The organism is Arthrobacter sp. SD1074B, from assembly GCF_056780195.1.
The window spans coordinates 2,956,121-3,013,791 of record NZ_JBRAZT010000001.1 but is presented as its reverse complement, the minus strand read 5'-3'; the positions used below and the strand labels follow the sequence as shown (position 1 = coordinate 3,013,791).

Below are 57,671 nucleotides of genomic sequence, written 5' to 3'. Positions count from 1 at the left end.
CCGGCCAGCGCCGCAGCATTTCGCGGAGCACGCGGGCGATGGTCGATTTGCCGACGGCGACGGAGCCGGCCACCCCGATCACGAAAGGGGTGCGCTGGGTTGTCTCGCCCAGGAACGTGGTGGTGGCTGCATGGAGCTGGTTGGCGGCCTCGACGTAGAGGTGCAGCAGCCGGGACAGCGGGAGGTAGACCTCGCGGACTTCCTTCATGTCGAGGGGGTCGCCCAGGCCCCGGAGACGGAGCACGTCCTCTTCGTTGAGGGGCTGCTCCATCTGGGCAGCGAGCCGGGACCAGGTCTGCCGGTCCAGCTCGACGAACGGGGAGACGCCCTCGCCGTTCGCGTCATTGCGTTGCAAAGTCACCTTAGAGATTCTGCCCTTGAGAGGGCCCAGAGCGAAATGGACACCCCCGCAGCCCGCTGCGGGGGGGCCGGACCGGCTCATCCTACGTCGGATGACCGGGAAACCAGCTAGGCTTGGGTTCATGTGTGGAATCGTTGGATATGTAGGCCGCGCGGCTGGCCGGGAAAATACTGATCACTTGGCCCTGGACGTGGTCCTGGAAGGATTGCGGCGCCTCGAGTACCGCGGCTATGACTCCGCCGGTATCGCCGTCGTGGCGGACGGCACCATCTCCTCCCGCAAGAAGTCGGGCAAACTGAGCAACCTGATCACCGAGCTGGAGGAGCACCCGCTGCCCGACGCGCTCACCGGAATCGGGCACACCCGCTGGGCCACCCACGGCGGTCCCACGGACATGAACGCGCACCCGCACCTGTCCGACGGCGGCAAGCTGGCCCTCATCCACAACGGCATCATCGAAAACTTCGCCGAGCTCAAGCAGGAACTGCTCGGCAAGGGGGCGACGTTCCTCTCCGAGACTGACACCGAGGTGGCAGCCGCCCTCATCGGCGACATCTACCGCAACCAGCTCGGCGGCGACAACGCCAACGGCGGCCTGACCAAGGCCATGGAACTGGCCTGCCAGCGCCTCGAGGGCGCCTTCACGCTGCTCGCCGTGCACGCCGACCAGCCCGACGTCGTTGTGGCCGCGCGCCGCAACTCCCCGCTGGTGGTGGGCCTGGGCGAGGGCGAGAACTTCCTCGGCTCCGACGTCTCCGGCTTCATCGACTACACCCGCCGCGCCGTGGAACTGGGCCAGGACCAGATCGTCACGATCACCGCCGACACCGTCGCCATCACCGACTTCTTCGGCGCCCCGGCCGAAGGCAAGGAATACTACGTCAACTGGGATCCTGCTTCCGCGGAAAAGGGCGGCTTCCCGTCCTTCATGGAAAAGGAAATCCACGACCAGCCCGACGCCGTGCTGCAGACCCTGCTGGGCCGCTCCGACGTCGACGGCAAACTGACCCTCGATGAGCTCCGGATCGACACGGAACTGCTCAAGAGCGTGGACAAGATCATCGTCCTGGCCTGCGGCACGTCCGCCTACGCCGGCCAGGTCGCAAAGTACGCGATCGAACGCTGGTGCCGGATCCCCACCGAGGTGGAACTCTCGCACGAGTTCCGCTACCGCGACCCGATCGTGGACGCCAAGACCCTGATCGTCTCCATCTCGCAGTCCGGCGAGACCATGGACACACTGATGGCTGTCCGCTACGCCAAGGAGCAGGGTGCCAAGACGGTGTCCATCTGCAACACGAACGGCTCCACGATCCCGCGCGAGTCCGATGCCGTGCTGTACACGCACGCCGGCCCAGAAATCGCGGTGGCCTCCACGAAGGCGTTCCTCGCCCAGATCGCCGCCGCCTACCTGCTGGGCCTGTATTTGGCACAGCTGCGCGGCAACAAGTTCCAGGGCGAGATCAAGGACATCCTCGCCGACCTGGGCAAGATCCCGGCCAAGATCCAGCAAATCCTGGACAACGCCGACGCGATCAAGAAGCTCGGGCACGACATGGTGGACGCCAAGTCAGTGCTGTTCCTGGGCCGCCACGTCGGCTTCCCGGTCGCCATGGAAGGTGCGCTCAAGCTCAAGGAGCTGGCCTACATCCACGCCGAGGGCTTCGCCGCCGGCGAGCTCAAGCACGGCCCGATCGCCCTGATCGAGGAAGGCCAGCCGGTCTTCGTGGTGGTCCCCTCGCCGCGCGGCCGCGACTCGCTGCACGCCAAGGTTGTCTCGAACATCCAGGAAGTCCGCGCCCGCGGCGCCAAGACGATCGTGATCGCGGAGGAGGGTGACGAGGCAGTGAAGGCCTACGCCGAGCACGTCATCTACATCCCGGAGACCCCGACCCTCCTGGCACCGCTGCTGTCCACCGTGCCCCTGCAGATCTTCGCGCTCGCACTCGCCAGCGCCAAGGGCTACGACGTGGACCAGCCGCGGAACCTGGCCAAGAGCGTGACCGTAGAATAGCCGCATGATTGTTGGCATCGGCGTAGACGTCGTAGACATTGAGCGGTTCGGCCGGCAGCTGGAGCGCACCCCCGGGTTGCGTGACCGGCTGTTCGTGCCGGCCGAGCGGGAGCTGAACACCCGGTCCCTGGCTGCCCGGTTCGCGGCCAAGGAGGCCGTGGCCAAGGTGCTCGGCGCGCCGGCAGGCATGAACTGGCAGGACTGCTGGATCGGACTGGACCAGCACGGCCCGACGGTCCAGGTCAAGGACACCGTCCTGGCCGTGGCCCAGTCGAAGGGCGTCAAACGCTGGCACCTTTCGATCAGCCACGACGGCGGGATCGCCACCGCCACGGTGATCGCCGAAGGCTAAGCACCATGATCAGCGCCCATACCGGAACCCACATTCGAGAAGTCGAACAGCAGCTGCTTGAGACGAGTGCGGACCCCGGGATGGGCGCTGTCCTTATGCAACGCGCCGCCTACGGGCTGGCCAACACGGTGGTCCGCGAACTGCGGGGCCGCGGACTGCGGATTTACGGCTCCGGCGTCACCGTGCTCACCGGCAAGGGCAACAACGGCGGAGACGGACTCTACGCCGCCGCGCTGCTGGCCCGCCGGGGCGTGCGGGCGACGGCGGTCCTCACCGCCGGTCACGCCCATCCCGCCGCGCTGGCGGCGTTCCGCGCCGCCGGCGGGCGGGACACCGTCCTGACCGACGGCAACGCCGCGGAGCTGGCAGCAGATGCCGCCCGCGCCGACGTCGTTATCGACGCGGTCCTGGGCACCGGCGCCCAGGGCGGTTTCCGCGGCGCGACCGCCGTATTGTTCCAAGAACTGCAGCGCGCCCGGCACGGACTGGTGGTGGCCTGCGACATTCCCAGCGGGGTCGACGCCGACACCGGCGAGGCACACGTCCCCGTTCTCGCCGCCGACGTGACCGTCAGCTTCGGTGCGGCGAAGGCGGGCCTGCTGGCCGACCCCGGCGCCGACTTCACCGGCCGGATCGTCACGATCCCGATCGGCATCGAGGAGGCACTGGGGGCCCCCGGGCTGCGGCGCCTGGAAACCGGGGACCTGGCAGCGCTGCTGCCGCACCCCGGTCGCCGCTCGCACAAATACTCCCGCGGCGTGCTGGGCGTCGTTGCCGGGTCCGTACGCTACCCGGGCGCGGCCGTGCTCGCCTGCCGCGGCGCGCTGGCCGCGGGTGCCGGCATGGTCCGCTACGTGGGTCCGCCGGACGTCGCGGACCTGGTCCGCCAGTCCTGCCCCGAAGTGGTGTGCGGCACCAGCGTCGCCGACGCGCACGTCCAGGCGTGGCTGCTGGGATCCGGGCTCGACGACGGCGCCCACGAGCAGCTGGAGCACGTCCGCGAGGCAGCCGCCGCAGGACTCCCCACCGTGGCCGACGCCGGCGCACTCCCGGCGCTGCCGCAGCACCTGTCCGCCCGCACCGTGCTGACCCCGCATGCCGGCGAGCTGGCCTCCCTGCTGGAACGGTACGGTGCCGGACCAGGCCGCGCTTCGGTGGAGGACGCAACGCTCGCCGCCGTCCGGGACGCCACGCGGCTGACCGGTGCGACAGTCCTGCTCAAGGGCGCCACCACCCTGGTGGCGGCGCCCTCGGGATCGGTCTTCAGCCAGGCCGAGGCCAGCCCGTGGATGGCCACCGCCGGCAGCGGCGACGTGCTGGCCGGGGTGCTCGGTGCCCTGCTGGCACAGCTCGCCGACGACCCCGGCGCCTTCAGCGCCTTAGGGCTCGACGAACCGGACCGGTGGGCCGCCGTCGCGGCGATGGCTGCCAGCCTGCACGGCCGCGCCGGAACCCTCGCCTCGGGCGGCGGGCCGTTGACGGCGTCGGGCATCGCGGAATCCCTGCCGGAGGTCATCGCGGAGCTGTAACAAAAGCACACGCATCGGCCCCAGGTAAATTAGTAACCTTACTTACAAGTAGTCTGTCTAGAGATAGTTCGCCACGCACGAGGAGTACACATGGAAGTCTGGCCCGGAACGGCTTACCCGCTTGGAGCCACCTTTGACGGCACCGGCACCAATTTTGCGTTGTTCAGCGAACAGGCGGAGCGGGTGGAACTCTGCCTCCTGGCCGATGACCTGAGCGAGACGCGGATTGAACTGACCGAGGTGGACGGCTACGTCTGGCACTGCTACCTGCCCCAGATCCAGCCCGGCCAGAAGTACGGCTACCGTGTCCACGGTCCGTACGATCCGGAGAGCGGGAACCGCTTCAACGCCAACAAGCTGCTGATGGACCCTTACGCCAAGGCCATCCAGGGCCAGATCGACTGGGACCCGGCGCTCTTCTCCTACGAATTCGGCGACCCCGATTCGCGCAACGACGCCGATTCCGCGCCCCACACCATGCACGGCGTGGTCATCAACCCCTTCTTCGAATGGGACGGGGACCGCCAGCTGCGCATCCCTTACCACGAGTCGGTCATCTACGAGGCGCACGTCAAAGGCCTGACCGAGCTGCACCCGGAAATCCCCGAGGAGCAGCGCGGCACCTACGCCGGCGTGTCCCACCCGGCGGTGATCGAGCACCTCAAGAAGCTCGGCGTCACTGCGATCGAGCTGATGCCGGTCCACCAGTTCGTCAACGACGGCACCCTGGTGGAGAAGGGGCTCAACAACTACTGGGGCTACAACACCATCGGCTTCTTCGCCCCGCAGAACACCTACAGCTCCTCCGGCGACGTCGGGCACCAGGTCCAGGAATTCAAGGCCATGGTCCGCGAGTTGCACCGGGCAGGCATCGAAGTCATCCTCGACGTGGTCTACAACCACACCGCGGAAGGCAACCACCTCGGCCCCACGCTGTCCTTCAAGGGCATCGACAACCAGGCGTACTACCGCCTGGTCGACGACGACCTGAAGCACTACATGGATTACACCGGCACCGGCAACTCGCTCAACGTCCGGCACCCGCACTCCCTGCAGCTGCTGATGGACTCGCTGCGCTACTGGGTGACGGAAATGCACGTCGACGGCTTCCGCTTCGACCTCGCCTCCACGCTGGCCCGCGAGTTCTACGACGTCGACAAACTCTCCACCTTCTTCGAACTGATCCAGCAGGACCCGATCGTCTCCCAGGTCAAGCTGATCGCCGAGCCGTGGGACGTCGGCCCCGGCGGCTACCAGGTCGGCAACTTCCCGCCGCAGTGGACCGAGTGGAACGGCAAGTACCGCGACACCGTCCGCGACTTCTGGCGCGGCGAGCCGTCCACGCTGGGCGAATTCGCTTCCCGCCTGACCGGCTCCGCGGACCTGTACGAAAGCTCCGCGCGGCGCCCGGTGGCCTCGATCAACTTCGTCACCGCGCACGACGGCTTCACCATGCGCGACCTCGTCTCCTACAACGAGAAGCACAACGAGGCCAACGGCGAAGGCAACAACGACGGCGAATCGCACAACCGCTCGTGGAATTGCGGCGAGGAAGGCGACACCGACAACGACACGGTGCTGACCCTCCGCGCCCGCCAGCAGCGGAACTTCATTGCCACGCTGCTGCTCTCCCAGGGCGTGCCGATGCTCCTGCACGGCGACGAGCTGGGCCGCACGCAGCAAGGCAACAACAACACCTACTGCCAGGACTCCGAGCTGAGCTGGGTGCACTGGGAGGCCATGGACCAGCCGCTCGTGGAGTTCACCGCGTTCGTCAACAAGATCCGCCACGACCACCCGACGTTCCGCCGCAGCCGCTTCTTCGACGGCCGGCCGGTCGTCCGCGGTGAGGGCGAGAAACTGCCGGACATCGTCTGGCTGAAGACCGACGGCACCGGCATGCTGCCGGAGGACTGGGACAGCGGCTTCGGCCGGACCATCGGCGTGTTCCTCAACGGCCACGGCATCCAGGAGCAGGATTCCCGCGGCCGCCGGATCACCGACGACAGCTTCCTGCTGGGTTTCAACGCCCACGACGACAACGTGGACTTCGTGCTGCCCGCCGAAGAGTACTCGCCGTTCTGGGAGCTGCTCGTGGACACCGCGGACCAGTCGGACTCGAACGAACCGCTCAAGGCCGGGGCGGTCCTGAACCTGGCAGCCAAGTCCATGGTGGTGCTGCGCGCCTACTCGGGCCCGGAGGTCGAGGTTGACCACTCCGCCGCCGCGTCCCTGGCCTCGATGGCCGAGCACGAGGAAGCGCATGAGGAAATGGTGGAGGCCCAGGAGGAAGCCGCCGCCGCCAGCGAGGCGAAGGCGTCCGCTTCATGAGGACCCCCGTTTCGACCTACCGGCTGCAGATCCGGCCCGGGTTCACCCTGCAGGACGCCGCCGATACCGTGCCCTACCTGAAATCCCTCGGGGTCGACTGGCTCTACCTGTCGCCGATCCTGACGGCCGAGCAGGGTTCGGACCACGGCTACGACGTCACCGACCCCGTCGCGATCGACCCGGACCGCGGCGGCGCGGAGGGGCTGGCCGCGGTGTCCCGCGCGGCGCGGGAGGCCGGCATGGGTGTCCTGGTGGACATTGTGCCCAACCACGTCGGCGTCGCCACCCCGGTGCAGAACCCGTGGTGGTGGTCGCTGCTCAAGGAAGGGCAGCAGTCCCGCTACGCCCCGGCGTTCGACGTCGACTGGGAGTTCGGCGGCGGCCGGATCCGGATTCCCGTGCTGGGCGACGACGCGGACGTGGACGCGCTCGAAGTCCGCGACGGCGAGCTGCGGTACTACGACCACCGCTTCCCGCTGGCCGAGGGCAGCTACTCCGAGGGGGACGACCCGCGCGAGGTGCACAACCGGCAGCACTACGAACTGGTGGGCTGGCGCCGTGCCGACAACGAACTCAACTACCGCCGGTTCTTCGCGGTCAACACCCTCGCCGGGATCAAAGTCGAGGACCCGGAAGTCTTCGACGAAGCGCACGAGGAAGTTGTCCGCTGGTTCCGCGAGGACCTCGTCGACGGCCTGCGGATCGACCACCCGGACGGTCTCGCGGATCCGGCCGGCTACCTGCGCCGGCTGCGTGAAGTGACCGGGGGCGCGTACCTGTTGATCGAGAAAATCCTCGAGCCCGGGGAAGAACTCCCGGCCGGGTTCGAATGCGAGGGGACCACCGGCTACGACGCCCTCGCAGACGTGGACCGGCTCTTCGTCGACCCCGCCGGACAAGCGGGCCTGGACGCCTTGGACGCCTCGCTGCGCGGCGGCGAACCAGCGGATTACGAGGACATGATCCGCGGCACCAAGCGCCGGATCACGGACGGAATCCTGCACTCGGAGATGCTGCGGCTCGCCCGGCTGGTGCCGGCGTCCGCAGGGCTTAGCACCGAGGCCAGCGCGGACGCGCTGTCCGAGATCACCGCCGCGTTCCCGGTCTACCGCAGCTACCTGCCCGAGGGCGAGGACGTGCTGCGCGAGGCCTGCGACCTCGCCGTCCGCCGCCGCCCCGAGCTGGAACCCGCCGTACGGGCGCTGCTGCCGCTGCTGCTGCACGCCGGCCCCGGGCCCGACGCCGAGCTTGGCCGCCGCTTCCAGCAGACCTCCGGCATGGTGATGGCCAAGGGCGTGGAGGACACCGCGTTCTTCCGCTACACCCGGCTGGGCACCCTCACCGAAGTCGGCGCGGACCCCACCGAGTTCGCGCTGTCCGCCGACGAGTTCCATGCCCGGATGGCACGCCGCCAGGCACGCCTGCCGCTGTCCATGACCACGCTCAGCACCCACGACACCAAGCGCAGCGAAGACACCCGGGCGCGGATTTCCGTGCTTGCGGAGCTAGCCCCGCAGTGGACCGCCTCCCTGCGCCGGCTTCAGGAGCTGGCGCCGCTGCCGGACGGGCCGCTGGCCAACCTGCTCTGGCAGGCCGTGGCCGGGGTCTGGCCCGCGGACCGGGAACGCCTGCAGTACTACGCCCAGAAGGCCGCCCGCGAGGCAGGCAATTCTACCGACTGGCTGGACCCCAACGCCGACTTCGAAGCGAAGCTGGCGGCCGCCGTCGACGCGGCCTTCGACAACGGCCAGGTGCGGGCCGAACTGGACGCGCTTGTGGCCCTCTTGGACCCCTACGGCGCCGCCAACGCGCTGGGCGCCAAACTGGTCCAGCTCACCATGCCGGGCGTCCCGGACGTGTACCAAGGCACCGAGTTCTGGGACCGCTCACTGACCGACCCGGACAACCGGCGGCCGTTCGACTTCGGCGCCCGGCGCGACGCGCTCACCGCGCTGGACGCCGGGGAGCTGCCGGCCTCGTACCGGGAGGACGCGGCGAAGCTGCTCGTGACCTCGCGGGTGCTGCGGCTGCGCCGTGACCGGCCGGAGCTGTTCACCGGCTACTCCCCGGTGCCGGCCACCGGAGCTGCCGCCGGGCACCTGGTCGCCTTTGACCGCGGCGCCGGCTCGCCGGGGGCTCTCACCCTGGCGACCAGGCTGCCCCGAGGCCTCGAGCAGCGCGGCGGCTGGCAGGACACCGCCATCAGCCTCGCCGCCGCAATGACGGACCAGCTGACCGGCAGGTCGTACGGCCCGGGCCCGGCGGACGTGGCGGAGATCCTCCGCCACTACCCGGTGGCCCTGCTGGTACCGGCCGCCTGAACGCATTAACTGACCAACCGACATAGGGGAACGGCAATGACTCTGCCCGCACACGGAACCGCACGCTTCGACCTCTGGGCGCCGGACGCGCAGGACGTCACACTGCTCGCCGACGGACGGCACTACCCGATGCGCAGGGACACCGGCGCCGGCCGGGGCGGCTGGTGGAACGCGCCGGAGGCCCCGGCCTCCGGCGACGTCGACTACGGCTACCTGCTGGACGGGGACACCACGCCGCTGCCGGACCCGCGGTCCCGCCGCCAGCCTGGGGGAGTGCACTCGCTCTCGCGGACCTTCGACGCCGGCAGCCACGAATGGGCGGACGGGCAGTGGAAGGGCCGCGGGCTGCAGGGCGGCGTGATCTACGAGCTGCACCTGGGCACTTTCACGCCCGAGGGGACGCTGGACGCCGCGATCGGCAAGCTCGGCTACCTCGCCGACCTCGGCGTCGACTTCGTGGAACTGCTGCCGGTCAACGGGTTCAACGGCACCCACAACTGGGGCTACGACGGGGTGCTCTGGTACACCGTGCACGAGGGCTACGGCGGCCCGGCCGCCTACCAGCGCTTCGTCGACGCAGCCCACGCCGCCGGGCTGGGCGTCATCCAGGACGTTGTCTACAACCACCTTGGCCCCAGCGGCAACTACCTCCCCCGGTTCGGCCCCTACCTCAAGTCCGGGGAGGGCAACACCTGGGGCGACTCGGTCAACCTGGACGGGCCCGGTTCCGACGTGGTCCGCAGCTACATCCTGGACAACGCCGCGATGTGGCTGCGCGACTACCACGTGGACGGCCTGCGGCTCGACGCCGTGCACGCCTTCAAGGACGAACGAGCCGTCCATCTGCTGGAGGAATTCGGTGCCCTCGCCGACGCGGTCTCGGCCGAAACCGGGCGGGCCGCGACGATGATCGCCGAGTCGGACTTGAACAACCCGCGCCTGCTTTACCCGCGGGAGGCGAACGGCTACGGCCTGGCCGGGCAGTGGAGCGATGACTTCCACCACGCCGTCCACGTCGACGTCAGTGGGGAGACCACCGGCTACTACAGCGACTTCGACTCGCTCGGGGCGTTGGCCAAGGTCCTCGAAAAGGGCTTCTTCCACGACGGCAGCTACTCCAGCTTCCGCGAACGGCATCACGGCCGGCCCATCAACACCTCCCTCGTCCACCCCGCCGCCCTGGTGGTCTGCAGCCAGAACCACGACCAGATCGGCAACCGTGCCACCGGTGACCGGCTGTCCCAGACCCTGGGCTACGGGCAGTTGGCGCTCGCCGCCGTCGCGACCCTGGCCTCGCCGTTCACCCCGATGCTGTTCATGGGCGAGGAATACGGCGCCACCACGCCGTGGCAGTTCTTTACCTCGCACCCGGAACCGGAACTGGGCAAGGCCACCGCGGAGGGCAGGATCAAGGAATTCGAACGGATGGGCTGGGACCCCGCCGTCGTGCCGGACCCGCAGGACCCGGCCACGTTCACCCGCTCCAAACTGGACTGGTCCGAGGCCGGGTCGGGCGAGCACGCCCGGCTGCTGGAGCTGTACCGGAACCTGATCGCGCTGCGCCGCGCGACGCCGGAACTTGCCGGTGCCGGCTTCGCGGAAACCGCCGTCGAGGTCAACGAGGACGAGCGCTGGCTGGTGCTGCGGCGCGGCAGCGTGGAGGTTGCGATGAACTTCTCTGCCGAACCTCGGCAGCTTTCGGTGGCCGGCAGCTCACTGCTGCTGGCCACGGAGGACGGCACCGCACTGACAACCGCCGGGCTCGGACTGCCGGGCCACAGCGCCGCCGTCGTCTCACAATAGGACAGGATAAAACCATGACTTACCTTGCAGCAGAGAACCGCTACGACACCATGCCCTACCGCAGGGTGGGCCGCAGCGGCCTGAAACTGCCGGCCATCTCGCTGGGCCTCTGGCACAACTTCGGCGACGACAAGCCCTTCGAGGTGCAGCGCGCCATCCTGCGCCGCGCGTTCGACCTGGGCGTTACGCACTTCGACCTCGCCAACAACTACGGCCCGCCCTCCGGCAGCGCCGAGACCAACTTCGGCCGCCACTTCAAGGACGACTTCAAGCCGTACCGGGACGAACTCATCATCTCCAGCAAAGCCGGCTACGACATGTGGCCCGGCCCGTACGGCAACTGGGGCTCCCGCAAATACCTGCTGGCCAGCCTGGACCAGTCGCTGACCCGGATGGGCCTGGATTACGTCGACATTTTCTACAGCCACCGCCCGGACCCCGAGACCCCGCTGGAAGAGACCATGGGCGCCCTGGACCAGGCCGTGCGCTCCGGGAAGGCCCTCTACGCCGGCATTTCCTCCTACACCCCGGAGCAGACCCTCGAAGCAGCCCGGATCCTGAAGGAACTCGGCACCCCGCTGCTGATCCACCAGCCCAGCTACTCGATGCTGAACCGCTGGACCGAGAACGGCAGCCCCAGCCTCTACGAGGCGTTGGACCAGGTGGGCGCCGGGGCCATCGCCTTCTCCCCGCTGGCGCAGGGCATGCTCACCGACCGCTACCTCGACGGCGTCCCGGAGGACTCCCGCGCGGCGCAGGACAAGTCCCTGGACCAGGCCATGATCACCAGCGAAACGCTGGACCGGGTGCGCGGGCTCAACCGGATCGCCGAGGGCCGGGGGCAGACCCTCGCGCAGCTGGCCATCGCCTGGATCCTCCGGGAGCAGGGCAAGGGCACCTCGGTGACGTCCGCACTGGTCGGCGCGTCCAGCGTCCGGCAGCTGGAGGACACCCTGGCCGCGATCAACAACCTGGACTTCACCGCCGATGAGCTGGACGCGATCGACGAATTCGCGGTCGAGTCCGACATCAACCTCTGGGCCCAGAAATGAGCCGCGACAGCGCTGTTTTGGGCCGCCGCCGCCGGCCGTAACAGATTCGGTGCCGCGGCCGGGAACATCTCAGGCCGCGGCGCCGTTGACTAGAATGCAAGGGCGCCGCATGGCGTTGTGCCCGTTTGCCGCCGTCGTACATCAGAGTACGTCCGCGCCGGGCACGTAAAGTTTGTACTCAAAGGGAGTTTCGTGTCTTCAAATCCGATTCGTGTTGCAATCGTCGGCGTGGGTAACTGTGCCACTTCGCTGGTCCAGGGTGTCCAGTACTACAAGGATGCCGACCCCCAGGCCACGATTCCGGGTCTGATGCACGTGCAGTTCGGCAAGTACCACGTCAACGACGTGCAGTTCGTTGCCGCCTTCGACGTCGACGGCAAGAAGGTGGGCCAGGACCTGTCCGCCGCCATCCTCGCCAGCGAGAACAACACCATCAAGATCGCCGACGTCCCGCCGACCGGCGTCACCGTCCAGCGCGGCCCGACCCTCGACGGCCTCGGCAAGTACTACCTTGAGACCATCGAGCAGTCCCCGGACGAGCCGGTCGACGTCGTCCAGGCCCTCAAGGACGCCAAGGTCGACGTGATGGTCTGCTACCTTCCCGTGGGTTCCCAGGAAGCGGCCGAGTTCTACGCCCAGTGCGCCATCGACGCCGGCGTGGCCTTCGTCAACGCGCTCCCGGTGTTCATCGCCGGCACCAAGGAGTGGGCCGACAAGTTCACCGCCGCCGGTGTGCCGATCGTCGGCGACGACATCAAGAGCCAGATCGGTGCCACCATCACGCACCGAGTCATGGCCAAGCTCTTCGAAGACCGCGGGGTCACCCTGGACCGCACCTACCAGCTGAACGTCGGCGGCAACATGGACTTCAAGAACATGCTGGAGCGCGACCGCCTCGAGTCCAAGAAGATCTCCAAGACCCAGGCCGTCACCTCCAACGTGGAAGCCGAGCTCGCCGCCAAGGACGTGCACATTGGCCCGTCGGACTACGTCCAGTGGCTCGATGACCGCAAGTGGGCGTTCGTCCGCCTCGAGGGCCGCAACTTCGGTGACGCCCCGGTCTCGCTCGAATACAAGCTGGAGGTCTGGGACTCGCCCAACTCCGCCGGCGTGATCATCGACGCCGTCCGTGCCGCCAAGATCGGCCTGGACCGCGGCATCGGCGGCCCGCTGCTGTCGGCGTCGAGCTACTTCATGAAGTCCCCGCCGGAGCAGTTCAACGACGACCTGGCCCGCGAAAAGGTCGAGGCCTTCATCCGCGGCGACCTGGAGCGCTAAACCCCCACGCTCCCGCACCTTTGGTGCGTTATAACCGGGACGCTCCCGCACCTTTGGTGCGGGAGCGTCGTGGTTTCCGGAGTCAGACGGGGGAGGATCCCCCACGTCCGGCCGACACCAACCCGACCCTCCCTCACGTTCTGCAGGAAAAGGAGGATCGCTCCCTCAGACGTGCCCGGAAAATCCCGAGGCGGCCGACGGGCTAACGAACCCGGTGCGGAGAATCCGCTTGATCCTCACGATCGCGCCCGCGAAGCCGTCGGCAAGGTCGTCTTTCGTCAGGACGAGCACCGTCCATCCCGCTGCCTCGAAGGCCCTGTCACGTCTGCGGTCACTGAATATCTGTGCAGGGAGCAGGTGGTGCCCGCCGTCGTACTGGATTGCCATCCGCCGACGGCGGTACCCAAGGTCCGCCGTCGGGGAACCCGGACTCCCCGGGCGCAGCGGCAGCTGTAGCTCAGGTTCCGGGAGACCGGCGTCGCGCATCGACAGGCGAAGAAGCGTTTCCGGGCCCGAATCAGATCCCACCCGCATCAAGTCCAGAGCCGCCCGGGCGCGGACGATCCCCTGTAGATTCGGGTGGCGTCCCACCATCGACCGCAGCCCATCGAGCGTCGCGAAGGGCTCGCTCCGTCCCTCCAGACCAAACCGGGGAATCCGAACGAGTTCGTCACCCATACAGACCAACTCGGACAGGCTCAAGCGTCGCGCGAGGTCGAGCCACGTCCGGGCACGCGTGCTGATTCGGATGCCGTCGGCAGTTTCGACCTCGTCGTCCAACGCCAGAACCGTGTGGCCGACGATGCCCTTGCGCCGGACCTCGGGCAGCTCCCGCGGCTTGCTCAGGTGCAGCTCCTCCGAGTCAGAGAGCCAAGGGGGCAAGAGCTGGCATCTAAGCCTGGCGGCCGTGACATGAGAGATCCATGCTCCTGGCGACACGGCGGACAGTGCGCGAGCCGCCGCCTCCAACTCGAAACTCCATTCCGCGGGCCGGTAGAGACCCCGGCTGATGTGACTGATGTCAGACTGCCTGAGTCTGGTTCCCGGCACGCCCAACGACCGGGCGGTCGCGATGGTGAACGGTGCTGCGCAGAGTGGACCGGGGAGCGGCGTTCGCGTTCTCATGCTGGCATTGTGAACGCATTCGAAGTGCCGTGCAGAAGTTATCCACAGAGACGCAGTCCTCGAAGCCCATGCCGGCATGGGCTTCGGTGATTCCGGCACGATGCGCCGCGCCGGAGGTGAGGGAGGGTCGGGGTGGAGGGTGCCGGAGGTGAGGGAGGGGCGGGGTGGAGGGTGCCGGAGGTGAGGGAGGGTCGGGGTGGAGGGTGCCGGAGGTGAGGGAGGGGCGGGGTGGAGGGTGCCGGAGGTGAGGGAGGGTCGGTTAGAAGAGGCCGACGGGGTTGCCGTTGGCGTCGACGTCCATCCGCATCGCCGCGGGGACCTTGGGGAGCCCCGGCATCGTCATCACCGCGCCCGTGAGCGCCACGATGAACCCCGCCCCGGTCTTGGGAATCAGGTCCCGCACGTGCACCGTGAAGCCCTTGGGTGCCCCCAGCTTGGTGGCGTCGTCACTGAAGGAGTACTGCGTCTTGGCCATGCAGACGGGCATCCCGGACCAGCCGTTCTTCTCGATCTCCGCAAGCCGCTTGAGCGCCGGGACGGAGAATTCCACCCCGTCGGCCCCGTAAATCTCCTGCACGATCGTGCGGATCTTGTCCTCCACGGACATCTCCAGCGGATAGAGGTGCCGGAAACCGTGCGGGGTGTCGATGGCGGCAGCAACTTTCGCGGCGAGTTCGTCCCCGCCGTCGCCGCCGCCGCCGCGGCCCCAGACGTCTGCCACGGCCGCCTGGATGCCCTCCGCGGCGCACCAGTCCAGCAGCCAGTCGAGCTCCGCCTGGCTGTCGGTGCCGAACTTGTTGATCGCCACCACGGGGGTGATGCCGAACTTCTCGACGTTGCGTACGTGCCGCTGCAGGTTCGCGACGCCGGCCGCCAGGGCGCCGACGTCGGGCTCCTTGAGCTGGTCCTTGGCGACGCCGCCGTGCATCTTGAGCGCGCGGACGGTAGCCACCACCACGACGGCGGACGGCGCGACGTCGGCCATCCTCGCCTTGATGTCCATGTACTTTTCGGCGCCCAGATCGGCGCCGAAGCCGGCCTCGGTGATCACGACGTCGGCGAGGCTGCGGGCCGTCTGGGTGGCGATCAGCGAGTTGCAGCCGTGCGCGATGTTGGCGAAAGGGCCGCCGTGCACCAGGGCCGGCGTGCCGGCGATGGTTTGCACCAGGTTCGGTTTGATCGCGTCCTTGAGCAGCATGGTCAGGGCGCCCTGGACCCCAAGGTCGGCGACCGTGACCGGCTCCCGGTCGTAGGTGTAGCCGAAGGTGATCCGGCCCAGCCGCGCGCGCAGGTCGTCCAGGTCGGTTGCCAGGCAGAACACCGCCATGATCTCCGAAGCGACGGTGATGTCGAAGCCGTCCTGCCGCGGCACGCCCTGCGTCGGTCCGCCCAGGCCGATCACAACCTCGCGCAGGGACCGGTCGTTCATGTCCAGCACCCGCTTGAACGTCATCCGGCGCGGATCGATGTTCAGCGCGTTGCCCTGGTAGATGTGGTTGTCCACCAGCGCCATCAAGGCGTTGTTCGCCGAGGTGATGGCGTGGAAGTCGCCGGTGAAATGCAGGTTGATCTCGTCCATCGGCAGGACCTGGGAGTAACCGCCGCCGGTTGCGCCGCCCTTCATGCCCAGGATGGGACCCAGCGAGGGCTCTCGCAGCGCGATCATGACCCGGTGCCCGGCGCGGGCCAGGGAGTCGGCCAGGCCCACCGTGGTGGTGGACTTCCCCTCGCCGGCCGGGGTGGGGGACATCGCCGAGACCAGCACCACCTTGCCGGGGGTGTGCGCGGCGTCCCGGCTGAGCTTGGCGGGGTCGATCTTGGCCTTGTAGCGGCCGTAGAATTCCAGCGCCTCGGGGTTGATCCCGGCGGCGGCGGCCACGTCCTGAATCGGCCGCATGGTGGCCCGCTGCGCGATTTCCAGGTCGCTCAGCACCAGCGTTTCGGCGGGCTGCCCAGGGGGCTGTCCGGACGACTGCCCCTCGGCCCGCCCGGCGGGTTGCCCGGCGTTGGCTCCGGCGGTTTCCGTGGTGATCTCCGACATCGTCGTCCTTCGGCTCGTGGCTTCGTGTCGCTCCGGCCGGCGGTTCCGGCCAAGGTTCCGGTCTGGCTCGCGGTCAGGGCGTGTGGCCCACCGGAATGCTCCGGGTACCAAAATACTGGACCAGGGCGGCCTGGTAGCTCTCCAGCGTAATTGCGGCGGTGCGCTGCCAGCCGAAGTCCTGGGCGTGCACCGAGGCCGCTCGGCCCATGTCTTCCCGGGTGGCCGGGTCGTCATGGAGGGCTTCCAGGGCATCTGCCCAGTCAGCTGCCTTGTGCCCTTCCACCAGCAGGCCGGTCCTGCCGTCGAAGATCGCCCGCGACAGGCCGCCCACCTTCGTGGCGACCACGGGCGTGCCGCAGGCCTGCGCCTCCAAGGCAACCAGGCCGAAGGATTCGCTGTAGGAGGGCATCACCACGACGTCGGCCGAGCGGTACCAGCCAGCCAGCTTGGGCGCGCTGACCGGCGGGTGGTGCGTGACGACGTCGTCCATCCCGGCGGCAGTGATCAGGGACTTGAGGTCAAAGTCCTTGGCCCCGCTCACCGCTCCCAGGATGGTCAGCTGCAGGTCGATGTCCGGGCGGCGGGCGCGCAGCAGGGCGGCGGCCTTGATCAGGATCTGGGGCCCCTTGAGCCGCTGGATCCGTCCTGCGAAGAGCAGATGGAAACGTCCAGGCGGGACCCCGTGCTGGCTGCGGGCGCGACTCCGGAACGCGGGCGTAAAGATGGACAGGTCCACCCCCGGGGGCGCCACATCGATGCGGTCGGGGTCGGCGTCGTAGTGCGAGACCAGTTCCGCGGCCTCGGCTCCGGTGTTGGCGACCAGCCGCGTGGCGCCGTCGACGATCCGGTGTTCGCCCTCCTCGCGCCGCCGCGGCTCGGGCTGCTCGCCGGATTCCAGCAGCAGGTTCTTGACCTTGGCCATGGTGTGCATGGTGTGCACCAGCGGCACGTCCCACAGCTCCGACAGCTCCAGTCCCGCGACCCCGGACACCCAGTAATGCGAGTGGATGACGTCGTAGCGGCCATGCGGCTGCAGCTGCTTGATCCGGTCGATTTCGGCCACCATGCTGTGCAGCAGCGCCGGCAGTTCCTCCTTGGGAAGCTTCCGCGGCGGACCTGCGAGTACGTTGTGGACGCAGACGCCCGGGAAAGGGTGCTCGACGGCGGCCTGGCCGGCCGCGTTGGACCGGGTGAAGATCTCCACCTCGACGCCGGTCTCGGCGAGGGCCGCGGCGAGGGCACGGACGTACACGTTCATGCCCCCGGCGTCCCCGGAACCGGGCTGCTCCATCGGTGAGGTATGCAGGGAGAGGAAGGCGACACGGCGGACCAGCGGCATCCTCTTCCCTCCCTTCGTGCGACGTGGATTCGGTAAAACACTACTCCTGAACGGCCGGGCCGTTCGCCGACAGCCGGCGGCTGCTAACGTGGCCGCTGTGAGCGCAAACACTGAGACCCGGCCGGCCCCGGCGTCGTGGGTGATCCGCGAGGCCACCGGCCAGGACTGGCCCGCCATCTGGGAGATCCTGGAGCCGGTCATCAGGGCCGGGGAGACCTTCACCTGGGACCGTGACACCACCGAGGAGCAGGCCCGCGCGAAGTGGGTCAAGCCGGCCCCGGGCCGGACCTTTGTTGCCGTCGGGACCGGCGGCCTCGACGGCGTCGTGCTGGGCACCGGCGAGCTGCACGCCAACCAGGCCGGCGGCGGCAGCCACGTCGCCAACGCCGGTTACATGGTCCGTGCCGGGTATGGGGGCCGCGGCATCGCCCGCTCACTGTGCGCCTATTCGCTGGAGGCCGCCCGTGCGGCCGGCTTCCGCGCCATGCAGTTCAACGCCGTGGTGGAGAGCAATGCCCGGGCCGTCGCCGCGTGGCAGGCCATGGGCTTCGAGATTCTCGCCACCATCCCTGACGCCTTCCAACACCCGAGCCTGGGCTTCGTGGGCCTGCACGTGATGTACCGCAGCCTGTAAACGGCCCGGCCGGATTCAACCCAAGACATTTGCGTCCGCCGCGAATAGGCTGGGCCCTGAAGGCCGAGCGAGGGAGACCTGAATGCCCGGGAGTGGTTATCCGCAGATGCAGCACGCGCCGCGCAGCAGCCCTGACCGGGTTGCACGCCGGCGCCGCTGGCCTGGCTGGGTTCCGGCCGTCCTGCTGCTGGTGGTTCCGCTGCTGGTGATCGCCGGATGCACGCTGTCCCGGAACAACGGCAACAGGCCGGCGGCGGAGGACGGGCCGGGCTTCATCACCGCCTCGGGCCGCGGCCTTGTCCTCAAGGGCGAGCCCACCCGGCTGAAGGCAGTGAATTTTTCCAACCTTTACCATCGAAACCTGGACGGGGCCGAACTCCTCACCTCGCAGCACCATTCGAAGGAAGACTTCGCCAGGGCGAAAGACATCGGCTTCAACAGCATCCGCTTCGCTTTTGACGGCGACTGGTATGCCGACTCCCCGCAGGTCTTCTGGCAGTGGCTGGACCAAAACGTGGCCTGGGCGCGGCAGCACGACATGCGCCTGATCCTGGACCTGCACACCCCGATCGGCGGGTTCTGGCTGGACCCCACCAGCGACGCTGTCAGTTTCGACCTCTGGTCCGATCCCCGGCTGCAGCAGCAGAACGCGGACCTGTGGCGGGACATCGCCGCCCGGTACAAGGATGAACCGGCCATCGCAGCCTACGACCTGCTCAACGAGCCGGTGACGACCGATGCGACGGGGGAACAATGGAAAAGGCTGGCGGGGCAGCTGGTTGCCGCAGTCCGGTCGGAGGACCCGAACCACCTGCTGGTCGTGGGCGGAATCTACGGAGTCAACGGCCGCTACGGCGCGTCCGGAGTCGATCAGCACTTTCTGGTGGATGACGGCAACGTAGTGTATGACTTCCACTTCTACGAGCCCATCAAATACACCCACCAGTACGCGTCCTGGGTCGAGGGCCCGGTCCAGGACGGTGGCCGCTATCCGGACCCGAACACGATTCTCCCGACCGGCCAGCGGGTCCTGCTGCCGGGGAGCCGCATCGCCACCAAGTCCCTGCCCGCCGGCACGTCAGGCTGGGCGGCGTATGACAGCGGCATCGTAACCATCGACGACAGCAGCGCGGTCGCGGCTGCACCCATGGTCACTGCGCAGGGCGGCATGCGCGGAACGGCCGGCTTCGACGCGATCAGGGTGACCGAGTACGGCCCCGGCGGGACCGAACTCCGGCAAGTCATCAACGACCCCCTGAACCGCGACGCGACGTTGGACTGGCATCAATGGCAGTACGGCGGGGACACGGCGGCGCCGCCGAAGTTCGCGCGGGAGAAGGCCGGCTACCGGGACGGCGGCAGTCTCTCAATCAGCGATGCCGCGGACGCGCAGGCAATCGCGGGATGGAGCAATGACGCCCACCTGTTCAAGGTGGTGCCGGGTAACAAGTACCGCATCCAGGGCCACATGCGGGGGCAGAACATCGCGGCGTCCGCGGGTTCGGCCCCCCGGATCGCGCTCCAGCTCGACGTCTATGCACAGTCGCCCGGAACACCCGGAAACGGCTTCCTGGCACGGGACAAAAGCTATTTGGCGCACGAGTTGGGGAAGCGCCTCAAGTTCGGCATCGACAACAACGTGCCGATGTCGGTCATGGAGTTCGGACTGGTCCGGCAAGCATTTGAGATGGAGGGCAAAGGCGGCAGCCAATGGGTCACCGACATGCTTGGTCTCCTGGCGGAGAACGAGCTCAGCTTCGCTTACTGGGAATACCACGGGACCCAGATGGGGCTCTACCTCAGCGGCGCCGGCCTGCCGAGCCAACCCAATCAGGCGCTCCAGGACACCCTCGCCCGCGGACTGCGTTGAGCGGCAGACTCGGCTAGGAACCACCGGAACAGCGGACGTCGCTGCGCCAGAGCTGTAACAGGCCCGGGAACGCCGCCTCGTAACCGGCGAGCAGCCTCGCCGCGAGCACGTCCGAGTCGACCAAGGGATGCCGGGCGAACGCGGCGAGGGCGGCCCCGCGCCGCAGGTTGCCGGGTCCCGGGCCGGTGGCCTGGACCACGAGCCGTTCCACCTCCTTGATCCGCAGCATCAGCGCCAGCTGCGCTGCCGCCGGCCGGTCCTGCGGGATCGGCACCACGCCGTCGGCGTCCACCCTGCAGGGGACCTCGACGACGGCGTCGACCGGCAGTCCCGGGATCGCGGCGGTCCGTGCCCCGTTGGGGCCGGGGACCGCGTTGGGCGTGTTCAGGATCAGCTCGGCCCCGCCGCCGCCGGAAAGGGCGCGCATCACCGCCAGCGCCACGCGCTCATAGCCGCCGCCGGCCAGGTCTTCCTCGTCCCGTTCCTCCCCGGCTGCACGGGCCTCGGCCAGGTAGCCCTCCTCGCGGGACCGGCGGGCGGCGTCCCAGAGCCCGTAGGCACCCGCGCCGGCGGATGCGAGCCGCGGGTAGAGCTCGGCCTGCTGCCGGTGGATGGACTCGCCTCGGGTCTGCGTGGCGGCCCGCATGGCGGCCAGGGCACGGCCGGTCTCGTAGTAGTAATACAGGTATTCGTTCGGCAGGCAGCCCAGGCCGGCCAGGAATGGCTGCGGGAAAAGGCGGCCCTCCTCGAAACCGGCCACCGCCCCGGGGTCGGCCAGCAGGGCGGGGAGGACGTCCCTGCCGCCGGACTCCAGCCGGTACAGCCAGCCCAGGTGGTTGAGCCCGTAGTAGCCCACGCCGTCGAGCCGGCCCTCGGGCAGCACGACGCCGGCGGCCCGCGCCGCGCGGTGCACCAGCCCGCCGGCCGAGTCACAGATCCCCACCACCCGGCCGCCCAGCACCGGGACCAGGGCCTCGGTCACCATGCCGGCCGGATTCGTGAAGTTGACCAGCCAAGCCCCGGGGCAGAAGCGCTGCATCGCCCGCGCCAGGGACAGCATCGGCGGGATCGTGCGCAGGGCGTAGGAGATGCCGCCGCCGCCCGTGGTCTCCTGGCCCAGCACACCCAGCTCCTGCGCCACCCGCTCGTCGGCGGTCCGTCCGGCCGTGCCGCCGGGGCGGATGGCGGCGAAAACCAGGTCCGTGCCGGACAAGGCCTCGGCCAGGGACGTGGTGGTTCGGACCGTCGGACCGCCGCCGGGAGGCTGCCCCGGCACGGAGGCCAGCACCGCCTCGATGGCGTCGAGCCGGCCGGCGTCGACGTCGTACAGCACCAGCTCCCGGACCAGCCCGGCAAAGGGTCCGGCGCAGAGCGCCCGGTAGACCAGCGGCACCCGGAATCCGCCGCCGCCGGCAATCATGAGCCGCATGCCAGCAGTCTATTCTGACGCCGCGCCGGAGGCCGGGACGGCCGTCTTTCGCCGGCTAACCGGACGGCGTAGTGTGCCGTGTATGGACGCGATTCCAGCGCCGCGCTTCGACCCGCTCGCCGCCGTCCGGACCCCGACGGCGGGGGGCTTCGACCTGCTCCTGACAGGCACGGTGTTCCAGGACATCATCTTCACCGGGCTGCCGCACGCACCCCGGCCCGGGACGGAAATCTGGAGCGACGGGATGGGCAGCTGCCCCGGCGGGGTGGCGAATCAGGCCATCGCCGCGGCCCGGTTGGGGCTGCGCACCGGGCTGGCCGCCGCGTTCGGCGACGACGGCTACGGCGACTACAACTGGAAGATCCTGGACCGGCAGGAACATGTGGACCTGTCGTTGTCCCGGCGCGTTCCGGGCTGGCACTCGCCGGTGACGGTGTCGCTGAGCGTCGAGAAGGACCGGTCCATGGTGACCCACGGCCATCCCGCGCCGGTGACGTCCAGTGAATTAATCGGCTGCCCGCCGCCCGCGCTCGCCGCCGTCGCCGAGCTCGGCGAGGAGCTGGAACCGTGGGCCGTCGACGCGCACCGGGCGGGCGTGCGGCTCTTCGGCGACGTCGGCTGGGATCCCACCGGGACGTGGGCGCAGGCGCGGCTGGACAACCTGAAGTACTTCCACGCGTTTATGCCCAACCAGCACGAGGCCATGGCATTTACCGGCAAGGACAACCCCTGGGCCGCGCTCTACGCGCTCGCGGACATGGTCCCGGTGGCCGTGGTGACCCTGGGCCCGCAGGGGTCCATGGCGGTGGACTCCGAGACCGGTGAAGAGGAGTGGGTGCCGTCGCTGCCCGTGCCGGCTTTCGACCCCACCGGCGCCGGGGATTGTTTCGGGGCAGCTTTCATCGTCGGCTGCCTGGCCGGCTGGCCGCTGGGCGACCGGCTCCGGTTCGCAAATCTGTGCGCTGCCCTGGCCGTGCAGCAGGTCGGCGGTTCGCTGGCCGCGCCGGGCTGGGGCGACCTCGCCGACTGGTGGCAACGCGCGAATGCCCGCAAGGAACGGCAGGGAAGCCAGTGGCTGCGCCGCTACGGCTTCCTCGCGGAGATCGTGCGTGGCGTGCCGCCGGAGGCGCAACGGCGCGCGACGGCGACCATCGCCCACCTGTCCGACGCGTAGCCCCGTCCGCCCGGGGGACATGCTCAGCGCCCGGCTTGGGAAGTGGACAGAATGCCGATATGCCCACTCATGGCCGCGCGGAATGGGCATGATCCGGAGCGGAGAATGGGCACGTCCTCAGGAGCGGCTGAGTGCGGAATTCAGCACGGTCTGTGGCCACCCGTAGAATCGTAAAGTGATGTACCCAGCAGCAACAGGTGATTTCCAGCCACTGACGGAAGCAAGTCCGGACCATGTCGAGGAGCGCTCGGCCGTTATCGACCTCGAAGCGATCCGGCACAACGTCCGGCGGCTGGCCAAGGTGGCCTCGCCGGCGAAGGTAATGGCCGTCGTCAAGGCGGATGCCTATGGGCACGGGGCCATCCCGGTCGCGCGGGCCGCACTCAGCGCCGGTGCCAGCTGGCTCGGCGTCGCGCACATCTCGGAAGCGCTCGCCCTGCGTGCCGCCGGCGTCGAAGCGCCGCTGCTGGCCTGGCTGCACACCCCCGAAAGCAACTTCGCCGCCGCAGTCGCTGCCGGAATCGACATTGGCTGCTCCGGCTGGGAGCTGGGCCGGATTGTGGCCGCCGCCCGCGAGCAGGAACGCCCCGCCCGGATCCACCTGAAAGTGGACACCGGGCTCGGCCGCAACGGCGCCACCTTGGAGACCTGGGACACGCTGCTCGGAGAGGCCATGGAATACCAGGACCAGGGCCTACTGCGCGTCGTCGGAATCTTCTCCCACCTGGCCGTCGCCGATGAACCCGAGCGGCCGGAAACAGACGAGCAACTTGCGGCCTTCCGCGAAGTCCTGGCGATGGCGCAGGACGCCGGCGTCGATCCCGAGGTCAGGCACCTTGCCAACACCCCGGCGACGCTGTCCCGCCCGGACACACACTTCGACCTCGTCCGCGTGGGCCTGGGCATTTACGGGCTCTCACCGTTCGAGGGACAGAGCTCCGCGGAAGTCGGGCTGCGCCCGGCCATGACCGTCCGCACCGTCGTCTCGCACTGCAAGGACGTACCCGCCGGCCAGGGCGTCTCCTACGGACTGAACTACCGCACCGCCGGCAGCAGCACGCTGGGCCTCGTCCCGCTGGGCTACGCCGACGGTGTTCCGCGCGTCGCCACCGGTGGACCGATCCGGGTGGGCGGCGTGAACTACCCCGTGGTGGGCCGCATCGCGATGGACCAGATGGTGATCGACCTCGGCCCGCTCCACGTCACCGCCGGGGGCCCGAGCCTGCTGGGCGCCGAGGCGCAGATGTTCGGCGACGGAGCCGACGGCGGTCCCACGGCTGAGGATTGGGCGAGGGCGGCCGGGACCAACAACTACGAAATCGTCACGCGCATCAGCCCGCGGGTGCCGCGCCGCTACATCAACGAGGAGCCCGCCCCGGCCGGCGGGGCCGCGCAGTGAGCGGACCGGCCTGGGAGCGGATCCTCCACGTCGGGACCGCCGAGCAGACGCACGCCCTGGCCGCAGCCCTCGGCGCCGAACTGGAAGCCGGCGACCTGCTGGTCCTCATCGGCGAGCTCGGCGCCGGGAAGACCACCTTCACGCAGGGGCTCGGCGAAGGGCTCGGCGTCCGCGCCGGGATCATCTCGCCGACGTTCGTGCTGGTCCGGATCCACCCCAACCTGCCGGACGGGCCGCGGCCCGGCGGTCCGGACCTGGTCCACGTTGACGCGTACCGGCTGGCATCGGCCTCCGAGATCGACGACATCGACCTGGAAAACACCATGGACAGCGCGGTAACCGTGGTGGAGTGGGGCCGCGGCCGGGTGGAGCACCTGAGCGAGAGCCGGCTTGAGGTCGAGCTGCAACGCCGGCTCGGCGGCGCCCGACCCGATGGCGCCCAGCCAAATGGCGGCCAGCCCAATGACGCCCAGCCCAGCGGCGGCATGCTGGATTTTGACACCGACGACGCCGACGAGCCCAGGACCGTGGTGTTCCGCGGCTTCGGCCCGCGGTGGGCCGGGCCGCCTGCAGCCCTGGCCGGCTCCCTTGAACTTCCCGCGACCATGGAAACGGACTGAAGATGCTGATCCTTGCCATCGATACCTCGGCCGTCGCCAGCGCGGCCCTCATTTCCGATGACTCCCTGGAGTCCGTCGTCGGCAGCTTCGCCACCGAGGACACCCGCAGCCACGCCGAGGTGCTGGCCCCGGGCATCGAGCAGCTGCTCACGGGCGCGGGCCTGACCGGCGCCGACGTCGACGCCATCGTCACCGGCGTGGGACCGGGCCCATTCACGGGCCTCCGCTCCGGCATCGTCACGGCCCGCAGCCTGGCTTTTGTCTGGCAGAAGCCCCTCTACGGGCTCATGAGCCTGGACGCCATAGCCCTCGAAGTGGCCGAATCCACGGAGTCAGCGGCCGAATTCATCGTCGCCACCGACGCGCGGCGCAAGGAAGTCTACTGGGCCCGCTACGCCCTGGCCGGAAGCCAACTGCCGCAGCTGCTGGACGGACCGCATGTGGGGTTCGCCGCCGACCTGCCGGACCTGCCGGTCTATGGCGCGGGCGCCGGCCTCTACCCGGACGTGCTCGACGCCGTCCCCGAATTCGCCGGGCGCCAGCCCGAGGCGCTGTCGCTGGGCCAGTTCGCGCTGGCGCGGCTCGCTGCGGGGGAGCAGCTCCCGGACACCACCCCGCTGTACCTGCGGGAGTCCGACGCCCAGGTCCCCGGCCCCCGGAAGCGCGCGCTGTGAACGCCCCGGAAACACCGGCGGGATCCTCCCCGGCCGGCGTGATCTTCAGGGCCATGCTCGCCGCGGACCTCCCTGCCGTGCATGCCCTGGAGCGCCGGCTCTTCCCGGTCGACGCGTGGCCGCTGCAGATGTTCGTCGACGAACTCGCCCAGCCGGAGACCCGGAGCTACCTCGTCGCGGAAGCCGGCGGCGCAATCGTCGGATACGCCGGGTTGATGTGCATTGAACCCATCGCCGACGTCCAGACCATTGCCGTCGTACCCGAGCAAGAGGGCCGCGGCATCGGATCGGCACTGCTGACCGAGCTCATCCGGGAAAGCCGGCGGCGGCACGCCGCCGATGTGCTGCTCGAGGTACGCGCAGACAACCCCCGCGCCCAGCAGCTGTACCGGCGCTTCGGTTTCGAGCAGATCCACACCCGCCCGCGCTACTACCGCGACGGCGTCGACGCCCTGATCATGCGCCTCCAGCTGCACACAACCGACAGCGCGGCGCCGGGGAACACTGACCACACAGAGCCAAGGGAAACAGGCCGAGCATGAACCACCACCCACGCAGCCCCCACCCCCTGGTGCTGGGGATCGAGTCCTCCTGCGACGAGACCGGCGTCGGGATTGTCCGCGGCACCCGGCTGCTCGCGAACACCGTTTCCTCGTCGATGGAGGAGCATGTCCGCTTCGGCGGGGTCATCCCCGAAATCGCGTCCCGCGCGCACCTTGACGCCTTCGTCCCCACGCTTCGGGAAGCGCTCGCCGCCGCCGGTGTGACGCTGGACGACGTCGACGCCATCGCCGTCACCTCCGGCCCGGGGCTCGCCGGAGCGCTGATGGTGGGCGTCTGCGCGGCCAAGGCGCTCGCGGTCGCCACCGGCAAGCCGCTGTACGCGATCAACCACCTGGTGGCGCACGTCGGTGTCGGCCTGCTCGAACCGGCCACCGGCGCCGAGGCGGCCAGCGCCGAGGCGCAGCCGCACGGGGCCCCGGCGGCCGCCCTGCCGGAAAACCTCGGCGCGCTCCTGGTCTCCGGCGGGCATACCGAGATCCTTCGGATCCGCAGCATCACCGACGACGTCGAGCTGCTGGGCTCCACCATCGACGACGCCGCCGGCGAGGCCTATGACAAGGTGGCGCGGCTGCTGGGGCTCGGGTACCCGGGCGGGCCCGCCATCGACAAGCTGGCGCGCACCGGCAACGCGAAGGCGATCCGATTCCCGCGCGGGCTGACCCAGCCCAAATACATGGGCACCGCCGGGGAACCCGGCCCGCACCGTTACGACTGGTCCTTCAGCGGACTCAAGACCGCCGTCGCCCGCTGCGTGGAGCAGTTCGAGGCGCGCGGCGACGAGGTGCCGGTCGCGGACATCGCAGCGGCCTTCCAGGAGGCCGTGGTGGATGTGATCACCGCCAAGGCGGTGCTTGCGTGCCGGGAGAACGGCATCACCGAGCTGCTGCTGGGCGGGGGAGTGGCTGCGAACTCGCGGCTGCGCCAGCTCACGGAACAGCGCTGCAGCGCGGCGGGAATCCGGCTGACCGTTCCGCCGCTCTCGCTGTGCACGGACAACGGCGCCATGGTGGCGGCACTCGGTGCACAGCTGGTGATGGCCGGGACCGCGCCGAGCGGGATCGGGTTCGCGCCGGACTCCTCGATGCCGGTCACGTCCGTGTCCGTCCAGCCAGCGGCTGTCCCGTCCGTCTAGGACGCCGGACAGGAAGTTACGCTTCGGGCCCCTTGCGCATCTGCTTGACCAGGTCCAGGACGACGGCGCGCAGGTCTCCGCCGTGTTCGGCAGCGACGCGACGCTGCCGCTGGTAGCCGGCGCCACGATCGATGATCCGCTCGACGTCGGCCAGCTCCGCGCTGCAGCCGAGCTTGGCGGCCACCGGCGCAAGCCTCGTCAGCGTCTCCCGCAGGTGCTCGGTCACGAGCTGCTCGTTGCCGTCCGCGTCCAGGATGATGATCGCGTCCAGCCCGTAGCGCGCCGCGCGCCACTTGTTTTCCTGGACGTGCCAGGGCGGCATGGTGGGGATGGTCCCGCCGTTGTCCAGGATGGTGGAGAACTCGTCCACGAGGCATTGGGTGAGGGCGGCAATGGCGCCGACTTCCTCGAGCGTGGCCAGGCCGTCGCAGATGCGCATCTCAATGGTGCCAAGGTTGGGCACGGGCCGGATGTCCCAGCGGATCTCGGAGAGCGTGTCGATCACCCCGGTGGTGAACATGTCCTGGACGTAGGACTCGTATTCCTCCCAGCTGGCGAACTGGAACGGCAGCCCCGCCGTCGGCAGCTGCTGGAACATGAGGGCGCGCTGCGAGGCGTAGCCGGTGTCCTCGCCGCCCCAGAACGGGCTGGACGCGGACAGTGCCTGGAAGTGCGGGAAGTAATTGACCAGGCCGTCGAGCACCGGGAGCACCTTGTCGCGGCTGTCGAGGCCCACGTGGACGTGGACGCCGTAGATCACCATCTGGCGGCCCCACCACTGGGTGCGGTCGATCAGCTTGGCGTAGCGGGCCTTGTCGGTGACCGGCTGCAGTTGCGGGGGGCTGAAAGGGTGGCTGCCGGCGCAGAAGACCTCGACGCCCATCGGATCGGTGACCTCGCGCACCGCGGCGAGGGAACTGCTGAGGTCCGCCTTCGCCTCCGCCACCGTGGTACAGATGCCCGTGACGAGTTCGACCGTGTTGAGCAGCAGCTCCTGTTTGATGTGCGGGTGTTCGTCATCCTCATTCAGCTCGGGATGCCGGGCGGCCACACCGCGGAGCACCTCGCTGGCCACCGAGGCCAGCTCGCCGGTTTCGGCGTTGACGAGCGCGAGCTCCCATTCCACACCAAGAGTTGATTGCCTGGATGAAGCGAAATCAATCTTCATGTGGTCCCTTCACTGTTTTGTTGCCCGCCGGTGTTGCTGCCTGTGCGTCCGCCGGTGCCGCGCCCAAGGCCCGGCACCGCGGCCTGCGGTGGCAAGGCAACGGTGTCTCAAGTCTAGTGCAGGGGTAGCATCGAGCTGGTGGCCAAGTTACAGCTGACGCGTGAGAGTTTTCACAGAAGAGGACTGTTACCGGCAGCCGTTGCCATTCTGGCGGGGCTCGCGATGGGAGCCACCGCCTGCACCGGCCCCGGCGTCCAGGATTCCGCTGCCCCGGCCCCCGGCCCGACGGCAGGCCACGGTGCCCAGTCCCCGCCGCCGGCGGCCGGCGCCCGGCCCGCCAAACCGCGACCGCTCGGCTGGGGCCCGGACCAGCGCGATGCGGACGCCGCGGCGAAGGCCGTGGCCCGCATGAGCCTGGAGCAAAAGGCCGGCCAGGTGCTGCTGCCCTTCTTCCCCGGACTCGACTATGAAGCCCACGCCCGGACCGTGGAGCGCCTGCATCTCGCCGGATCGATCATCATGGGGGACAACGTCCCGGCGGCGCCCAACGGGCAGGTGGACACGGCCGGCATGCGCCGCACCGCGGAGCGGCTGCAGCGCGCCGCCCGCGCCGATGGCCGCAGCTGGCCGGGAATGATCGGGGTGGACCAGGAGGGCGGGGTGGTGGCCCGGCTGCGGGCCCCGTTGACCGAGTGGCCCGCCCCGATGAGTTACGGGGCGGCCGGCAGTGAACCACTGGCGTCCGACGCCGGACGCGCCCTTTCGGCGGAACTGGCCGGCCTCGGCTTCAACGTCGACTTCGCCCCCACCGCCGACGTCACGATGGGCCCGGCTGACCCGACCATCGGCGCACGGTCATTCTCCGGCAGCGCGGGCACGGCTGCGGACTTCGGTATCGCCTTCTCCAAGGGCATGCTCGGCTCAGGGGTCCTGCCCGCCGTCAAGCACTTTCCCGGCCACGGGTCCGTGACGGTTGATTCCCATCGGGGTCTTCCGGTCCAGGACGCCAGCCTTCAACAGTTGCGCGGCAGGGACCTGTTGCCTTTCCAGGCGGCTATCGACGCCGGCCTGCCGATGGTCATGACCGGGCACATCGCTGTCCGCGCCCTGGATCCGGGGGTCCCCGCCTCGGTGTCGAAAGCGTCCTACGCGGAGTTGCGCCGGATGGGCTTCAAGGGCGTAGCCGTGACGGATGCCTTCAACATGGGCGCGATCCAGCGGCAGTATCCCGGCGGTGCCGCCGCCCCGCTGGCGCTGGCCGCCGGCGCTGATCTGGTGCTCATGCCGGTATCGGTGGAAGCAGCCCATGCCGCGATCGTGAACGCCGTGCGGGACGGCACCCTCCCGGCCGCCCGGCTGGACGAGGCAGCGCAGCGTGTGGCCACGATGCAGCTCTGGCGTGGCCGCAGCCACCCGCCGCGGGGCTCGGCCCCCGGCAGCGGCTCGGCGCTGTCCCACAAAGTCTCGCAGGAAGCCATTACCGTGCTCGCCGGCCCGTGTCGCGGGCGGATCGTTCCGGCCAGGGTCCGGGTGAGCGGTGGCTCCGAACAGGACCGCGCACGCTTCGCGGTGGCGGCCAGGCAGACCGGCATCAGCGTCGGCGCCGGACCGCTCGTGATGCTGATCGGTTACGGCGGTTCCCCGGTGACCGCGGACGTGGCGGTTTCGCTGGATGCGCCGTGGCCGCTGGCGAAATCCGCCGCGGGCGCCAAGATCGCGCTCTACGGCCGGAGCCAGGAGGCCTTCGATGCCCTGCTGGCCGTCCTGGCCGGAAAAGCCGCCGCCCCAGGGAAGCTGCCGGTCGCCGTGGGGCGCCAGGGTTCCGGTTCCGGCTGCCGCTGAGCCGGCCGGTGGCGTTTAATGGTGCAGTGCCCATCCTGAATAAAGACATGACCCTGTGTATCTCGCTCTCGGCCCGGCCGAGCAACAACGGGACCCGCTTCCACAACCATCTGTATGAGCAGCTGGGCCTGAACTGGATCTACAAGGCCTTCGCCCCCACTGACCTGGCCCAGGCCATCGCCGGGGTGCGCGGGCTGGGCATCCGCGGCTGTGCCGTGTCCATGCCGTACAAGGAGGACGTCATCGCCCTCGTGGACGTGATGGACCCGTCCGCGAAAGCTATCGATTCGGTCAACACGATCGTCAACGACGGCGGCCGGCTCACGGCCTATAACACCGACTACACGGCGATCGAGCAGCTGCTGGAGCGCAACGCCGTCCCCACCGATTATTCGGTGTGGCTGCTGGGTGCCGGCGGGATGGCGAAGGCCACTGCGGCGGCGCTGCGCGATGCCGGTTTCCGGCGGGTCACCATCATCGCCCGCAATGAGGAAGCCGGCAGGGCGCTCGCCGGACTCTATGGATTCGAGTGGCGGGCCGGTTTCCCGGCTCCCGGCTCCGGGGATGGCTCGGCCGAGCTGCTGATCAACGTGACCCCCATTGGTATGGCCGGCGGGCCGGAGGCCGACGCGCTGTCATTCCCGCAGGAGGCCGTGGAGGCCGCCAAGGCGGTGTTCGATGTCGTGGCGCTGCCCCCCGAAACTCCCCTGATCAAGGCCGCCCGGGCCGCCGGTAAGAAGGTGATCACCGGCGCGGAGGTCGCCACTATCCAGGCTTTGGAACAGTTCGTGCTTTACACCGGCATCCGGCCCAGCGACGAACAGGTCCAGGCCGCGGAAGAGTTCATGCGGGCGCAGTAAGGGACCGCGCGGGCAGGAGCACGCGCAACCGCCGGCCGGCAGGCCTAGACCGGCTGCACGGAGATGGCCACCCGTTCTTCGCCGATTCTGGTCAGGACCAGGGTTGCCGTCTTTTTGGCCGCGTTCTTGACGTTCTTGCCGCCGCCGGGGAGCAGCTGCTTGCGCAGTTCTTCCGGCGTGACCGAAGTGCCGCGCTTCTTGATGTCGAGGATGCCCACGCCGTTGTCCTTGACCCAGGCCTTGAGCGCCTTGACGTTGAACGGCATCACCTCGAGGACCCGGTACGCCCGGGCGAAGGGCGTGTCGCGCAGCTCCGGCGCGCAGATGTAGGCGATGCGTTCGTCCACCAGATGCCCGCCCAGCTGCAGTGCGACGTCGGCGACGAGCCCCGCGCGGATCACGGCGCCGTCGGGCTCGTAGAGGTACCCTTCGGCCGGACCGACGGGGGCCTCCGGGCCGGCGTGGAAGTCCTCCGTGCTGGTGAGTTCCGCCGCGCCCTGCGGGCCCAGGACCAGCGCGGCACGACGGATTCCGGGCCGGCGGACCGCATTGAACCACAGAGCCACCTCGGTGACGTCGCCGCCCACCGACACCCACTGTGCCTCGCAGTCCGCCGGCACCGAGTCATGCGGCATGCCGGGGCCCATTTTCACGCCGACGGCGCGGCCCGAGGCGGCCAGGGATTCCACGAAGGACAGCGGCGGCGAGAAGTCTTCCGGGTCCCAGAGCCGCTTGGTTCCGGAGCTGGAGGTGGTGCGGCGGGCCGGGTCCAGCCAGACGCCGTCGATCCCCTCGAGCGGCACGGCGGCAGCATCGGCATGGACCACGGTGGCATTGCGGAACGGGATCAGGTTCATCGTGGCGCAGGCGGCGGTTGTTTCGTCCAGTTCCACCGCGGTGACCTGGATGTCCAGGGACGCCAGCGCCATCGCATCGGCGCCCAGCCCGCAGCCCAGGTCCGCCACATGGGCGATCCCGGCTTCGGCGAACCGCTGCGCGTGCCGTGCCGCCACAGTGAGCCGTGTTGCCTGCTCCAGCCCCGCCCGGGTGAAAATCATCTGCCGGGCGAATTCACCGAATTTGGCTTCGGCTTTGGTCCGCAGCCGGGACTGGGTGAGCGCTGCGGAGACCAGTTCGGGGGAGTGGCCGGCCTTGCGGAGCGAGGCGTTGAGCCGGAAGGCCTCGTCCTCACGGTACGGTCCCAGCGAGGCCAGCAGCTCCCAGCCCTCCGGATTGAGGAGCGGGGCGATCTGGTCCTGCGTAGTCTCAGCCATGCAATCAAGCCTAGTTCAGGCGTGGAACCCGGGGCGCGGCGGATAGGCTGGACGGCATGGACGGCAAGGAAGAAACAGGCGACTCCGGCACGGCAGGCAACCGGGAGCAGGCGGGCGGCGAGGTCCGGGACAGCCGGGGCCTGGCCCGTTTCGCCCGTCCGGCGCTGATCGCCGGCAGCGTGATCGCCGTCGTCTGCGTAGCGTTGCTGGTCATCATCTTCTTCCTGGACGCCTTCAACGCCACCGTCTACTCCGTGGGCGGCAAGGATGTGAAGGACGCGACCGATGAGGCGCGCGCCATCCGCGACACCTACGCCGCCGCCCGGGTGGGCGGCATCATCTTCCTGGTCCTCGGGGCGGTGGCCGCCCTGGCCGGCGGCTTTGTGCTGTACCGCGAGCGGAATGCCTCCGCCCGGGTCGACGAGGACGACGACGGCCAGGACTGGGACTACGAGGACCTCGCCGGGGGATAGCCGCCCGGAGCCGCGACCCGCCCGCCGGACATGCCCATTCTTTGAGGCCGGCAGCGGGCATGCCCCACCGGGCGTTCACCAGGGACGAACTTCTGGCACTCGCCTTGACCGAGTGCTAACTCCTTACATAGAGTCGTCCTTAGCACTCTCCCTAGGCGGGTGCTAACACCTGAAGCTCACCACCGGGCCGCAGCCGGCACCGCGACGACGGTCTGCACGCCTTGGCATCACAGCTTTAAAGTCCACGAATTTGCTGACGAAAAGGAGAGGTCCTTGTCGGTCTCTATTAAGCCTCTTGAGGATCGTATTGTTGTCCGCCCGCTCGAAGCCGAGCAGACCACGGCTTCCGGCCTGGTTATCCCGGACTCCGCACAGGAGAAGCCGCAGGAAGGCGAAGTTGTTGCAGTAGGCCCCGGCCGCTTTGACGACAACGGCAACCGCGTCCCCGTCGACGTCGCCGAGGGCGACGTTGTCATCTACTCCAAGTACGGCGGAACCGAAGTTAAGACCGGCGGTGTCGAGTACCTCGTACTGTCCGCCCGCGACGTTCTGGCGATCGTCGTAAAGTAACTCCCTTGGACCCCGCGCCGCCGCTCCTTCAGATTGAACGGACGGCTGCGCGGGGTTCTGTCTTGAAAGGACAACACCATGGCAAAGCAGCTCGCGTTTAACGACGCTGCCCGCCGGTCGCTCGAAGCCGGCATCGATAAGCTCGCCAACACGGTCAAGGTGACGCTCGGCCCCCGCGGCCGCAACGTCGTGCTGGACAAGAAGTGGGGCGCCCCCACGATCACCAACGACGGCGTCACCATCGCCCGCGAAGTCGAACTGGACGACCCGTACGAAAACCTTGGCGCCCAGCTCGCCAAGGAGGTCGCCACCAAGACCAACGACGTCGCCGGTGACGGCACCACCACCGCCACCGTGCTCGCCCAGGCCCTGGTCAAGGAAGGCTTGCGCAACGTTGCAGCCGGCGCCGCCCCGGGCCAGATCAAGCGCGGCATCGAGGTCTCGGTCGAGGCCGTTGCCGCCCGCCTGCTGGAGAACGCCCGCCCGGTTGAGGGCACGCAGGTGGCCAACGTTGCCGCCATCTCCGCGCAGAGCGATGAGGTCGGCGAGCTCCTGGCCGAGGCCTTCGGCAAGGTCGGCAAGGATGGTGTGATCACCATCGAGGAGTCCTCCACCACGCAGACCGAGCTGGTCCTCACCGAGGGCATGCAGTTCGACAAGGGCTACCTGTCCCCGTACTTCGTCACGGACGCGGAACGCCAGGAAGCAGTGCTCGAGGATGCCCTGATCCTGATCAACCAGGGCAAGATCTCCTCGGTCCAGGAATTCCTGCCGCTGCTGGAAAAGGCGCTGCAGAGCTCCAAGCCGCTCTTCATCATCGCCGAAGACGTCGACGGCGAGGCCCTCTCCACGCTGATCGTCAACCGCATCCGCGGCACCCTGAACGTCGTGGCCGTCAAGGCTCCGGGCTTCGGCGACCGCCGCAAGGCCATGCTGCAGGACATCGCCACCCTCACAGGCGCGCAGGTTGTCTCCCCGGAACTGGGCCTCAGCCTGGACACCGTGGGCCTTGAGGTGCTCGGCACCGCCCGCCGCATCACCGTGACGAAGGACAACACCACCATCGTCGACGGCGCCGGTTCAGCCGAGGACGTCGCGGCCCGGGTCGCCCAGCTGCGCGCCGAGCTGACCCGCACCGACTCCGACTGGGACAAGGAAAAGCTGCAGGAACGCCTGGCTAAACTGGCCGGTGGCATCGGCGTGATCAAGGTCGGCGCTGCCACCGAGGTCGAGCTGAAGGAAAAGAAGCACCGCATCGAGGACGCAGTGTCCTCCACCCGCGCTGCCCTCGAAGAAGGCATCGTGGCCGGCGGCGGCTCAGCCCTCATCCACGCCCTCAAGGCGCTCGACGAGGATCCGGCCGTGCAGGCACTCGACGGCGACGCGGCAGCTGCCGTGGGCATCGTCCGCCGGGCCCTGACCCAGCCGCTGCGCTGGATCGCCCAGAACGCCGGCTTCGACGGCTACGTCGTCGTCGCCAAGGTGGCCGAATCCGAGGTCAACCAGGGCTTCAACGCCAAGACCGGCGAATACGAAGACCTGATCGCGGCCGGTGTCATCGATCCCGTCAAGGTCACGCGTGCGGCCCTCCGCAACGCGGCCTCCATCGCCGCGCTGGTTCTCACCACCGAAACCCTCGTGGTGGAAAAGCCGGCCGATGAGGACGAACACGCCGGGCACCAGCACTAAGGTTTCCGCGCAATAAAAGGACCGGATCAGCGTCAGCTGGTCCGGTCCTTTTTGTCGCCCACAGCTTCAGGCCGGAAATCCAGGGCTTGCGCTCGCTCGCCGTGCTGATGGTGGTCACGTACCACCACGGACCAGGCTCCTTGAGTCCACGGCTTGGGAATAGCGGGCCGGTTAGCGCCGCGGCCGCCGGGCGTCCCGGCGCAGCCTGCGCGCGGCATCGCGCGGCAGCCGCTTGGTGATGAGCCGGTAGAACAGCAGCACCGCCACCGCCGAGACCACAATCCCGGTCAGGTTCACTAGGAGCTGCAGGGCCGACCCCGCGGCCTTTTGGTACTCACCCAGCACCAGGGCCACGGCCACGAAGCCGGCGGCTGGGACGGTGGTGACGGAGATAAAGACGCCGATCAGGGCCGCCGAGCGACGGCTGATCACCGACAGCATGCCGGCAGTGCCGGCGAGCAGGGCAACAATCAGGGAATAGGGCCCCGGGTGGTAGATGAAGTCCACCGCCGAACCACGGTCCAGCGTGTCGGCGGGAAAGAGCCCCAGCGGCACGGAGAGCCAGGCGGTGAACGCCGCAGCCAGCATGGCGACGGGGAATCCCACACCGAGGGCCAGCGCCGCGCTGCGGCCCAGCCGCCACTGCCGCCGGACCAGCGCCACCGCCAGTGCGGCGAGCGGCCCGAACTCGGGCCCTACCGCCATGGCACCGACGATCGCAATCGTCGAGTCGGTAACGATCCCTATCGCGGCCAACTGGGTCGCCAAGACCAGGAACGCCAGATAACTCCACGTAAGCCGGGAGTCCTCCCCGGTCTGCCGCGACACCTCATCCCAGATCATGGCGTCCGCGCCCTCGCCCGGCGCTTCCGCGACCGCCTTGTCCGCGCGGTCGGAAAGAACCAGCTCGGGCGTCATGACCGCGATGGATCCCACGTCCTGGACGTTGAGGGCATGGAGTTTCTCGATCAGCGCCTCGACGGATTCCCGGGCCATGAACACGAGGATGACGTTGCCCGGAGGCACCACCGAGGCGCCGGGGTGCAATGCCACCTCCGCCACGCCAAGCTCCCGGGAGCAGCATTCCACCACGGCAGCGGAGAGCTCCTCCGGGACACATACCCGCACCTGCACGATCACGCGCGGCCTCCTTCGACTCGTACCAGACTAGCGGCGCAGGCGGACCAAACCGCCCGAATCCCGGCCGGAGGCGGCCCCTGGCGATTGGCAAAGAAAATTACGTTTCGGTAACATTGATGTTTTGGAAGTCGGCCTGAGAGGTCCCAAGTGTCGAACGAGCGAACCACAGCCAGCCCGCAGCACGCGGCCGCAGGTTCTCCCGCGAGCCGCAAGTCGGGCTACCGCCCGGAAGTGCAGGGCCTGCGTGCCCTAGCCGTCCTGATGGTGGTGACCTACCACGTATGGCTGGGCCGGGTCTCCGGCGGCGTGGACATTTTCCTGCTGATCTCGGCGTTCCTGATGACCCTGAGCTTTGCCCGGAAGGTGGAGAGCGGCAAACCGCTGCGCCTCCTGAGCCACTGGTTGCACTTGCTCAAGCGGTTGCTGCCCGCCGTCGTCGTGGTGGTCCTTGGCGTGCTGATCGGCACCTGGGCAATCCTGCCGGCAAGCCGGTGGCCGGATGTCCTCGACCAGGCCTGGGCGTCCCTGCTGTACAGGCAGAATTGGCTGCTCGCCGACACCGCCGTGGACTACTACGCCCAGGACCACTCGGGCGCCAGCCCGCTGCAGCACTTCTGGTCGCTCTCCATCCAGGGGCAGGTCTTCCTGTTGTGGCCCCTCGTGTTCGCCGGCGCCGCCCTGCTGCGCCGCGCCCTCCGCCGCTGGACCCGCCTCGACGAGCGCCTGCTGAACTACCGCCTGATCCTGGCCCTGGCCTTCGGCGCGATCTTCGCCGCGTCCCTGCTCTACTCCATCGAACAGACCGCCAGCAACCAGGCCTACGCCTACTTCGACACCCGGGCCCGGCTCTGGGAGTTCGCGCTGGGCTCGCTGCTGGCCCTGGCGCTGCCGTACCTGAAGCCGGGCAAGGTCCTGCGCCTGGTCCTGGGCTGGGCCGGCCTGGCCGCCATGCTCTCCTGCGGGCTGCTGCTGACCGTGGACCGTTCCTTCCCGGGATTCATCGCACTCTGGCCCACGCTTGCTGCCGCTGCCATCATCGTGGCAGGGCGGAGCGGCAGCCGTTTCGGCGTCGACCGCTTCCTGACCTGGCGGCCGCTGGTCGCCCTGGGCGATAACTCCTACGCCCTCTACCTCTGGCACTGGCCGCTGCTCGTGCTGGCCCTGGCCGGGGCCGGCCTCAGCGCGCCGAACCTGTGGCAGGGACTCGCGATCGTTGCCTCCGCTCTGGTCCTGGCCGTGCTGACCACCCGTTTCGTCGAGAAGCCGCTGCGCGAATGGCATTGGCCGCAGCGCCGCGCCTGGCGCACCGCCGTCGTCATTGCCGCCTGCGGTGCGCTGCTGGCCGGCCCGGTCACGCTCTGGCAGAGCAACATCGTGGCCGATGAAGCCGCGGCCGCGTCCCAGCCGAAGGAGCTGACCCCGGGCGCCGCCGCGCTGGCCCCGGAGAACGCCGGCAAACCGACGCCGGAAGCCAAGATCATCCCCGCCCCGGCCGCCATGAAGAACGAATGGGCCGACATTGACGGCCTCTGCACCGACGGCAACGTGCCCAGTGATCCGCTGCTCTCGGGCTGCCTGCAAAACAGCAGGCCGGACAAAGTGACGAAGAGGATCGTGGTGCTTGGCGACTCGCACGCGCAGCAGTACATGGCCGCGCTGGGACCCATCGCCAAGAGCCACGGCTGGGAAGTCGTCACCTTGCTGAAGGGAAACTGCCGCTTCGGCGGGGAGACCCCCGAGCGCGACGCCGACTGCAACGCCTTCAACAAGGCCAGCTCCGCGTACGTCCTGACGCACAAGCCCGACGCCGTCTTCACGGTCGCCTCGCTCACGCACAAGGAAGCCCCGTTTGAAACCGAGGTGCCCCGGTACCTGGAGGGCATCAAGCCGTTCACCGACGCCGGCATCGAGGTCGTCGGCATCCGCGACAACCCGCGGTTCACCATCAACATGCCCGAGTGCGTCCAGACGAAGGGCGCCGACGCTGCCGAGTGCAACGTCCCGCTGCAGGAATCCCTGGCCGCGTCCTCCCCGCTGGACGCCTACCGCGGCAAGGTCGCCCGCCTGCACCTGATGGACATGAGCGACTTCATCTGCGCGGACGGGACCTGCCCCGCCGTCGTCGGGAACGTGTACGTCTACAAGGACGACAACCACCTGACGAAGACCTACGTCCAAAGCATGATCCCGATGTTCGAGAAGCGGCTGCTCGCGGCCACCGGCTGGAAGTGAGGCGGCCGGTACCGTCCGGCGGATGCCGTTGCTCACATTCGCTGCCCGGAATATGGGGATTGCCGCCAAGGTTCTAGTATTTAGACAACACTTCTGCACAGGCCATGCCCGTAATGACGGGCTGGTCATCTGCTGCAACCCCTACCCGTGAACCCCAGAAACCCAAGGTAAGAGGCGCACTCATGACCCAGCCCGAACACGACCCCTTTGGCTTTGTTGGCCTGACCTACGACGACGTACTGCTCCTGCCCGGGCACACCAACGTCATCCCCTCCGAGGCTGACACGTCCTCGCGGATTTCCAAGCGCATCACCGTGAACACGCCGCTGCTCTCCGCCGCGATGGACACCGTGACCGAGTCGCGGATGGCCATCGCCATGGCCCGCCAGGGCGGCCTCGGCGTCGTGCACCGGAACCTCTCGATCGCCGACCAGGCCGACCAGGTGGACCGGGTCAAGCGCAGCGAATCCGGCATGATCACCAACCCGCTCACCATCGGGCCCGAGGCCACGCTGGCCGAGCTGGACGAGATCTGCTCGCACTACCGGGTCTCCGGCCTGCCGGTCGTGGACGAGGGTATGCGGCTGCTGGGCATCGTCACCAACCGCGACACGCGCTTCGTGCCGGAGTCGGATTTTCCGATCCGGCTGGTCAGCGATGTCATGACCAAGATGCCGCTGGTCACCGGGCATGTCGGCATCAGCCGCGAGGAAGCCTCGCACAAGCTCGCCACCAACAAGATCGAGAAGCTCCCGCTCGTCGACGAGCAGGGCCGGCTCAAGGGCCTCATCACCACCAAGGACTTCACCAAGGCTGAGCAGTATCCGCTGGCCACCAAGGACGATGAGGGCCGGCTGCGCGTCGGCGCCGCCATCGGGTTCTTCGGGGACGGCTGGGAACGTGCCATGGCCCTGGTCGACGCCGGCGTGGACGCCCTCTTCGTGGACACCGCCAACGGCCACTCGCAGGGTGTGCTGGACATGATCCGGCGGCTCAAGTCCGATCCGGTGGCCGCGCACGTGGACATCATCGGCGGCCAGGCGGCCACCCGCGAAGGCGCGCAGGCCCTGATCGACGCCGGCGCCGACGGCATCAAGGTCGGCGTGGGGCCGGGATCCATCTGCACCACCCGTGTGGTGGCCGGCGTCGGCGTCCCGCAGATCACCGCCATCTACGAATCGGCCAAAGCGGCCATCCCGGCCGGCGTTCCGCTGATCGCCGACGGCGGCCTGCAGTACTCCGGCGACATCGGCAAGGCCCTGGTTGCCGGTGCCGACACCGTGATGCTCGGCTCCCTGCTGGCCGGCTGCGATGAGTCCCCGGGCGACCTGATCTTCGTCAACGGCAAGCAGTTCAAGCTTTACCGTGGCATGGGGTCCCTTGGCGCCATGCAGACCCGCGGCAAGAACACTTCGTACTCCAAGGACCGCTACTTCCAGGCTGACGTCTCCGGCGACGACAAGCTCATCCCGGAAGGCATCGAGGGCCGGGTGGCCTACCGCGGACCGCTGGCCTCGGTCGCGTACCAGCTGGTCGGCGGCCTCCGCCAGACCATGTTCTACACCGGTGCCCCGACGGTCCCCGAGCTCAAGGCCCGCGGCAAGTTCGTCCGCATCACCCCTGCCGGGCTGAAGGAGTCCCATCCGCACGACATCCAGATGACGGTGGAGGCCCCGAACTACGGTTCGCGTTAATCCCCTACCTGCAGGATTCACTCAACTGACTCGCAGCAGGGGCCGTTTTGGGCGCTCATAACGGCCCCTGCAGCTAGCTGGTTGGGAAGACGCGTGTCCTAGGCTGGAGGCATGTCCGAACTCCTGCCCGCCCGCGAGCCCAAGCGCAAACTGGCGCTGCGGCCGTACGCCAGGGCGGTGGCGCAGGTGCTGCGGGTCAGTTTCCGCGCCTCGCCCGCCGCCGTCGTGATGAAAGTCGTGGGTTCGCTGATCTCGGCGCTGCTGCCGCTCGTCACCACCTACTTTGCCGCGTTGACCACGACGGCGCTGGCGGCCGCCTACGCGGGCAACGCCGCGGCCGGGCAGCAGGCCATTGTCTACGTCATCATCACGGCGGCGCTCGGCCTGTTCTGGGGAGCGTTCAGCAGTGTGGACCGCTATATCCAGCAGCTCATGAGCTTCCGGGTCGGGGCCATCGTCGGGGACCTGATGTACGAGCGGTTCCTCGCCCTGGAATTCTGGCGCTACGACGACAAAGAGACGGTGGACCTGTACGACCGGGCCAAGCGGTTCTCCGATTCCTACGCCCGGGTGCTGGACCGGATCGCCGCGATTTTCACCCAGCTCGTTTCGGTGATCCTGGCGATCGGCGCGCTGCTGCTGGTCAGCTGGTGGATCGCAGTGATCGTGCTGGTCGCGATCGTGCCCAGCGTCTACCTGCAATTCAAGCTCTCCCGCGAGCAGATTGCGCACTGGAACACGCAGGTCGATTCGCGCCGGCAGCGCCGAATGATCGAAACCAACCTGCTGCGCCCGCAGCACATCGCCGAGATGCGGCTGTACGGGATTGTCGGCTACCTGATGGGCCTCCGTTCGCGGCTCCGGGACGCGGACGAAAAGCGCCGGCTGGACTTCCAGAAGCGTTACATTCCCAAACAGCTCGCCGCCGACGCCCTGCAGTACGGGGCCGAGGTGGTCTCATTGATCTGGGTGGTGGGGCAGATCATCGCCCGCGCCCAGCCGGTGGGCCAGTTCCTCTACGTCCAGCAGATCGTCAGCCGCGCCCTCTCCACCGCCAACAGCCTGGTCTCATCGCTCAGTTCCATCGACGAGGACCTCGCGAACCTCAAGGACTACGAACTGTTCATGGCGCTGCCGGTGCACTCCGAGCACGCGCCGCCGCTGCTCCAGGCGCCCCGGACCGTGGAGCTGCGGGACATCCGGTACACGTACACCGGCAGCGACCTGGAAGTCATCAAAGGCATCTCACTGACCATCCGGCAGGGCCAGCACATTGCGGTGGTGGGGGAGAACGGGGCCGGCAAGTCCACTCTGATCCGGATCCTCGCCGGGCTCTACCGCCCGGATTCGGGCCAAGTACTGCTCGACGGCGTCGACCTCGCCGCCGTCGACGTGAAGTCCTGGCACCGCCACCTCGCGGTGCTCAGCCAGGAGTTCCTCAAATACGAATTCGCCACCGCCGCGGAGAATATTTTCTTCGGCGACGTCGATGCGCCGCGCGATGACGAACGGATCCGCCGGGCCGCAGCCGACGCGGAGGCCCTCGAGTTCATCAACAAGCTGCCCAACGGGCTGGACAACCATGTCAGCAACTGGATGGAGGATCCTCGCGGCCGAAAGGGCAGCGGGCTGTCCGGCGGCCAGTGGCAGCGGCTGGCGATGGCCCGGAACTTCTACCGGGGCGCTTCCTTTATGGTGATGGACGAGCCGACGTCGGCGATCGACGCCCTGGCCGAACACCGGATCTTTACCCGGCTCTTCGCCGACCGCAGCAGCACGATCATCGCCATCAGCCACCGGCTCGCGACGATCGAAAAGGCCGACATCGTCTACATGCTCGAGGACGGCCGGATCGTCGAGCAGGGCACGCACAAGGAACTCGTGGCCCTGCGCGGCCGCTACTTCCGGATGTTCGAATCGCAGCTCGCGGTGGATGAGGCCGAGGGGGTCTGATCCCGCCGGCCCGAGCCGCGGGACGAGCCGCGGGGCATGCCCTCCGCCGGCGACGTCCGGTGGACATAGTGGCCCTCTGCCCGCTCCCGGGCACGAAAAATGGGCATGTCCCCCCGGGAAGGGAGGCCTCCGCGGGCCCGTGGTGCGGCCAAATGCCGGGTCCGGGGCAGGGTCAAGTAAAGTGGGCACGTGACTTACGAGATTGAGATTGGCCGTGGCAAGCGTGGGCGTCGTGCCTACTCCCTGGACGACATTGCGATCGTCCCCAACCGCCGTACGCGCGATCCCAAGGACGTCTCCGTCTCCTGGCAGATCGACGCCTACAAGTTCGACATGCCGGTCATTGCCGCGCCGATGGACTCCGCGATGTCACCGGACACCGTCATTGCGCTGGGGCGCCTTGGTGGCCTCGGCGTCCTCGACCTGGAAGGCCTGTGGACCCGCTACGAGGACCCGCAGCCGATTCTGGACCAGCTCGCAGCCCTGGGAAGCGAGACCAACAGCCCGGCCGTGACCCGCCGCATGCAGGACCTCTACCAAGCCCCGATCCAGCCGGAACTGATCACCTCGCGGCTGGCTGAGATCCGCGCCGCCGGGGTTACGGTGGCGGGCTCGCTGACCCCGCAGCGCACCCAGGAGCACTACAAAACCGTGGTGGCCGCCGGCGTGGACATCTTCGTCATCCGCGGCACCACCGTCTCGGCCGAGCACGTCTCCAAGGACCACGAGCCGCTGAACCTCAAGCAGTTCATCTACGAACTCGACGTCCCGGTGATTGTCGGCGGAGCCGCCGGCTACACCCCGGCCCTGCACCTGATGCGCACCGGAGCCGCCGGCGTGCTTGTCGGCTTCGGCGGCGGGGCCACCAGCACCACCCGCCGCGCCCTGGGCATCCACTCGCCGATGGCCTCCGCCATCTCCGACGTCGCGGCCGCACGCCGGGACTACATGGACGAGTCGGGCGGACGTTACGTGCACGTGATCGCCGACGGCGGCATGGGAACCTCGGGCGACATCGTCAAGGCCATCGCCATGGGTGCAGACGCCGTGATGCTCGGCAGCGCCCTGGCCCGCGCCGAAGAGGCCCCCGGCAAGGGTTGGCACTGGGGCCAGGAGGCCCACCACCTGGAAATTCCCCGCGGCGACCGGGCCAACGTCGGTACCGTCGGACCCCTCGAAGAGGTCCTGTTCGGCCCGGGCCACCACACCAACGGCACCTCGAACCTGATCGGAGCGCTGCGCCGCTCGATGGCGACCACCGGTTACTCGGACCTGAAGGAATTCCAGCGCGTCGACGTCGTCGTCTCGCCCTACGCCGGAAACTAGGCGCTGCGCGGGCCGGCTCTGGCCCTGCCCAACCGGAGAACTTGGAAGTAGTGTGGTGCACTACGAGGTTTGATCCGGACGGAGGCGTGAGATGAACAGTTTTCCCGGTGGGGCTCCCAAGGCAGGCGGCGCACTCGGACCCCAGGAGCGCGAGGCGTCCCTGGCGGCCCTCAAGGCCACGTCGGAGCCCGGCAAGGAACTCGACATCCTGATCGTTGGCGGCGGCATTGTCGGCGCCGGCGCCGCCCTGGACGCCGTCACCCGCGGCCTGAGCGTGGGCATCGTCGAGGCCAACGACTGGGCCGCGGGAACGTCGTCGCGGTCCTCGAAGCTTATCCACGGCGGCCTTCGGTACCTGGAAATGCTGGACTTCGCCCTGGTCAAGGAGGCGCTGCACGAGCGCGGGCTGATCCTCTCGGTCCTCGCCCCGCACCTTGCCCGGCCGGTCCCGTTCCTCTACCCGCTCACGAAACGCTTCGTGGAGCGGCCCTACGTCGGCTCCGGCATCGCCCTCTATGACGCCATGTCCATCACCGGCGGGCACAGCCGGGGCGTCCCGTTCCACAAGCACCTGAGCCGGCGCGGCACCCTGCGCGCGGCGCCCAGCCTCAAGGACGACGCCTTCGTCGGATCCATCCGCTACTACGACGGCCAGGTCGACGACGCAAAATACGTCGCGAACCTCGTGCGCACCGCTGCCTACTACGGCGCGCACGCGGTGAACCAGATGGCGGTGGTGGACTTCCTGCGCGAGGGCGAACGCGTCGTCGGCGCCAAGGTGGTAGACCACGAGGACGGTACCAGCTTCAACATCCGGGCCAAACAGGTCATCAACGCCACCGGCGTCTGGACCGACGAGACGCAGGCGATGGTCACCGACCGCGGCCAGCTTAAGGTCCGCGCCTCCAAAGGGATCCACCTGGTGGTGCCGCGGGACCGTTTCCAGTCCACGGTGGGCCTGATCCTGCGGACCGAGAAATCGGTCTTGTTCGTCATTCCCTGGGGCCGGCACTGGATCATCGGCACAACCGACACCGACTGGCATCTGGACAAGGCGCACCCGGCGGCCTCCAGCAAAGACATCGACTACATCCTCGAACACGTCAACAAGGTCCTCAAGCGGCCCCTGACCCGCGAGGACGTCGAAGGCGTCTACGCCGGGCTGCGGCCGCTGCTGGCCGGTGAAAACGACTCGACGGCCAAGCTGTCCCGCGAACATGTCGTGGCACATCCGGTTCCCGGCCTTGTCGTCGTGGCCGGCGGCAAGTGGACCACCTACCGGGTCATGGCCAAGGACGCCGTGGACGAGGCGACCCGGAGCATGGACGAACGCGTCCCGCCGTCGTGCACCGAATCCATCCCGCTGCTGGGCGCCAGCGGCTTCAAAGCCGCGTGGAACAAACGCAACCGGATGGCGGAGGAGACCGGCGTCCACGTCGCGCGGATTGAACACCTGCTCAACCGCTACGGCTCCATGGCTCCGGAGGTGCTGGCGCTGATCGGCGAAAACCCCGAACTGGCCGAGCCGCTGCCCGGAGCCGACGACTACCTGGCGGCCGAGGCCGTCTATGCGGCCAGGTACGAAGGCGCCCGCCACGTCCAGGACGTACTGACCCGGCGCACCCGCATCTCGATCGAGGCCTGGGACCGTGGTGTATCCGCCGCCCCGGTAGTCGCTAAACTGATCGGTGAGGTTCTCGGCTGGAGCGATGCGCAGCGCGAGAGCGAAATCAAGCACTACCTGGCCCGGGTCGACGCCGAACGGCTGAGCCAGGAGCAGCCGGACGACGAATCCGCGGACGCCGCACGCCTGGGCGTCGAGGACATCGTTCCGCTGCGCTGACCGGGCTGCCGTCCGGCGCACCAGCAGTCGGCGTGCACCGACGACACTTCGAAGGGACACCTCTTGGCGGAACCACTGGACCGGTACGATGCCGAGCTCACCACGCCAGAGATGGTGATCCTGGAGCTGGACGCCGAGGACAAGTTCGACGCCGCCGCCCAGCTCGCGCAGCGGATGTATGAGGCCGGCCGGATCTCCGATCTTGAAGGGTTCCTTGGCCACGTCAACGCCCGCGAACACCAGCTGGCCACCGGGCTGCCCGGCGGAATCGGACTGCCCCACGCCCGCAGCGAGTTCGTCTCCCGCACCTCGATCGCGGTCGGCATTACCAAGTACGGCAAGGCGCTGGATTTCGGTGCGACCGACGGCCCGGCCACCGTCATCCTGCTGATCGCGACGCCGGCAAGCTCCTTCTCGGACCACCTGGAGGTCTTGGCCACCCTGGCGCGCTCGCTGTCCAAGGAGTCCTTCCGGGAGTCGCTCCGCCGGGCCTACGACCCTGAAGTGATCGCCGAACTGATCAACTCCAGCCTGGTGTTCTTCGACCACTAGGGTTGGCGCAGGCCCGTTCGTGTCTACTGTGTCGCCACGCAGGGACCGTGCTGCCCCACCCTGGCGGCAGGTGTACAGAGCCGTTTCGTTGTTCTACAGGCGGACGAAGTACGGTTAAGGAGTGCTGAAAACCGCCCTCAAACCCCGCTGGATCGCAGGCCTCGTGCTCGCGATCGTGATATCCGGGGTGTTCGTGCTGCTGAGCCAGTGGCAGTTCGGCCGCTCCACCCGGGCCGAGGCGCCGGTTTCCGCGGGGACCGAGGAGCCCCGCCCGCTGACCGGCGTCCTGAAGCCCGGGCAATTCTTCCCCGGCTCGGTGGCCGACCAGGTCGTCACCGCCACCGGCCGCTACGACCCCCAGAAGCAGGTCCTGGTTCCGGGCCGGATCAACGACGGCGCCAAGGGCTTCTGGATCGTTTCCGCCTTCGCGGTGCAGGGCGCACCCGCCCTGACGGGCGCCGGAGCCTCCCCGCAGACCTGGATTCCGGTGGCCCGGGGCTGGGTCGCCGACGCCGCGGACGCCGCGGCGCCGCCGTCGGGCACCATTGAACTCACCGGCCGGCTGATCCCGTCCGAAGCGCCGCTGCCCAACACCGACGCAGGCCCGGGGCGGGCCAGCGCCGTCTCCGTCGCCGAACTCATCAACCTCTGGGACGTCAGCAGCTACCCCGGGTTCGTCGCCGCCAGCGCCGAGCGCTCCGGCAACGCCAATGTGGCCGCGTCCGGTGCGATCAAACCGCTCAATATCGGTCCGCAGCCGCCCGCGCAGACGGTGAACTGGCTCAACCTGTTCTACGCCGCGGAGTGGGTGGTTTTTGCCGGCTTCGCGCTCTTCATCTGGTGGCGCCTGGTCAAGGACGACTACCGCCGGGGCCTCGAAGACGCCCAGGACGAAGCGGCCGCCCGGCTCGCCGCGGGCCCGCCCCACGACACTGATTCCCCCGAGACCAATCCAACCAATCCGAGAGTGCAATCATGATCGAGCCCCAGCCGGCCATCCAGCCGCAGCAGTCCAATGGAACGGGAAGCGCCAGCGGGAAGAAGCGCCGCTTCGGCGGCACCGAGGCGCAGATCCGCTCGGCCCTGAAGTTCTACAAGGTGCTCGCCTACCTGACCGGCTCGATGCTGCTGCTGCTCTGCGCAGAGCTGATCGCCCGTTACGTCTTCGGCCAGTACCTCTTCGCCGGCGGCACCAACGCCGTCACCGGCCAGCCGTTCAGCTTCGGCTTCGCCGACGCCGAGCCGCCGGGAGTCATCGGCGGAGTGAACCTGTCCATCGCGGTGCTGATCGTGCACGGCTGGATGTACGTCGTGTACCTGATGTCCAACTTCCGGCTCTGGTCGCTGATGCGCTGGCCCTTTGCCAAGCTGATCATCCTGGCGCTGGGCGGCGTCGTGCCGTTCCTGTCGTTCTTCGTGGAAAAGAAGTTCCACGCCGAGGTGGAGGCCGAACTCGCCGCCAATCCGCAGGCGCCGCAGCGCTACTGAGCAGCTTGGCCGGGCAGCGGCCCGCGGCCTGTGAGTTCGCTTACCCGGGGCTTCTCGATGTGCGGGGGAGCCGGGGCGCAAAGTAGGCTAGGAGGGTGACCACTCCCACTGCATCCCAGACGTCCCACAGGCCCGTGCTGGTTGTTGACTACGGTGCCCAGTACGCGCAGCTGATTGCCCGCCGCGTCCGGGAAGCGAATGTGTATTCGGAAGTCGTTCCGCATACCTATAGCACCGAGCAGCTGCTGGCCAAGAACCCGGCCGCCATCATCCTCTCCGGCGGCCCCGCGAGCGTTTACGCCGAGGGCGCCCCGAGCGTGGGCGCCGACCTGTTCGAAGCCGGCGTCCCCGTGTTCGGCATCTGCTACGGCTTCCAGGCCATGGCCAACGCCCTGGGCGGCAAGGTGGCCCAGACCGGCCTGCGCGAGTACGGCGCCACCGAGACCACCACCCTCGGTGCAGGCCGCTCCATCCTCGAGGGCATGCCGCAGCACCAGAGCACCTGGATGAGCCACGGCGACTCTGTGCACGAGGCGCCGGAGGGCTTCGAGGTCCTCGCGACGACGGCGGGCGCCAACGTCGCCGCCTTCGCCAACGAGGAGAAGTGCCTCTACGGTGTGCAGTGGCACCCCGAGGTGAAGCACTCCGCCTACGGCCAGCAGGTCCTGGAGAACTTCCTGTTCAAGGGGGCCAAGCTGGAACCGAACTGGACCACCGGCAACATCCTCGAGGAGCAGGTCGAACGGATCCGCGAGCAGGTCGGCGATTCCCGGGTGATCTGCGGCCTCTCCGGCGGCGTCGACTCGGCCGTGGCCGCCGCGCTCGTCCAGCGCGCCGTCGGCGACCAGCTGACCTGCGTCTTCGTGGACCACGGGCTGCTGCGCGAAGGCGAAGCCGAGCAGGTGGAACGCGATTTTGTTGCTGCCACCGGCGTCAAGCTCTACGTCGCGAACGAACAGGACCGCTTCCAGGCCGCCCTGGCGGGCGTCAGTGACCCGGAAACCAAGCGCAAGATCATCGGCCGCGAGTTTATTCGCGCCTTCGAGGAAGCCGAACTGGCCATCATCGCCGACGCCGCAGCGCACGGTGAAAAGATCAAGTTCCTTGTCCAGGGAACCCTGTACCCCGACGTCGTGGAATCCGGCGGCGGCGAGGGTGCAGCGAACATCAAGAGCCACCACAACGTGGGCGGCCTGCCCGAAGACCTGCAGTTCGAACTCGTTGAACCGCTGCGGGCCCTGTTCAAGGACGAAGTCCGTGCTGTCGGTGCCCAGCTTGGCCTGCCGCAGGAAATCGTCGGCCGGCAGCCGTTCCCGGGCCCCGGCCTGGCCATCCGGATCGTCGGCGAAGTGACCAAGGAGCGTCTGGACCTGCTGCGCAAGGCCGACGCGATCGCCCGCGCCGAGCTGACCGCGGCCGGCCTCGACAACGAGGTCTGGCAGATGCCCGTCGTGCTGCTGGCGGACGTCCGCAGCGTGGGCGTGCAGGGCGACGGCCGCACCTACGGCCACCCGATCGTGCTGCGCCCGGTGTCTTCCGAGGATGCCATGACGGCCGACTGGTCGCGGCTGCCGTACGACCTGCTGGCCCGGATCTCCAACCGGATCACCAACGAAGTCGACGGCGTGAACCGCGTCGTGCTGGATGTCACCAGCAAGCCGCCGGGAACCATCGAGTGGGAATAGCGGCGTGAATGGCCGGCCTCTTTCGAGGCCGGCCATTTGCTTTTGGCCCGGTTGCGGCGCGAAAGCAATTTGCACACGAATTTGGCGTGCGCCAGTGTTGCGGCCCGGCACTGGCTCCGGATTCGGGCTAACCTCGAAAGCATGCCGGTATGGTCCAGGGCGTCCCGCGCGCAGTCAGCAACCGTGAGCACAGAAAAGAAGGCAGCAGTGTCAGTTGGTCAAGGCCACCCCGAGGGCTCCGAGGAGTTCAGGAAATGGCTGTCGGGTCTTAAGCCCGTCACCGGAGCAGACACCATGCTGCGCTTTACGAAAACGCCCGAGGGCTCCATTGACCTGACCCACGCCCACCCATCCGGCCTGGCCCAGCTGATGGCCGGCCGCCGGACCCGCCTGTCGACCCTGATCCGCGACCGCCAGCAATACGTCGTTGCCGCGCGGGCCTCCCGCAACCTGCGGTCCAAAATCTTCGAACTCGCCAACGACCGCGGCATCGACGCCGGCTACTTCTCCGCCGGAACCGTCGTCTGGACCTCCGCAGTCGGGGGCAAGCCGCAACGGGTGTCCGCACCCGTCATGCTCACCGCCATTTCCCTGACCCTCCGCCCGGGCGAAGACGACTATGAGCTGCAGCTCACGGAGCAGGCCCGGATCAATCCGGCCCTGGTCCGCCATTTGAAGACCGTCCACGGGATCGTCTTTGACGTCAACGCCGTAACCCGGATGGCCTACAGCACGGCCCGGTACGATCCGCAGCCCGTGCTGGACCGCCTCGGCACCCTGATCCAGCCGATCCACGGCGCCGAAATCGAGCACAACCTGCTGGTCTCGACGTTTGCGGACCTGTCCGGCAACCTGGACGACCCGTGGATCAACCAGAACAACGCGCTCGTGGCTGCGCTGGGCCGCGCCGCCGCCGGCGCTCCGGTGGACGTCCCCGTGCTGGAGGACGGGCGTTTCCCGAGCACCGATGAGCGCAGCCCCGCCGAGGAACTCCTCCTGCTCGACGCCGACACAGACCAGCAGTACGTCGTGGACGCCGTCCGCGCCGGCGATTCCCTGGTGGTCAGCAGCCCGCCCGGCACCGGCCAAACCCAGACCGCGATCAACACCATCGGCGCCCTGGTCGACGAAGGCAAAAGCGTCCTGGTCGTCGGCGACCGCCGGGCCAGCCTGGCCGAAGTCTCCGCCCAGCTGGAGACGCTGGGGCTCGACTCGGTGCTCGTGCAGCTCGCCGGCAACGCCACGCCACTGCAGCTTAAGGGCCAGCTGGTCCGGGCGATTGTGCGCAACGAAAAGTCACTCGAACCGCAGCTGAAGAACCTTCATGCCACACTGACCGAGCACCGGCACGCACTGATGGACCACGTCGCGTCGCTGCACAACATCCGCCAGCGCTGGGGATGCTCGCCGTACGAGGCGATGCAGTCACTCGCGGCGCTGACCGCCATCCACCCGGCCCCGGCCACCACGGTCCGGCTCAAGCGCAGCGTGCTGGACAGCATCCGGGACCGCGAGGAACTGGCGGGACGGCTCCGCCGGGCGGCCGAGCTTGGCAGCTTCAGCCGCGCCTCGACCATGAGCCCGTGGCACGGCGCCCGGCTCCTCACCCGCAAGGAAACCCAGGAAGCGCAGCAGGTGGCGCGCTCCGTGGCGGAGAAGCTCCCGCAGCTGCGCGAACGGATGAACGGCGTCGCCGAACACGCGGAGATCCGCCTCGGGGGGACGTTTGCCGAGTGGGGGGACCAGATCGACCTGCTGGTCGCGGTCCGGGAGAGCTTGGACAAGTTCACCCCCGACATTTTCGATCGCCCTGTCCATGACTTGATTTCGGCGACCGCTCCGTCCTCGTGGCGCCGTGAGCGGAACATTGAAATGGCGTCGATGCAGCGCTCCCGGCTGCGCCGCGTCGCCAAGGAATACGTCCGGCCCGGCGTGCACATCGCGGACCTCCACAGTTCCCTCGTGCTGGTCCAGGAGCAGCGGGCCAGCTGGGCCGGGTATGCCACCACCCAACGCCACCCGGCCGTTCCCTCCGGCCTGGCGGAGATCACCTCCCTGTACCGGGAACTGGAAGCCGAGCTGGCCGAGCTGGGAGCCGCCGTCAAGCACACCGCCGCGGGCGGATCCGTCCGCGACACCCCTTACAACGAATTGCTGGAGCGCCTGGAGCGACTCGTCGCCGACACCGCAACGCTGGAGACCCTGCCCGAGCGGACGCTGCTGGTGGAGAACATGCGCGAACACGGTCTCGGTGAACTGCTCGACGACCTGGCCGAGCGCGAGGTGCCGGCCGAGTCGGTGGCCGCGGAGCTTGAATTGGCCTGGTGGCAGTCGGCCCTGGAAGCCATGATCAGCGGCGACGACTACCTGGCCATGTCCGACGGCGACGCCCTCCGCCAGCTCGAGGCGGAGTACCGCCTCGCGGACAACGCCCACATCGCCAGCGGCGCTGCCCGGTTGCGCTGGAAACTGGCCGAACGCTGGCGTGCTGCCCTCAGCGAGCACCCCCGGCAGGCGGACCTGCTGCGAAGCCTGCTCAAGGACGGCCGGGTGACCCCTGCGGCGCTGACCGCGCAATCGCCTGAGCTGGTCCCCATGCTGGTGCCGGTGTGGTCCGTCAGCCCGTACCTTCTGACCAGCCTGCTGCCCGCAGAGCAGCGCTTTGACGCGGTGGTGATCCTGGACGCCGAAGCGACCTCGCTGCAGGCCGTGCTCCCCGCCGTTGCCCGTTCCCGGCAGGTCATCGCCTTTGGCGACGACAGGATCGCCAGCCCGCGCAGCTTCACCGTCGGTGTGGAGCGGCTCGCCGCCGGCGAGAACCCGTACCAGCCAGTGGACAGCGCCTACCAGGCCCTGGCCGCCGTGCTGCCGGTCCGGAAACTGAGGACCGTCTACCGTGCCGTCGACGAGGACCTCGTGCGGCAGCTCAGCAAGGGGTTCTACGACGGCGAACTCCGCCGGCTGCCCGAGGGCCAGTCGGCCACCGGGCTGGACCGGGCGCTGGCGGTGGAGTACCTTCCGGACGGGACGGGCCTGCCGAGTGCCGACCACGACGGCGTTGAATCGGTCGTGGCCGAGGTCAACCGTGCAGTGGAGTTGGTCTTCGAACATGCGAGGCTGCGACCGCGCACGTCCCTGGCCGTCGTCACCGGCAGCCTGCGGCACGCCGCCCGGATCGGCGAGGCCATCAGGCGGCAGCTGCCCAACTACCCCCTGCTGGCCAGCTTCTTCACCGCCGGCGACGAATCGTTCCGGGTGGTCGACCTCGAACGCGCCCAGGGCCTGGTCCGCGAGCACGTCATCTTCTCGCCCGGCTACGGCCGCACTCCGCACGGGCGCGCGCTGCACAGCCTCGGCCCGCTGTCCGCCGACGGGGGCCGCGCCAAGTTCGCCCTTGCGATGACCCGCGCACGACGCTCACTGCACGTCCTGAGCTGCTTCCGGCCCGAGGACCTGGACGTCACCCGGCTGAGCCACGGCGCGGTGGACTTCTACGAACTCCTGGACCGCGAAATTGCAGGCAACTCCGACTTGGGCAGCCCGGCCTCCCGCGCCGTTGCCAGCGAGCAGGCGCTCGGCGCCGACCCGCTGGTCGCCGACCTCGGGGACCGGCTCCGTGCCCGCGGCGCGCGGGTCTGGCACCAGTACGACGGCGTCCTGGACATGGTTGCCGCAGCCGACCCGATGCACACCATCGGCCAGGACGACGCCGAGATTCCCCGCCCGGTTGCCATCGAGTCTGACGGCACCGAACGGTACCGGCGGATGACAGTGCGTGAGCGCAGCCGGCTCCGCCCGCAGTTGCTGGAGCGCCTGGGCTGGCGGTACATGCCACTATGGACCATAGAGGTCTTCACCGATCCCTCCGCCTGCGCGGACCGGATCGGCGGCTACCTCGGCCTGGAGAAGCCAACGTCGCCGAGACGCGCGAGCACTTCGCCCGGCTTCTCCGATGACATCGAGAACCTCAGCGTCGACGACGCGCAGGAAGCCTACGCTCCTGCCGCCGCCGACCGCGGGTAACCGGCGGACGGTGCCCGGCACTAGGGAAGAGCTATTCGCAGCAAGGAGGCCGGCGGCATGAACGCAGGCGGCAACAATGAGAACGACTCCCCGGAGCAGGGCGGCGACGGCAACGGCGTGCAGCCCCAGGAGACGGCACCCCGTGGGGCGCGGCACCGGGCACCGCAGGACACGAAAGCCGGCAGGCCCGCGGCGTCCGGGGGGTTGCTGCCCAACAAGGCCGCTGAAGACGATCCGCGGCGCTGGGGCGACCAGCCCGGCAGTTACGACCACGACGCCTGGCTCAAGGAACAGCGGCCGCCGCACTGGGGCTGAGCAGCGAGCCTGCAACTGACACCTGGCGTCTTCCGTTCAGCCGGGCCGTGCCCGCACCAGGACGAAGAAGAGCTTGCCCTGCGTGGAGGCTCCGGCGAGTCTTTGGGCTTGCTCCGGGTCCGCCGCCACCACCATCAGCCCGTCCGTGTCCCCTGCGTCGAGCCATGGGCCGGCCTTTCCTCCCTGCTGGGAGGTCCACAGGACCGGTACCGCGGAGGCGAGCAGCCGGGACGCCGGGGCCGGCCCGGAGCCGTCACCGCTGGTGATCACCACATTGACCAGCTGGCCGGGGGAGACCAGCTGAATGGAGGCCGGGTCCGCCATTCGAAGAGGCACGGCTGCCGCGCCCGGCGGGCTGCCGGCCAGCAGCCCCGGTCCCACGAGCTGGGAGTCCGAGAGGAGCTGGCCCTGGCGCAAGGCCACGGCGAGTTGTTTGCCCTCGACAGCGGCCCGCTCCAAGGAACCGCCGGGAAGCAATCCCGGCGGGACGTGTACGGCGGCGAGGTCGGCGGCAGCCAGCACGCGGCCGGCCGGGAGGTCCTTGGCCGCGGCCCACGCCGCGACGGTGGCGTCGGGTACCGGAGTTAGTTGCTGCACGGTCATGCCGGCTGCGAGGCAAAGCAGCAGGGCAACGGCCAACCGGCGGTGTCGGCCCAGCAAGGCGCGAAGCCGCCGCCGCGGCAGCAGCTTCCGGCTGCCCCGTCCGGGGTCAGCGCGCGGCGGCTGGAACCGTGCCGAGCGGGCTGCCGATGCCGGCCGGGCAGGTGCCGCAGCACCGGTCGGCGGTGATCCGGAACGTGGCGACCCGGAGAACATTGAACCCGAAGGCGGCGGGCGGAGGAAACGGCGGCGGTGTGCCATGCCGCCACGCTACGGCCAGCCGGAGCGTCCACGGCAGCCGGCGGCGGCGCTATGTGGACAAACGCGCTGCCGCGAGCCGGGCGGGACGAACCCGCCGGATGCTAGCTGGCGGCGGCGGACGCCGTCGTGGAGGTCGCCGGCGCTGCAGCGGGAGTGGCAGGCGCGACGGCGCTGCCTTTGGAGTCCCGTGAGTCGGTCCGGTAGAAGCCTGAGCCCTTGAATACGACACCGACGCTGTTGAACTTCTTGCGCAGCGTCCCTTGGCACTCCGGGCAGGTCGTCAGGGAACTGTCCGTAAAGGACTGCACCGTTTCGAAGGCGTGGCTGCAGTCCTTGCAGGCATATGCATACGTGGGCACTGGGATTCCTCCTTTAGGACAAACGAGCAGGTCCCGTGCTGCCGTGGCTGGATCGTTGCCACCGGAACCGGTGGGCGCGAATCCGAGCGCCAACAAAATCTGGCATTAGCAGTCGCAGGGCCTGAGTGCCAATTCTATCACCCGCCGGGCTCCGGCTAGGAAGGCCGAGAATGCCCTGAAAGCGCGACCAGGCCGCCGGGGGCCAGCGCAAAGTCGACCCGTTGATCGAACGACTCCGCGGGAATGCTGCCCGCCGGCAGCACCTCGGCGTCGTAGACCACCGCCGCCGTCGGCACCGGGCTCTCCTTGGCTCCGGCGCCGCCCGAAGGCAAAGCCGCCAGCGCGGCCAGGAATTTGTCGTAATAGCCGCCGCCCTGGCCGATCCGGTTGCCCGAATGGTCCAGGGCCGTGGCGGGCAGGAAGATGGCAGCGGCTCGGCGCACCTCCGCCGTGCCGAACCGTTCGCCGGCGGGTTCCTGGATGGGGGCGTAGCGGCTGCGGACAAACTCCGACACGGGGGTCCAGTACACCCAACTCAGCGTCAGGTCCGGTTCGCAGACGGGGAGCAACACCCGGTGGCCGGCGTCGTGCAGGGCGGCCAGCAACGGAAGGGTGGGCGGCTCGGAGCCGACGCCGAAGTACGCGGCGAAGGTGCGCTGCCCGCCGTCGGCCAGGCCGGAGGCCCAGGCCAGCCCGCGGCGGGCAATCGCGGCCCCGGCCGCGGCCAGTTCCGCCTGCGACAGGGCGGCCCGGCGTAAGCGGTGGCGGGAGCGGATCTCTTCCTTGGTGCTCATGCGGTGGCGTCCTTTCGGCTGGGCGGCACCGGTTGGCGGGCTGCCGCGGCTGCCGAGCGGAGGACAATTACCTGATGTTTTGCCCCCTCAGTTAGATTAGTCCAGTGATTACACCCAACGCCTCCGTCCGCAAGGCCGTCATCCCCGCTGCGGGCCTCGGCACCCGCTTCCTTCCCGCCACCAAGGCGATGCCGAAGGAGATGCTGCCGGTCGTCGACAAGCCGGCCATCCAGTACGTGGTTGAAGAAGCCGTGAACGTAGGCCTCAATGACGTCCTGATGATCACCGGACGCAACAAGCGCGCCCTCGAGGACCACTTCGACCGCGTGCCCACGCTGGAAGCGACGCTGGAGGCCAAGGGAGACACCGCCAAGCTGGAGTCCATCCAGGCCGCCAGCAACCTCGGCGACATCCACTACGTCCGCCAGGGCGACCCGATGGGCCTGGGCCACGCCGTGCTCCGCGCCAAGCAGCACGTCGGTTACGAACCGTTCGCAGTCCTGCTGGGCGATGACCTCATCGACGCGCGCGACGAGCTGCTCAGCACCATGATCGAAGTCCAGGCGAAGACCGGCGGCTCGGTTGTGGCCCTGATCGAGGTCGAGCCCTCGCAGATCAGCGCCTACGGCTGCGCCGACGTCGAAACCGTCGAGGGCGAGGAATACGTCCGGATCAAGCAGCTCGTGGAGAAGCCCGACGTCGATGAGGCCCCCTCCAACCTGGCCATTATCGGCCGGTACGTCCTTCACCCCGCGGTGTTCGAAGTCCTCGAGCGGACCGAGCCCGGCCGCGGCGGCGAAATCCAGCTCACCGACGCCCTGCAGGAACTTTCCGCCGGCGAAGGCGAAGGTTACGGCGTGTACGGCGTGATCTTCCGCGGCCGCCGCTACGACACCGGCGACAAGCTCAGCTACCTCAAGGCCTGCGTCCAGCTTGCCTGCGACAGCGAAGACCTCGGTCCCGGCCTGCGTGAATGGCTGCCCGGTTTCACTTCCGGCCTGACGAAGTAGTCCCGTGGCGGGCGGCTTCACCTGGCCGGTGAACCTCGAGTGCGGCGACCTCGTGCTGCGCCCGATCCGATACCGGGACCGCAGGGAGTGGAGCGAGCTCCGTGCCCGCAACGACAAATGGCTGGCCCCCTGGGAAGCATCCAACCCGGTTCCCGGCGGAGGCCTGCCCGACTACCGCCAAATGGTGCGGTCCCTCAAGGCGCAGGCCGCGCAGGCCACGGCGCTGCCGTTCGTGATCACGGCCTGGACCCCCGGCTTCAAGGAACCGGTGATCGTCGGACAGTTGACGGTCTCATCGATTGTCTGGGGCTCGGCCATGATGGCCACCCTCGGCTACTGGGTCGACCAGGACCGCGCAGGCCAGGGCATCGCCCCGACCGCGGTTGCGATGGCGACGGATTATTGCTTCCGCACCCTGGGGCTGCACCGGATGGAAATCAACATCCGCCCGGAAAACCGCCCCAGCCTCCGCGTGGTGGAAAAACTCGGCTTCCGGGACGAGGGCTACCGGCCCCGTTTCCTGCACATCAACGGGCAATGGGCGGACCACCGCACCTTCGCCCTGACCGCCGAGGAAGTGCCCGAAGGCCTGCTGGCGCGGTGGCTGGAAACCCGCGCGGGCCGGTCACCGGAAACCCCGGCCTGACCAGCCGTTTCGTCATATCTCCAGTGATTTGGCAGTTGCCTCGCGACACACCGCCGCCAATGCCGCCCGCTCCGCCGTCTTGCTCATACGGTTTTGATTGTGGACTTCCCTCTTAGCAGCTCAGTGATCCTTGTCATTGTTGTTGCGCTCTGGATCGTCTGGGTGGCTCCCTACATGCTCCGGAACGGCCACCACCAGCTGCAACCGGCGGGAGAACTCCTAAAGGATGCCGTGCAGGTAGAAAAAGCAGACCCCCAAGCCGGCAACGTCATGAAGATGGCGGCCCTGCAGGAGAGACCGATGACGAGTACGCAGCGCCCCGAGTCAGCCCCGGGTTCCTTCGACGGCGGCCGGACACCCGCGGCTCCGGCGTTCCGGATCCGCTACGGCCGGCTGGCACTGGCCCTCGTCGGCCTGCTCCTGTTGCTCACCGGGATTATCTCCGCGGCCTTGAGGATCTTCGGCATTGGGTCCGGATGGCTGCCCACCGCCGCCCTGCTGGGCGCCATTGCAACCGTCGCGCTGCTCCGCAGGCTTGCGGTGCGGGACCGCCGGCGCAAGCTGGAGGCCGCCTTCCGCTTGGCCATGGGTGCCCCGGCCCCCGGGTCCTCCGCCGGAACCTCCCTGATGCCGGGCAATGCCGGCAACGCGGCGGGACCCGTGAAGGAGATCCCGCTCTTCGACGCCGAAGCCGGCGCCCCCAAGCCCCAGCCCGCCCGCAAGCCGCTCACGGCAGACGAGCTGAGGCAGGCGGCCATGGCCGAGGCTGCGGCCTCCGGTGATACTTCCGTCCGCCGCGTGGGCGATCCGGCCTCCGCGGAGGGCTCCAGCT

Annotated in this window: 46 protein-coding genes (2 of these 46 running past the window's edge); 35 read left to right on the top strand and 11 right to left on the bottom strand. The window is 68.8% G+C overall.

The genetic code is table 11. The features are described 5' to 3' along the window. Window positions 1-361, bottom strand: partial view of a type I pantothenate kinase gene (coaA, locus tag ACUYM2_RS13915; RefSeq protein WP_481600593.1) — the beginning only. It extends 605 nt beyond the left edge of the window; 361 of the gene's 966 nt are visible here — the first part of the coding sequence; it begins with the start codon at window positions 359-361; its stop codon lies off the left edge, out of view. Window positions 362-482: 121 nt separating this feature from the next. On the opposite strand from coaA, the gene glmS reads away from it, so the two are divergent. From glmS to ACUYM2_RS13875, 8 genes are all read left to right on the top strand, one after another. Continuing rightward, window positions 483-2,375, top strand: a complete 1,893-nt coding sequence (gene glmS, locus ACUYM2_RS13910; protein ID WP_481600592.1) for a glutamine--fructose-6-phosphate transaminase (isomerizing) — start codon at window positions 483-485, stop codon at window positions 2,373-2,375. Between the two features lie 4 nt (window positions 2,376-2,379). Next, the gene (locus ACUYM2_RS13905) at window positions 2,380-2,727 is read left to right on the top strand and encodes a holo-ACP synthase (protein ID WP_346959841.1); all 348 of its coding nucleotides are present in this window, start codon (window positions 2,380-2,382) and stop codon (window positions 2,725-2,727) included. Window positions 2,728-2,732: 5 nt separating this feature from the next. Beyond that, window positions 2,733-4,256: an NAD(P)H-hydrate epimerase gene (locus ACUYM2_RS13900; protein ID WP_481600591.1), complete on the top strand. Its 1,524-nt coding sequence runs from the start codon at window positions 2,733-2,735 to the stop codon at window positions 4,254-4,256. A 90-nt stretch (window positions 4,257-4,346) separates the two neighbouring features. Next, window positions 4,347-6,587, top strand: coding sequence for a glycogen debranching protein GlgX (gene glgX, locus ACUYM2_RS13895; RefSeq protein ID WP_481600590.1), 2,241 nt, complete (start codon window positions 4,347-4,349; stop codon window positions 6,585-6,587). Then, a complete protein-coding gene (gene treY, locus ACUYM2_RS13890; protein ID WP_481600589.1) occupies window positions 6,584-8,908 on the top strand; it encodes a malto-oligosyltrehalose synthase in 2,325 nt (774 codons plus the stop codon). Before glgX ends, treY begins: the two co-directional genes overlap by 4 nt. A 36-nt stretch (window positions 8,909-8,944) precedes the next feature. After that, entirely contained in the window at window positions 8,945-10,711 is a 1,767-nt protein-coding gene (gene treZ / locus ACUYM2_RS13885) for a malto-oligosyltrehalose trehalohydrolase (protein WP_481600588.1), read from the top strand. Between the two features lie 14 nt (window positions 10,712-10,725). Continuing rightward, window positions 10,726-11,763, top strand: a complete 1,038-nt coding sequence (gene mgrA, locus ACUYM2_RS13880) for an L-glyceraldehyde 3-phosphate reductase (RefSeq protein ID WP_481600587.1) — start codon at window positions 10,726-10,728, stop codon at window positions 11,761-11,763. Window positions 11,764-11,955: 192 nt separating this feature from the next. Beyond that, window positions 11,956-13,041 carry an inositol-3-phosphate synthase gene (locus ACUYM2_RS13875; RefSeq protein ID WP_481600586.1) on the top strand — a complete coding sequence of 362 codons (1,086 nt, stop codon included), beginning with the start codon at window positions 11,956-11,958 and terminating at the stop codon, window positions 13,039-13,041. Window positions 13,042-13,206: 165 nt separating this feature from the next. On the opposite strand, the gene ACUYM2_RS13870 is transcribed toward ACUYM2_RS13875, so the two are convergent. The 3 genes from ACUYM2_RS13870 to mshA all read right to left on the bottom strand — a co-directional run bounded on the left by ACUYM2_RS13870 (window position 13,207) and on the right by mshA (window position 17,546). Further along, window positions 13,207-13,923: an endonuclease domain-containing protein gene (locus tag ACUYM2_RS13870; protein ID WP_481600585.1), complete on the bottom strand. Its 717-nt coding sequence runs from the start codon at window positions 13,921-13,923 to the stop codon at window positions 13,207-13,209. A gap of 502 nt (window positions 13,924-14,425) precedes the next feature. Beyond that, on the bottom strand, window positions 14,426-16,207 hold the full coding sequence (locus tag ACUYM2_RS13865; protein ID WP_481600584.1) for a formate--tetrahydrofolate ligase: 1,782 nt from the start codon (window positions 16,205-16,207) through the stop codon (window positions 14,426-14,428). A 73-nt stretch (window positions 16,208-16,280) separates the two neighbouring features. Continuing rightward, entirely contained in the window at window positions 16,281-17,546 is a 1,266-nt protein-coding gene (gene mshA, locus ACUYM2_RS13860) for a D-inositol-3-phosphate glycosyltransferase (protein ID WP_481600583.1), read from the bottom strand. A gap of 97 nt (window positions 17,547-17,643) precedes the next feature. Here mshA and ACUYM2_RS13855 point away from each other — a divergent pair, with 97 nt between their 5' ends. Both ACUYM2_RS13855 and ACUYM2_RS13850 read left to right on the top strand, forming a co-directional pair. Further along, window positions 17,644-18,180 (top strand): N-acetyltransferase family protein, encoded by a 537-nt coding sequence (locus ACUYM2_RS13855; RefSeq protein WP_481600582.1) that lies wholly within the window; start codon window positions 17,644-17,646, stop codon window positions 18,178-18,180. 82 nt (window positions 18,181-18,262) lie between these two features. Next, window positions 18,263-20,050, top strand: coding sequence for a glycoside hydrolase family 5 protein (locus ACUYM2_RS13850; RefSeq protein ID WP_481600581.1), 1,788 nt, complete (start codon window positions 18,263-18,265; stop codon window positions 20,048-20,050). Between the two features lie 13 nt (window positions 20,051-20,063). Here the strand turns inward: ACUYM2_RS13850 and ACUYM2_RS13845 are convergent, their stop codons facing one another. Then, a complete protein-coding gene (locus tag ACUYM2_RS13845; RefSeq protein WP_481600580.1) occupies window positions 20,064-21,479 on the bottom strand; it encodes a family 4 glycosyl hydrolase in 1,416 nt (471 codons plus the stop codon). A gap of 82 nt (window positions 21,480-21,561) precedes the next feature. On the opposite strand from ACUYM2_RS13845, the gene ACUYM2_RS13840 reads away from it, so the two are divergent. The 6 genes from ACUYM2_RS13840 (at window position 21,562) to tsaD (ending at window position 27,042) form a co-directional block, all read left to right on the top strand. Beyond that, window positions 21,562-22,653 carry a carbohydrate kinase family protein gene (locus ACUYM2_RS13840; protein ID WP_481600579.1) on the top strand — a complete coding sequence of 364 codons (1,092 nt, stop codon included), beginning with the start codon at window positions 21,562-21,564 and terminating at the stop codon, window positions 22,651-22,653. Window positions 22,654-22,828: 175 nt separating this feature from the next. Further along, the gene (gene alr, locus ACUYM2_RS13835; protein ID WP_481600578.1) at window positions 22,829-24,052 is read left to right on the top strand and encodes an alanine racemase; all 1,224 of its coding nucleotides are present in this window, start codon (window positions 22,829-22,831) and stop codon (window positions 24,050-24,052) included. Next, a complete protein-coding gene (gene tsaE / locus ACUYM2_RS13830) occupies window positions 24,049-24,672 on the top strand; it encodes a tRNA (adenosine(37)-N6)-threonylcarbamoyltransferase complex ATPase subunit type 1 TsaE (protein ID WP_481600577.1) in 624 nt (207 codons plus the stop codon). The genes alr and tsaE overlap by 4 nt, the downstream gene beginning before the upstream one ends. A gap of 2 nt (window positions 24,673-24,674) precedes the next feature. Continuing rightward, entirely contained in the window at window positions 24,675-25,346 is a 672-nt protein-coding gene (gene tsaB, locus ACUYM2_RS13825; protein WP_481600576.1) for a tRNA (adenosine(37)-N6)-threonylcarbamoyltransferase complex dimerization subunit type 1 TsaB, read from the top strand. Between the two features lie 53 nt (window positions 25,347-25,399). Further along, a complete protein-coding gene (gene rimI / locus ACUYM2_RS13820) occupies window positions 25,400-25,888 on the top strand; it encodes a ribosomal protein S18-alanine N-acetyltransferase (RefSeq protein WP_481601498.1) in 489 nt (162 codons plus the stop codon). Continuing rightward, window positions 25,885-27,042 carry a tRNA (adenosine(37)-N6)-threonylcarbamoyltransferase complex transferase subunit TsaD gene (gene tsaD / locus ACUYM2_RS13815; protein WP_481600575.1) on the top strand — a complete coding sequence of 386 codons (1,158 nt, stop codon included), beginning with the start codon at window positions 25,885-25,887 and terminating at the stop codon, window positions 27,040-27,042. Before rimI ends, tsaD begins: the two co-directional genes overlap by 4 nt. Window positions 27,043-27,058: 16 nt before the next feature. Here the strand turns inward: tsaD and ACUYM2_RS13810 are convergent, their stop codons facing one another. Continuing rightward, complete coding sequence (locus ACUYM2_RS13810) at window positions 27,059-28,210, bottom strand: glutamate--cysteine ligase (RefSeq protein WP_481600574.1); 1,152 nt, start codon at window positions 28,208-28,210, stop codon at window positions 27,059-27,061. A gap of 222 nt (window positions 28,211-28,432) precedes the next feature. Here ACUYM2_RS13810 and ACUYM2_RS13805 point away from each other — a divergent pair, with 222 nt between their 5' ends. Both ACUYM2_RS13805 and ACUYM2_RS13800 read left to right on the top strand, forming a co-directional pair. Next, window positions 28,433-30,052, top strand: coding sequence for a glycoside hydrolase family 3 protein (locus ACUYM2_RS13805; RefSeq protein ID WP_481600573.1), 1,620 nt, complete (start codon window positions 28,433-28,435; stop codon window positions 30,050-30,052). A 26-nt stretch (window positions 30,053-30,078) separates the two neighbouring features. Next, entirely contained in the window at window positions 30,079-30,912 is an 834-nt protein-coding gene (locus ACUYM2_RS13800; protein WP_481600572.1) for a shikimate 5-dehydrogenase, read from the top strand. 44 nt (window positions 30,913-30,956) lie between these two features. On the opposite strand, the gene ACUYM2_RS13795 is transcribed toward ACUYM2_RS13800, so the two are convergent. Further along, a complete protein-coding gene (locus ACUYM2_RS13795) occupies window positions 30,957-32,186 on the bottom strand; it encodes a THUMP-like domain-containing protein (protein WP_481600571.1) in 1,230 nt (409 codons plus the stop codon). Between the two features lie 56 nt (window positions 32,187-32,242). Between ACUYM2_RS13795 and ACUYM2_RS13790 the strand changes: the two genes are divergently transcribed. The 3 genes from ACUYM2_RS13790 (at window position 32,243) to groL (ending at window position 34,918) form a co-directional block, all read left to right on the top strand. Next, complete coding sequence (locus tag ACUYM2_RS13790; protein WP_481600570.1) at window positions 32,243-32,659, top strand: hypothetical protein; 417 nt, start codon at window positions 32,243-32,245, stop codon at window positions 32,657-32,659. Between the two features lie 273 nt (window positions 32,660-32,932). Further along, on the top strand, window positions 32,933-33,229 hold the full coding sequence (groES, locus tag ACUYM2_RS13785) for a co-chaperone GroES (RefSeq protein ID WP_307034835.1): 297 nt from the start codon (window positions 32,933-32,935) through the stop codon (window positions 33,227-33,229). A 78-nt stretch (window positions 33,230-33,307) separates the two neighbouring features. Continuing rightward, a complete protein-coding gene (gene groL, locus ACUYM2_RS13780) occupies window positions 33,308-34,918 on the top strand; it encodes a chaperonin GroEL (RefSeq protein ID WP_481600569.1) in 1,611 nt (536 codons plus the stop codon). Between the two features lie 171 nt (window positions 34,919-35,089). On the opposite strand, the gene ACUYM2_RS13775 is transcribed toward groL, so the two are convergent. Continuing rightward, window positions 35,090-36,058: a DUF389 domain-containing protein gene (locus ACUYM2_RS13775; RefSeq protein ID WP_481600568.1), complete on the bottom strand. Its 969-nt coding sequence runs from the start codon at window positions 36,056-36,058 to the stop codon at window positions 35,090-35,092. Between the two features lie 147 nt (window positions 36,059-36,205). Here ACUYM2_RS13775 and ACUYM2_RS13770 point away from each other — a divergent pair, with 147 nt between their 5' ends. From ACUYM2_RS13770 to ACUYM2_RS13720, 11 genes are all read left to right on the top strand, one after another. Next, entirely contained in the window at window positions 36,206-38,290 is a 2,085-nt protein-coding gene (locus tag ACUYM2_RS13770) for an acyltransferase family protein (RefSeq protein WP_481600567.1), read from the top strand. Window positions 38,291-38,472: 182 nt separating this feature from the next. After that, window positions 38,473-39,984, top strand: a complete 1,512-nt coding sequence (gene guaB, locus ACUYM2_RS13765; protein ID WP_481600566.1) for an IMP dehydrogenase — start codon at window positions 38,473-38,475, stop codon at window positions 39,982-39,984. A 111-nt stretch (window positions 39,985-40,095) separates the two neighbouring features. After that, window positions 40,096-41,937 carry an ABC transporter ATP-binding protein gene (locus tag ACUYM2_RS13760; protein WP_481600565.1) on the top strand — a complete coding sequence of 614 codons (1,842 nt, stop codon included), beginning with the start codon at window positions 40,096-40,098 and terminating at the stop codon, window positions 41,935-41,937. Window positions 41,938-42,126: 189 nt separating this feature from the next. Continuing rightward, window positions 42,127-43,263: a GuaB3 family IMP dehydrogenase-related protein gene (locus ACUYM2_RS13755; RefSeq protein ID WP_481600564.1), complete on the top strand. Its 1,137-nt coding sequence runs from the start codon at window positions 42,127-42,129 to the stop codon at window positions 43,261-43,263. Between the two features lie 91 nt (window positions 43,264-43,354). After that, on the top strand, window positions 43,355-45,106 hold the full coding sequence (locus ACUYM2_RS13750; RefSeq protein WP_481600563.1) for a glycerol-3-phosphate dehydrogenase/oxidase: 1,752 nt from the start codon (window positions 43,355-43,357) through the stop codon (window positions 45,104-45,106). 63 nt (window positions 45,107-45,169) lie between these two features. Next, entirely contained in the window at window positions 45,170-45,658 is a 489-nt protein-coding gene (locus tag ACUYM2_RS13745) for a PTS sugar transporter subunit IIA (RefSeq protein ID WP_481600562.1), read from the top strand. Window positions 45,659-45,779: 121 nt separating this feature from the next. Next, window positions 45,780-46,637: an SURF1 family protein gene (locus ACUYM2_RS13740; protein WP_481600561.1), complete on the top strand. Its 858-nt coding sequence runs from the start codon at window positions 45,780-45,782 to the stop codon at window positions 46,635-46,637. Further along, on the top strand, window positions 46,634-47,146 hold the full coding sequence (locus tag ACUYM2_RS13735) for a DUF3817 domain-containing protein (RefSeq protein ID WP_481600560.1): 513 nt from the start codon (window positions 46,634-46,636) through the stop codon (window positions 47,144-47,146). Before ACUYM2_RS13740 ends, ACUYM2_RS13735 begins: the two co-directional genes overlap by 4 nt. Before the next feature lie 95 nt (window positions 47,147-47,241). After that, window positions 47,242-48,831, top strand: a complete 1,590-nt coding sequence (guaA, locus tag ACUYM2_RS13730) for a glutamine-hydrolyzing GMP synthase (RefSeq protein ID WP_481600559.1) — start codon at window positions 47,242-47,244, stop codon at window positions 48,829-48,831. Between the two features lie 141 nt (window positions 48,832-48,972). Then, window positions 48,973-52,854: an AAA family ATPase gene (locus tag ACUYM2_RS13725; protein ID WP_481600558.1), complete on the top strand. Its 3,882-nt coding sequence runs from the start codon at window positions 48,973-48,975 to the stop codon at window positions 52,852-52,854. A 57-nt stretch (window positions 52,855-52,911) separates the two neighbouring features. After that, entirely contained in the window at window positions 52,912-53,169 is a 258-nt protein-coding gene (locus tag ACUYM2_RS13720; protein WP_481601528.1) for a hypothetical protein, read from the top strand. A gap of 36 nt (window positions 53,170-53,205) precedes the next feature. Here the strand turns inward: ACUYM2_RS13720 and ACUYM2_RS13715 are convergent, their stop codons facing one another. From ACUYM2_RS13715 to ACUYM2_RS13705, 3 genes are all read right to left on the bottom strand, one after another. Next, a complete protein-coding gene (locus tag ACUYM2_RS13715) occupies window positions 53,206-53,772 on the bottom strand; it encodes an RcpC/CpaB family pilus assembly protein (protein WP_481600557.1) in 567 nt (188 codons plus the stop codon). Window positions 53,773-54,131: 359 nt separating this feature from the next. Next, window positions 54,132-54,389, bottom strand: coding sequence for an FmdB family zinc ribbon protein (locus ACUYM2_RS13710; RefSeq protein ID WP_346960259.1), 258 nt, complete (start codon window positions 54,387-54,389; stop codon window positions 54,132-54,134). A gap of 155 nt (window positions 54,390-54,544) precedes the next feature. Then, entirely contained in the window at window positions 54,545-55,183 is a 639-nt protein-coding gene (locus tag ACUYM2_RS13705) for a 5-formyltetrahydrofolate cyclo-ligase (RefSeq protein ID WP_481600556.1), read from the bottom strand. A 104-nt stretch (window positions 55,184-55,287) separates the two neighbouring features. Here ACUYM2_RS13705 and galU point away from each other — a divergent pair, with 104 nt between their 5' ends. The 3 genes from galU to ACUYM2_RS13690 all read left to right on the top strand — a co-directional run. After that, the gene (galU, locus tag ACUYM2_RS13700; RefSeq protein WP_481600555.1) at window positions 55,288-56,193 is read left to right on the top strand and encodes a UTP--glucose-1-phosphate uridylyltransferase GalU; all 906 of its coding nucleotides are present in this window, start codon (window positions 55,288-55,290) and stop codon (window positions 56,191-56,193) included. A 4-nt stretch (window positions 56,194-56,197) separates the two neighbouring features. Next, window positions 56,198-56,839, top strand: coding sequence for a GNAT family N-acetyltransferase (locus tag ACUYM2_RS13695; RefSeq protein ID WP_481600554.1), 642 nt, complete (start codon window positions 56,198-56,200; stop codon window positions 56,837-56,839). 99 nt (window positions 56,840-56,938) lie between these two features. Then, window positions 56,939-57,671, top strand: the 5' portion of a protein-coding gene (locus ACUYM2_RS13690; RefSeq protein ID WP_481600553.1) for a hypothetical protein. Its footprint extends 227 nt past the window's final position; the window shows 733 of its 960 coding nt (coding positions 1-733); the start codon lies at window positions 56,939-56,941; its stop codon lies off the right edge, out of view.

What these genes read in the sequence shown, in the direction of transcription:
- ACUYM2_RS13795 (WP_481600571.1), bottom strand. Translation starts at nt 32,186, where the DNA reads ATGGCTGAGACTACGCAGGACCAGATCGCCCCGCTCCTCAATCCGGAG.
- ACUYM2_RS13715 (WP_481600557.1), bottom strand. Translation starts at nt 53,772, where the DNA reads ATGACCGTGCAGCAACTAACTCCGGTACCCGACGCCACCGTCGCGGCG.
- rimI (WP_481601498.1), top strand. Translation starts at nt 25,400, where the DNA reads ATGCTCGCCGCGGACCTCCCTGCCGTGCATGCCCTGGAGCGCCGGCTC.
- ACUYM2_RS13850 (WP_481600581.1), top strand. Translation starts at nt 18,263, where the DNA reads ATGCCCGGGAGTGGTTATCCGCAGATGCAGCACGCGCCGCGCAGCAGC.
- treZ (WP_481600588.1), top strand. Translation starts at nt 8,945, where the DNA reads ATGACTCTGCCCGCACACGGAACCGCACGCTTCGACCTCTGGGCGCCG.
- ACUYM2_RS13905 (WP_346959841.1), top strand. Translation starts at nt 2,380, where the DNA reads ATGATTGTTGGCATCGGCGTAGACGTCGTAGACATTGAGCGGTTCGGC.
- ACUYM2_RS13790 (WP_481600570.1), top strand. Translation starts at nt 32,243, where the DNA reads ATGGACGGCAAGGAAGAAACAGGCGACTCCGGCACGGCAGGCAACCGG.
- ACUYM2_RS13735 (WP_481600560.1), top strand. Translation starts at nt 46,634, where the DNA reads ATGATCGAGCCCCAGCCGGCCATCCAGCCGCAGCAGTCCAATGGAACG.
- treY (WP_481600589.1), top strand. Translation starts at nt 6,584, where the DNA reads ATGAGGACCCCCGTTTCGACCTACCGGCTGCAGATCCGGCCCGGGTTC.
- ACUYM2_RS13865 (WP_481600584.1), bottom strand. Translation starts at nt 16,207, where the DNA reads ATGTCGGAGATCACCACGGAAACCGCCGGAGCCAACGCCGGGCAACCC.
- tsaD (WP_481600575.1), top strand. Translation starts at nt 25,885, where the DNA reads ATGAACCACCACCCACGCAGCCCCCACCCCCTGGTGCTGGGGATCGAG.
- mshA (WP_481600583.1), bottom strand. Translation starts at nt 17,546, where the DNA reads ATGCCGCTGGTCCGCCGTGTCGCCTTCCTCTCCCTGCATACCTCACCG.
- tsaB (WP_481600576.1), top strand. Translation starts at nt 24,675, where the DNA reads ATGCTGATCCTTGCCATCGATACCTCGGCCGTCGCCAGCGCGGCCCTC.
- glmS (WP_481600592.1), top strand. Translation starts at nt 483, where the DNA reads ATGTGTGGAATCGTTGGATATGTAGGCCGCGCGGCTGGCCGGGAAAAT.
- mgrA (WP_481600587.1), top strand. Translation starts at nt 10,726, where the DNA reads ATGACTTACCTTGCAGCAGAGAACCGCTACGACACCATGCCCTACCGC.
- ACUYM2_RS13840 (WP_481600579.1), top strand. Translation starts at nt 21,562, where the DNA reads ATGGACGCGATTCCAGCGCCGCGCTTCGACCCGCTCGCCGCCGTCCGG.
- ACUYM2_RS13705 (WP_481600556.1), bottom strand. Translation starts at nt 55,183, where the DNA reads ATGAGCACCAAGGAAGAGATCCGCTCCCGCCACCGCTTACGCCGGGCC.
- ACUYM2_RS13720 (WP_481601528.1), top strand. Translation starts at nt 52,912, where the DNA reads ATGAACGCAGGCGGCAACAATGAGAACGACTCCCCGGAGCAGGGCGGC.
- ACUYM2_RS13750 (WP_481600563.1), top strand. Translation starts at nt 43,355, where the DNA reads ATGAACAGTTTTCCCGGTGGGGCTCCCAAGGCAGGCGGCGCACTCGGA.
- ACUYM2_RS13760 (WP_481600565.1), top strand. Translation starts at nt 40,096, where the DNA reads ATGTCCGAACTCCTGCCCGCCCGCGAGCCCAAGCGCAAACTGGCGCTG.
- guaB (WP_481600566.1), top strand. Translation starts at nt 38,473, where the DNA reads ATGACCCAGCCCGAACACGACCCCTTTGGCTTTGTTGGCCTGACCTAC.
- ACUYM2_RS13805 (WP_481600573.1), top strand. Translation starts at nt 28,433, where the DNA reads ATGGGAGCCACCGCCTGCACCGGCCCCGGCGTCCAGGATTCCGCTGCC.
- ACUYM2_RS13900 (WP_481600591.1), top strand. Translation starts at nt 2,733, where the DNA reads ATGATCAGCGCCCATACCGGAACCCACATTCGAGAAGTCGAACAGCAG.
- glgX (WP_481600590.1), top strand. Translation starts at nt 4,347, where the DNA reads ATGGAAGTCTGGCCCGGAACGGCTTACCCGCTTGGAGCCACCTTTGAC.
- ACUYM2_RS13810 (WP_481600574.1), bottom strand. Translation starts at nt 28,210, where the DNA reads ATGAAGATTGATTTCGCTTCATCCAGGCAATCAACTCTTGGTGTGGAA.
- ACUYM2_RS13845 (WP_481600580.1), bottom strand. Translation starts at nt 21,479, where the DNA reads ATGCGGCTCATGATTGCCGGCGGCGGCGGATTCCGGGTGCCGCTGGTC.
- groL (WP_481600569.1), top strand. Translation starts at nt 33,308, where the DNA reads ATGGCAAAGCAGCTCGCGTTTAACGACGCTGCCCGCCGGTCGCTCGAA.
- ACUYM2_RS13725 (WP_481600558.1), top strand. Translation starts at nt 48,973, where the DNA reads ATGCCGGTATGGTCCAGGGCGTCCCGCGCGCAGTCAGCAACCGTGAGC.